We start from the raw sequence: 46,509 nt of genomic DNA on the forward strand, positions 1-46,509 counted from the left end.
TTGAGACAGCTTCTTTTTTGTTATATCCCCATACACTGGGTTTATTTATTTGCGGTAGTTTACCCGTTACCGAGCGCTAAAATCCGATCAAACTCCTCCGGCTTCAACGGCATCACAGACAGACGCCCCTGTCTGACCAAAGCGATATCCTGCAACTGCGCATCAGCCTTAATGGTTTCCAACGTAACGGATTTCTTCAGCGTCTCTACAGGTGCCAGATCCACAACGACCCAACGCTCGTCATCTGTTGTCGGATCCTGATAAAATTCCTTGACGACTTTGGCCACGCCGACAACTTCTTTTCCTTCATTGCTATGGTAGAACAGGACCAAATCACCTTCTTTCATGGCTTTGATATTATTCCTAGCTTGGTAATTACGAACACCATCCCAAAATGTACGGCCATCTTTATTAAATTGTTCCCAGCTATATTTAAATGGTTCAGATTTTACTAAGAAGTATTGCATGGTCAAATTTCTGTTAAGCGTTTAAAACTATTGTTGTGGCATTAAAACTTCCATTTTATCTGCAAAATGCGCACAGTAATCACGCAAGTCGCCAATAACCTTTTCTGCCATTGGATCACCGCCTGAAGAACGGATAAAGGAGTCGCCCAATGTTTGAAGTGTTTCGTAGAAAAAACGTTTCATCTCATCGTAAGGCATATCTTTAGTCCAAAGATCGATACGCATTGAATTTTTATAATGTGAATCCCATAGGGCTAAAAACATGGCTTTTGCAGGTAATTCCTCTGCATTATTTCCATCTGTAGACGACCACATGATATTTTCAGGCACGTTGTTTTCATCTAACGCTACCTGTAATTTTATTTCAGCTTTTTTCATTTTAATATTATTGAGCTATTTTTATTGAGCTATGTTTTTTGAAACAGAGACTATATTTGTCATCGATTTACAACCTAACTCGTCTTTATTTTTAAATTTTACCTTTTACCCAAAGGTAACTTTAACAATTAAACTGGTGACACAAACGACTATCAAAAATGCCAATTGTAATAACCACATTTTTTTATTTGGCTTTACAAAGACCCGAAATACAATATCAATGACGGTCAATATCAACAACAATAGGATAAATGCACCCCATGTAAATAAGGCCTTTTCATCATTGGGGTTTTCCATAACAAACCAGGCAACAAGGCATGCACTAGCGATATTTAGTGGTGTAAAGCGCACAATAAATTAACGTTTTTTAAAATTACGATTTGCTCCCCCCGATTTTCCACCTGCAGATTTACTTTTACTTTTTGCTCTTGGTTTAAATCCCGAAGCTCGTTGTGCCTCGCGCACTTCTTTCTGTTTGATAACGTATTTTTTCTCGTGAAAAGCACCTTGGAAATCAGGATCATCTTTTCGCTTTTGATTATCAATCTCGCGCGCAATATCCTGTTTTTCATGAAAAGGTGTTTTCTCGATAAAGACATCCTCTGGGAGTGCGTGCACAGGGATACTTTGCTTGATCAATTTTTCGATTTTGCGAACATAATATTTCTCGGCCTCATTACAGAACGTGATGGCGTCCCCCTCATTGAACGCTCGCCCGGTACGTCCAATACGATGTACGTAATCTTCAATAACAATAGGTACTTCAAAGTTGATCACATGGCTTACATTAGAAACATCAAGTCCTCGCGCCGCCACATCCGTTGCGACCAAAATCCGGATATTTCCTTCCTTAAATGCATTAATAGAATTGATGCGCGTGTTCTGGCCTTTATTGGCATGAATAACACGAACCTCATCTTTACCATATTTGCGTTCCAAAAAGTGGAAAACATTATCTGCTACCTGCTTTGTTTTACAGAAAACGATCAATCGGCTAAACGCTTCATCATCTTTTAGGAGATGTTGAAGTAAATTCAATTTTGTCTTTTGGTTGGGAACGATATAGAGCGCCTGGCTTACTGTCTTCGCTGGTGTAGCTTGTTCGGACACTTCAATAACCGTCGGAAATGCTAAGAAATCACCTGCAATTTTGCGGACAAGCTCACTCATTGTTGCTGAGAACAGTAAGTTCTGCCGTTTGCGTGGCACAATTTCAAGCACGCGATGGATCTTACTGATAAAACCCATATCCATCATCTTATCGGCCTCATCTAAGACCAAAAATTTAAGTGACTTAACGCCAATATGTCCTTCCAGGTACAGGTCCAAAAATCGACCCGGAGTTGCAACGATAATATCCACTCCTTTTTCGAGTGCTTCTATTTGAGTTTTTGGCCCTAATCCACCATAAAGTACCACTGAACGCAAATCAAGATAAGTAGAAAACAGTTTAATATTTTCTTCGATTTGCATGGCCAATTCCCTCGTTGGTGTCAAAATCAACGCACGCGCATCATTTCCCTGAGCATACTTTAGCTTCATCAGCATGGGCAAAACGAACGCCGCCGTTTTTCCAGTTCCAGTCTGAGCGATACCCATCACATCCTGCCCGGCCAATATTGGCGTAATTGCCTTTTCCTGGATCTCTGTCGGTTGTTGATACCCCGCCTCCGCTATCGCATTTAAGATCTGTTTATTGAATTTAAAATTTTCAAATGATTGCTGCATCTTGCAAAGATAAGGAAAAGAGTCCATTTGACTTTCCTTGACAATCAATACGGTACACATTTACTTTCAATTGACATAAAAATTGGCAAAAAGCATATTATAAAGTCTAATATTTTGGTTTTTAAGAGAATTAAAGCATTTTTGTACCGTATAAACAAACTTTTTATCAGGTTGATATGAAAAAATTATGGATGTGTTTGTTGTTCATCACAACAAGCTTTGCTGCATTTGCCGATGAGGGAATGTGGTTTTTAATGTATCTAAAGCGTCTGAATGAGTCAGATATGCAGAAAAAAGGACTTCGCTTAAGTGCCGAAGAAATCTACAGCATTAACCACTCGAGCTTAAAGGATGCAATCGTACAATTCAATGGTGGCTGTACCGCTGAGATCGTTTCTGATCAAGGATTGGTATTCACCAACCATCACTGTGGATATGGTGCTATTGCAGAACTTTCTACACCAGAAAATGATCATTTAACAAATGGTTTTTGGGCCAAATCCAAAAATGAAGAGTTAAAACCTAAGTCTCTATCAGTTCGCTTTTTTGTGCGTATGGATGATGTTTCAAAACGAATCTTAGGTTTGGTCAACAACAAAATGTCTGAAGATGAACGTAAAAAGATCATTGCTGCTGAGACTGCTAAAATCCAAAAGGAAAATAGCGAAAATGGCAAGTATGTGGTTGAAGTAAAATCGTTCTATCAAGGCAATGAGTACTATTACTTTGTATACCAAGATTACAATGACGTTCGGTTGGTGGGCACGCCTCCAAATAGCATCGGTAAATTTGGTGGTGATACCGATAACTGGGAATGGCCCCGTCATACCGGAGATTTCTCGATTTTCCGCGTATATGCTGATAAAAATGGGAATCCCGCAGAGTATGCACAAGATAATGTTCCTTTGAAACCAAAACATTTCCTACCTGTCAGCTTAAAAGGTGTTCAAGAAGGAGATTTTGCAATGATCTTAGGATATCCAGGTCGCACCAATCGTTGGATGCCTTCTGGTGGCATCAACCAAAATGTTAAATTCGCTTATCCAGCTTGGGTAGAAGCTTCTAAAACAGGTATGGATGCCATGAAAAAATTCATGGACCAAGACCAGGCAGTCAAATTGAACTACGCTTCGAAATACTCTCAAGTAGCGAATTACTGGAAAAACCGTCAAGGAATGATTGACGCTTTGACATTACATAAAACGGCGGAAGCGAAAGCAAAAGACGAAGCTAAATTTGACAAATGGGCAAATAAAGCTGCTAACAAAGCAGAGTACGGTGATGTCATCAAAACAATCAACGAATTTTATGCTTCGACAAACGAGAAAGCTAGACATGACAATTATTTAATGGGCATGCTGCGTTCTAGCGCAATGGCAGCGTTACCGTATACAATCGGATCCGGTTTAGAAGTTTATGCTGCTGGAGATGAAGCAAGAAGAAATGCTATTCTTCCTCGTTTAAAGTCGGCCATCGATGCAGGTTATGAAAAAATGTATATGCCGCTTGAAGAGCAGGTATTGATTGACGAATTGAATCTTTACGCTAAAAAAGCAGGAAATATTGCACCATATATTGCAGAATTGGCGGCTAAAAACAATGGCGATTTTACGGCGTATGTCAAAGAATCTGTGAAGAACAGCATCTTCGCTTCAGCGGAACGTTTGAACAATTATCTGGCTACCCCTAACGCTGAAATCTTAGCCAATGATCCATTGTATAAACTTTCTTCGGCCCTACTTAACAGATACCGTCAAGTAGATCCTAGCTGGAAAGCACAAGACGACAAATTTGAAGGTGCTTATCGCAAATATGTTGCTGGTGTATTGGCTTCTAATCCAAAAGGTAAATTCTATCCGGATGCGAACAGTACTTTACGTTTAACTTACGGCTCGATCAAAGGCTTACCACAAGACCCGCGTAACGATGCTGACAAGAACTTTTACACGACGTTAAAAGGTACTATTGCAAAATACAAAAAGGGCGACGAGGAGTTTGATTTGCCACAGCGTTTGATGGATCTGTACAATAATAAGGACTATGGTCGCTATGCGGACAAAAAAGGACATTTACCAGTAAACTTCCTAAGTGACAATGACATAACAGGCGGAAACTCAGGTTCACCAGTGATAAATGGCAACGGTGAATTAATTGGCCTAGCTTTTGATGGTAACATTGAAGCAATGGCTGGTGATGTGATCTTCGACCATAAGCTACAACGTACAATTTCAGTTGATATCCGTTATGTATTATTTATCATCGATAAATTTGCAGGTGCAAGTAACATTATTGACGAACTTAAGATTGTTGAATAGTTTTTTTTAAGCTTTTTCGATAAAAAAAAACGAAATTTATTTTCTATTTGATTCGTTTTTGTATATTTAAGGAGTGTTTAGGAAAAACCATAAAAACTAAAATTATAATTATAAAAAAATGGAAAACTACGTAAAATTAAAAGAGTTAGTAGCTTCTATCGAAGCTGATGCAGACAAGTTCTTCAACAATGGTAATTCTGCAGCTGGTACACGTGTACGTAAAGGATTACAAGAAATCAAAACCTTAGCACAAGAACTTCGTAACGAAGTTACTGCTAAGAAAAACGACGGAAAATAGTTTTTTTTCGAAGTTAGACATAAAAAAGGCCTTTCAAATGAAAGGCCTTTTTTGTTGGCTGCTACAGAAATGTACAGGCCATCACCAAATTATAAATCTTAATACCCAGGTAATCACCGAAAGAGGACTTCAGTTTATCATAAACCTGCTGCCTGGTCAAGGGTTTATCTTTCTTCTTTAACAATGTTGCCGATGAAGGATTTACAGCGCCCAATTCCACCTTCGTCGCAAACATATTGTAATGTAGTTCCGGAACGGCCAAACCAAGGATCATTCCCGGTAGTCCATTAAAGGCCGAAGGACCTCCCGAAACAGGGATTTGATCCGTATAAAAAGCAACGGCATAGATGGAATCCAATACAAGTCCATTGGCCCTGCGGCAGGGATAACCTGCAATTTCACGGTACTCATTCGTAATTTTCCACTTGATCTTCAATGTCGAATCCGCCACGACAACCCTTTCCCCGCCTAACTCAAAGACAGAATTAAAGGCTTTACTTTTCAGATTCTGATAGCCACTTATCCCCGACTCAAAAATTCCAGAGCGCATCAAGCCACTAACAACGTCCGAATACTCTTCAGCAATATGCTCATAGAGCACCTCATCATTGGAGAAGGTCAGTTTCTTTTTCAACACCTGATTTTCGGGAATCTGCCCCATCATTTCTTTGATGGAGTTTCGTGTATCCTCGTCTTTTGCATAAGTTGCATAGCGTTTGAGGAGGTTTTTAAGAAACACAGTCTTGTCATACGTAATTGTTCCTTGTGTAGGAAAATAAGCATATTGTCCAACAGCTGTAGCTCCCCAGAAAAAGAACAGCAATAGGACGAGTAAATTTTTGATATCTTTCATTTTATTTCGATTTTACGAGCATTTTATTTATTTCCCAAGTGAGCTTAACCATATAATATCTACTGATTGTATTGTATCGGCGTTCGGTCAGTAGTGTTCCATTTTGACTTCTGTCAAAACCCACATTCTGTTTGAAGAGGTCATTAACCATAAAGGTCAATTCGAGCTTTTCATCTTTTCGGAATTTTTTTGACAATGCAGGGCTCAGCACAAATCGTTCAAATTTTTTACTGTACACCGCCGTGGGTGCCTGATACGTATAGCTAAAATCTGCCCGCACAATAAATTTAGCCGGAAGAAAATACTTTAGGTTTCCTTCAGATGAAAACGTAAATCCCTTACTATCTTCCATTGCACCGATGGAATTGTCTTGTATAAGATATCCTGGAGACAATTCAATACCAAAGTCCAAGCCTTTGGTGGTCGATCGCTGTAGACTATAATTGATCGCATAACGCTGCACTTTGGCATTCGCCGAAACAGTATTGACATAGTTATAATTGTTGCTGAAAGATACCGATGGACCGCCACCATGTCTCAATTGAATTTTTTTCCATAATTTGCCGTAATACATTGGCCTGATGCTAATTTGATTATTGCTGTTATGATTCAAATTTCCCCAGACAAATGTCGTCTTGCCCAATGAATCAATCGTTGTATTTTGCACCAAAGCATTGTTGGTACGTGAGGCACTCAAAAATATACCTATAAACTTATCTTCCAATACGGAATACGTTCTAAAGCTTAGATTCAAATTATTGGTGTAGGAGGGTTTCAAATTTTCATTACCTAGATATTCATTCAAAGGGTCCAAATTCGACCGGAGTGGCTGGATCTGATTCAAAGAAGGCAAACCATTGGTACCCTGATATTCCAGATTGATCGATTTATTTTTTTGTATTTCATAATTAACATTAGCCACCGGATTATAGACAAAAAAAGATCGTGAGAGTCTCGAATTTTCCATCCGGTTTAACTGTGACAGATTACTGTTTTCGAACTTATTCGAGACATTGATCACTAGCTTTTCCAGGGGTTTATAATTAATTGCGAAATTATAGGTGTTTTTTATCGTTTTATATAAGAAATCATTGCTATACAAACTATCTAGCCTATCAAAAGTACCGGTATGCTGATTTTTATCGAAAGATCTAACTGCGTTGTTATTTCTGTTGAGATTCAATCCATATTCAAAAGAAAGGATCATCTTTTTTGAAATCGGTTCGGAATAAGCGAATTCACCGCCCGTGGAAAAAGAGCTGTTTTTCACAAATTTCTTCTGGTCGAGAGTCGAATCTCTTTCAGCATTCCCTTCTTTGTAAAATTTGAGTTTAGAAAACAAATCTTGCTCACCATCCTGTTTATTACCTGATGTAAAATAGTTGAATGATAACGAACGGCCTTTCTTTTTAAAACGTCTTACATAGAGTGCTGAGGCATTATACTGTTCTGACTTAGAATCGTTCGTAAACTTCCGCATGTTATCGTTGATCTTTTGATCAAATTGATTTACAGTAGTTGATTGTGTCTCTGAAGAACTATTATCATGTCTTTTGTTTGCACCTGCCCAGACCGTTAAATCCGACATGGAATCGACCTTAAATTCATATTTCAAACCAATATTATGCTTTCTGTTCTCATTTGACGCCAATGTGCTGCTATTGCTAGTCAATATCGTGTCGCGTGCCGCATTGCGCGTAAACACACTGCGATCCAGATCAACATCAGATCGGATATGCTTATAGTCGATCCGCCAAGCATGTTTTTTGTTAGCGGTTTTATCCGAATATAAAAATCCTGTATTCAAGGATTTGGGAATACCTTCGCCATTAAAATTATCACCGCCATCGTAATCTCCCCCCATACTATTCACTTCATCATAGCTGAGACCGGTCTTCCCGGTATTGCTTGCAATCAAATAAGCCGAAGCTTTAAACGATTGATTAAAATAGTTCAAAAAGCCCTGTCCAGCGTAGAATTTATCGCTACCTCCACCGACATCAACTTTTCCGAATATTCCGCGTCTAGCTTCCTCTTTTAGTTTCACGTTGATTGTCTGTGTACGTTCACCGTCATCAATTCCTGTTTTCTCAGCTTTATCAGACTTCTTTTCATAAACCTGAATTTTATCAACCATATCAGAACGAATATTCCGGCTTACTAAAATGGGATCGTCACCAAAGAACTCTTCCCCGTCAACAAGCATTTTCTTCACTGTTTTTCCTTGGGCAGTAATTTTTCCAGAGGCATCGACGGTAATCCCAGGTAAGACTTTCAACAAATCTTCAACTTTGGCGTTCTTTTCCACTTTAAAACTTCCAGCATCATATTCCGTTGTGTCCCCCTTGATACTAATGGGCACCCGTCCCATTACAATGACTTCCTCCAGCAAGGTTGCGCTGCTGGTCATTCCAATAGATAGGTTATTGTAATGGTGCCCTGGCAAGATCTCCGCGTAATATTCACCATACTTCGGATAGGTTACAATGATAAAATATTGTCCCGTATCTGGTCGCTCAAGAGAGAACTTACCTTGTTCATCTGAACGGGTAAAATTGGTCAAAATAGAATCTTTGGCAGTTAACAACATAATTGTTGCATTATGCAGCTTAAGCTGATCCTTTACATCACTGATTTTTCCTTCAATTCGCGATTGAGCATGAACTATTCCGCAGAAACAGAATAAAAGAAGTAAAAGTAGTTGCCCCACTCTTTTCATAATATGGTTTTGGATAGTATATAATTATATAAATAATAAAATTCGTGCACAAAACTAATATTTTGTTTCAGTTAATTTCAGTTTATCCCAAAAAAAATACAATCAATAAAAAGGTATTAAAAAATAAAACAAACAATTGACTAACAATGCAATACAAACTAAAAATCATAAAAAAAGCTCTTCTTTTGAAGAGCTTTTTTATCTAAACAGTTAGAAATATGCAACATATTGTATAAACAGCATGCTGTGATCTTTATAAATTGCCAAGTTCCATAATAAATTGAACAGTTTCTTTATTCATGTGTTGAGACAGCACACTTGTAATCTGATCTGTCATGGCCTTTCTTGTCATTCGTTTGACTTTGGTATTCTCGAATTTCTTTTTGTCCATCACTACGGTGTTGCTGAGTTCAACTTTTGTTGCAAAATAGGAAACGTGCTGACTAGGTACAACCAAGCCTAAAATCATTCCGGGGAGACCATTGATGGACTCTGGGCCACCACTGATCGGAATTTCATTGCAGTAATATCCAATGACATAAATGGAATCCGGTGTAATACCATTGGCTCTCCTGCAATTGTACCCAGCGATCTCACGGTATTCATCGGTGATTTTCCATTTGATACGCTTCATGGAATCCTGAACAATAATTTTTTCACCTACAATATCATTGTATCTCAAAAAAGATCGGTTGGACATATTTGAAAGTGTGGATGCATCAAAGTCTAGCGCAAGCATCATAATATACTGCTTAATCTCCGCATCCAGGCTCTCGTCTTTTACCGACTCAAACAAAGTCTCCGTGGTATTAAATTTCATAGACTTCTTTAACACGGCACTTTCTGGTAATCTCGGTATTATACGCTCAAAAAATTGTTTTGAGTTATCATCGGCTTTAGCGATGAATTTTTTACTTACGATATTCTTCATATACATCGTCTTATCGTAGGAAATAGTTCCCGATCGACCAAACAACGTATACTGTGCTTTAAGACCAAAGGCTGAACAACAGAAGAAGAGAAAAAAGATATATTTTAACATTGTATTTCGCTTAATATTTTATAAAAACATTTTTGTAAAATCCCATGATAGTTTAAGCATATAATATCTGCGTATCGTATCATATCGACGTTGCGTAAAGACAGAAGTCGATGCCGAACGACTAAAGCCCTTGTTTTGGTTAAGAACATCATTGATCATAAAATCCAACACCAACGATTCATTTTTCAAGAATTTCTTGCTTACGCCCGGATGCAACAAAAACTGCTCAAACTTCTCATCAAAAGCTTTGGTCGCTGCCTCGTAGGAGTAGGTATAATTCGTGTAAACCTTAAATGTTTTGTTAAAGAAGTACTCCACACTTCCGTTGGACGCGAATACGAAACCATTGCTATTGGTATTGCGTTCCAAACTTGATTTCATCAAACGATATTGTGGACTAAAGTTCAGGTCAAAATTTAAACCTGTCTTGGTATCTCTTTTAAAATTATACGTAAAATTAAAGTTCGTCGTATTTACTTTATTCAATTGGTGATTGAACATATTATAATTATCACTCATATTCACATAAAACTGTGGCGAGTTGGACAGGCCAAGTTTTTTGCTCAATTTGAAATAAACTCCAGACCATACGTTCAGGGAAGTATTGGTCTTACCCTCAACGTTATTCCAAGTATATGTATTGATCCCGTTCAATGTATCAATATTTTGTGTTATCGGGTTTCTTTCGGTAGAAATATTACCGCCGACATACACGTAATTCCCGGTCAACACACGGAACGAATTATAGTTCAGATTTAATGAGTTTCTAAACGATGGTCTTAAATTTTCATTTCCCAAATAGCGATTAATCTGGTCTGAGTTGTCTAATATCGGTTGGATCTGGCTCAAAGAAGGCAATTGATTTTTACCGGTATAATTCATCCATAACCCCTTAGTTTTTGTAAAGGAATAGCCTGCACTTACATTTGGATTGTAAGTAAAGTAACTTCTTGTAATCCCCTCGCTTGTATAGTTATTGAACTGTTTCAATTTGTCATTATTGAAATTATTAGCCACAGTGAACTTAAATTTTTCAGTTGTATGGACTATAGCCAATTTGTACCTATTGCTGCTTCTATCAAAATCATAGTTATTACTGAAACGACGATCCAATTGCGTGTAATTTCCCTCTCCATCCTTATTGAAAGACTCCACGATGGAACTACTATTACTTTGCTCAATTCCAGTTCCCACAACAAGGTTCCAAATTTTGGACAAAGGTTCGGTATAGGAAATTGAAGCGCTTAGCACATCACTTGTATTGTTACGTACCTTACTTTGATCTGTAGTTGAATCTGTTTTTAAGCTATAATTTCTCAGGTCAGAATTTAAATGCCCAGTACCTTTCATTTCATTTCTTTTCCATTGACCATCAAATGTAAAAGAACGTCCCTTTTTCTTGAATTTATGGGTAAAATAGGTACTCAAATTGAACTCGTTGATATTATTTTTCACCAATTCCCTTGTATTCTCGGCAATGGTTGTGTCTGCGTTTTGGCCAAACTGATAAGCTTCACGTTTGTTATCTGACCAAAGATTCTTTCTTGATGCTCCACCTCGTATGGTTAGGAGATTTAACGAATCTAATTTCAGGTCATATTTCAGATTCGCACGATGCTGGTCATTTTCGGAATCTATATTCTTCACCGATTTGTTATTGATCAAACCTGTTGTAATCGTCTCATCATTTCCATCACTGCTCAATCTTCCGTATTTATAGTTAATGTTGACTGTATGTTTATCTTTATCAAATTTATCCGAGAAGTTAACGCCCGAATTTATGGCTTTAGGTACACCAATAACTCCTTGTCCAGAAAAAGGATCCGTAAAATTAGACCAGCTCATCGATCCGTCATCACCATAGGATACACCTGAATCACCACCATACTTTTGGGCATCCTGCCAGTTCATGCTCGTGGTACCATTATTACCGAAAAGCCCATAAACTGATATTTTTTGCGAACCCTTAAACTTGTTCAACATCAATTGCCCCATATAGTAGTCGTCGGTTCCACCACCAAGAAGCGCTTTTCCGAACATGCCATTTTTAGAGCCTTCTTTTAGCTTTACATTGATAGTTTGCTCACGCTGACCATCATCCACTCCTGTTCGCTCTGCCTGCTCGGATTTTTTCTCGTAAACCTGAACTTTATCCACCATATCCGATCGGATGTTGCGCGTTACCAGCGTTGGATCATCGCCAAAAAATTCCTCGCCGTCTACCAATACTTTTTTGACTGTTTTACCTTGTGCAGTAATCTTTCCAGATGCATCAACCGTGATGCCGGGCAAAGCTTTCAACAGGTCTTCAACTTTGGCATTCTTCTCAACTTTAAAACTGCCGGCGTCATATTCAGTGGTATCACCTTTAATGGTGATTGGGATACGGCCCGTAACGATGACTTCTTGTAATAATGTAGCTGTGTTTGTTAGACCAATAGCCAATTTGGAATAATCCACACCGGATTGGATCTCCGTATAAAAATCACCATACTTAGGGTAACTCACAATAAGCACATAAGATCCTGTATCGGGCTTGGCTAAGGAAAATAGACCATTTTCATCAGACCGGGTAAAGCCTGTTAATATAGAATCTTTAGCAGTCAATAGCATAACTGTTGCGTCTGATAACTTTAGTTGGTCCTTTACATCACTTATTTTTCCAGCAATCTTGGATTGACCCAAAGCCAGACCAGGAATAGCAAAAATGAAAAATAAGAGCATTTGTAAAACTCTTTTCATAAAATTGTTGGATAGTAAATTAATATCAATATAACATTAGTAGATAAAACCAATGTTTTGTTACAGTAAATTTAATTTTATTTCTAAAAAAACTAATTTTGGCCCACGCCCCCACTATTTGAACGAAATAGGAAGTCCTTTGTACAAAAACTCAGGTCCTATACCTTTACTCAAAAAAAGATTTTTTGCTAGACTTGATAATGTTTTTTCTGTTGCATATTGATCAACCGCCACAACTGCAGACAAAAGAAGCATATCAATAGGGCAAAAGATATTTGACAAGCTATCGCACTATAATTTTTAAGATCCGTGGTTATATCTGCAACTTCAATTTTGGCCATCAGATAATTATTTAACAGGATTCCGCAAACAGTCCCAAGGAGAAAAAATGTAATCGCATACTTTTTATTTGACAAGGCTTTTTCTTTATCTTTCTCAAGCGCTAAGATGCTGCCCATGATCCGTTGTTCAAAATCGTCGAATGGCATTTCTATTTTGCTCATTTGCATAACCCTTCTGAATTTTTCCTGCTGCTTATCCATAATACTCTGCTTTTTTAATTAACTGACTCAAGATGATCTGCATATTTTTACGGGCCCGGTGTAAGATCACTTTTGTATTTGCCAATGTCCAGCCCATAATTTCCTGAATTTCATCCATAGACTGTTCTTCTAAATAAAATAAACGTAATGCAACAGACTCCCGGGCGGGCAGGATAGTGAGTGCATCGTTGATCATTTCTTTTCTTTCATGCGCGATTATTTCATCCAATACAGAATCCTCATGCGATGTGTCATGGTGGGAAAGATCAAAATTGACCAGGTCCAGTTTCTTATGTCGAACGGCATTAAAAGCCACATGCACCACAATCCGGTAAAACCAGGTACTAAATTTAGATTTCCCTTTAAAGGAAGACAGCGATTGATAGCATTTTATAAATGCATCCTGAACGGCATCTTCTGCCAAATGCTCTTCCTTCACAATAGAAAGAGCGACAGAAAATGCCATATCCTTATACGTTTTTATAAAATAACGATAAGACTCCACATCACCTGACAGAACTTTTCGAATATAGATTTCATCCATTGGCGGGTTAAATATCGCGTTTTTTATCCAATCGGTTAGCAATTATCATCGCAACTCCTGCAGAAATAATCAAAATTGCTACGGCAAGTGAATCTGGCAAGTCTGTATTGATATAGTTATCCAAAATCCCGACAATGAACAGGCCTACTCCGATACCAAGGACCAAAATTCCTGGTTTTTGCCAATCCAAAGACTCCTTTTTCCTACTTTCGCTAGGTAGGTGTACTGTGGCACTTCGATAACGCATAATAAAATAAACACACAAGGTAATACACGTAAATAATCCGACGCCCAAAACGGCTGCTACTGATTGCTTTTCCATAATTATTTGAATTAGTTTTTACATTAGTCACGGCTATTCCCGAAAAGGTTACAACAAATTGAGTTAAATGTGTCGATTTGTGTAAATTTGTTTCAAACACAAACAATATGCAAAACATTAAAGAATATGTAGAAGCAAACAAGCAACGTTTTTTAGATGAGTTGTTTGATTTATTGCGTTTACCATCAGTAAGTGCCGATCCTAAATTTAAAGGAGATGTGGAAAAAACTGCTGACTTTGTTGCTCAGAAATTGCGTGAAGCCGGAGCGGACAATGTAGAAGTCTGTCCTACCGCTGGTAATCCAATCGTTTATGGAGAAAAAATTATCGATCCGGCACTTCCTACAGTGTTGACATATGGTCATTACGATGTACAACCTGCTGATCCTTACGAGCTGTGGGATACCCCTCCTTTCGAACCGACGGTCCGTGATGGCAAAATTTATGCACGTGGTTCTGCCGATGATAAAGGTCAGTTTTATATGCATGTAAAAGCCTTCGAATACATGATTAAAAATGATGCTTTAGCATGTAACATCAAATTTATGATTGAGGGTGAAGAGGAAGTAGGCTCAGTCAATTTGGGCACGTTTGTTAAAGAAAATACAGAAAGGCTGAAAGCAGATGTTATCGTTATTTCTGATACCTCGATGATCAGCATGGAGCAACCTTCTTTAGAAACTGGCTTACGCGGCCTTTCTTATGTTGAAGTTGAAGTTACGGGGCCTAATAGAGATTTACACTCCGGTGTCTATGGTGGAGCAGTAGCCAATCCGGCGACGATATTAGCAAAACTGATTGCATCATTACATGACGAAAACAATCATATCGCTATCCCTGGATTTTATGATGATGTTGTCGAATTGACTGCCGAAGAACGCAAAGCATTAAATGAAGCACCTTTTGACATTGAAGAATACAAAACAGACCTGGGTATCCAAAATATCTGGGGAGAAAAAGGTTTCACAACATTAGAACGCACCGGTATTCGCCCAACCTTAGAAGTAAATGGTATTTGGGGTGGTTATATCGGTGAAGGCGCCAAAACAGTATTGCCTTCAAAAGCGAATGCAAAAATCTCCATGCGTCTTGTACCAAACCAAAACTCTCACCGTATTACGGAGCGTTTCAAAAAACATTTTGAATCTATTGCACCAGATTATGTGAAAGTAGAAGTTAAACCTCATCATGGTGGTGAACCTGTCGTCACACCGACCGACAGTGTTGCTTACAAAGCGGCAGAAAAAGCCCTACATGACACCTTTGGTGTTAAACCTATCCCAACGCGTGGTGGTGGTTCAATTCCAATCGTCGCTCTTTTTGAAGAAGTATTGGGTTTAAAGACTGTACTCTTAGGCTTCGGACTAGATAGTGACAACCTACACTCTCCCAATGAAAAGTATGGTATTGAGAATTACCTTATGGGAATATCAACAATTCCTTTATTTCATAAATATTACGCGGAACTAAGCAAATAATTTAGTTTTTCATTAGATAAAGGGTTATTTTTAAATTTTAGAAATAACCCTTTATCGTTTTATGGATTTTGATTTTCGTTTAATTGTATTTTACACTGCGGCTCAGCACCTTAATTTCACCAAAACGGCTTCGGCCCTTTTCATCTCACAACCAGCCGTAAGCAAAAACATCCAAGAACTAGAGAAGAAACTTAGCGTACCACTCTTCGAAAGAAAGGGCAACAATCTTAATTTAACCGATTCAGGTCAAATTCTCTATAAATATGCCCAACAGATTATCAATCTGTATAATCAGGCGGGCCAAGAAATACAGGAGTTGCAGGAAGTGCGAAAAGGAAATCTGGTCTTAGGAGCCAGCACAACCATCTCCCAATATGTTTTACCTGCTCTGCTTGCCGATTTTCTATCCCAATATCCCAACAACCGTATCCAGTCTTTTCAATCCAATAGCCGCAGTATTGAGGAGCAGCTTATCGACAAAACATTGGATTTAGGTATCACGGAGGGGTCTACCGACAACCGGGCGCTGAAATACATTCCTTTTATGAAGGATGAGCTAGTTCTGGTCACAAATAGCCAAAACCCACTATTAGCTCAATTAAAAAATCCAATATTATCCGATATCACGCGCTTACCTTTGGTACTACGCGAGCAGGGCTCAGGTACACGAACAATTATTGAGAATGCACTAAAAGATAAAAGCATTAATCTATCCGAAGTACAGATAGAAATGATCTTGCCTTCAACAGAGAGTATCAAAGGCTACCTTGCTCGTCGCAACAGCTTTGCTTTTTTATCTATTCATACAGTGCAAAAAGAAGTGTTAAATAATCTATTGACCATTGTTGATATTCCACAATTGACAATAGAACGTTATTTCTATTTTACCCATTTATATGGAGGCCTTGCCGGTACGCCCAACCAGTTTCTGCAATTCTGTTTGCGGCAAAACTTCAAGTTATAACCAAATGTTATATCTCATAAACAAACTTCGTTTTAATTCCAGATTTGAGGCGGCTAGATTTGTACAAATGAATTAGCGTAATGGAATATAAAAAACTAACAGATTATTTAAAGGCACTCAGCTGGATCATTGTAGCATTGGTTATTACATGTACGACCTTATGTGTATTTCCACTAAAACATGAGGAAAACAAAAAGCAAACAGATTCTCTTGAAATGCGCAACGACTCGCTTATTACGCACGTTTCCCAATTTAAGGAAATCTCATTCAAAGATAATCCCGAAGGTAAAATGGCCAGTTATGGTGAAAAGCTAATCAAAAATACATACGATTATTTCTATGATGGGGAGGTCAAAATCGGGAACAAGCTTGCCTGCAGCAGCTGCCATCTCAATGGAGGCACAAAGGCTTTTGCCGCCCCTTATGTCGGGCTCACCAATGTCTTTCCAACCTATATTGGACGAGAAAATAAGGTTGAATCACTTGAAGAGCGCATCAACGGTTGCTTTGAGAGAAGCATGAACGGCCGAGCCATTCCTGAAAATAGCAAGGAAATGAGAGCCATTATCACCTATATTAAAAACATCAGCATAAATACAGTTAATAAAGGTCGGTTGGCAGGCCAAGGATTTATAAAAATGGATATTCCCAACCGTGCTGCGGACCTGAAACATGGTCAATTGGTCTTTGAGAATAAATGTACAAGTTGTCATGGAAAGGATGGTCAGGGGCTACCACAAACAGCGGGAAAAGGATATCAATATCCACCCTTATGGGGAAAAGACAGCTACAATGATGGTGCTGGAATGGCACGATTGCTTACCGCGGCTCGTTTTATCAAAGCTAATATGCCTTTAGGCGCAACTTATGATGCACCTCAATTGAAAGACGACGAGGCCTATGATGTCGCAGCATATATCAATTCTTTCGATAGACCTCAAAAAACAAACAAGCAATTGGACTATCCTAATCTAAGCAAAAAACCCAAAGATAGCCCCTATCCACCTTATGCCGATAACGTTAGTATAGAACAACATAAACTCGGACCTTTTAATTTTTAAACATAAATTCCCCATTAAATCAATAATAAATATGAAAAAACAATTTACAATCGCTTGCATTTTAGTAGCGATAATGACTATTCAAGCGAAAGCACAGGACAATAAATTGTTGCTCAATAACCATCAGTATAGCGGTGCCGTTGCTAAGAAAAAAGCGTATAAAGCCATTTATCAGCTGGACAGCAATGATCCAAAAACAATTGAAAAAGCAATCCGTAATATTAACAATGTTTTGAAAGACCCACGGTTAAAAGGACACTTACAGATTGAGTTGGTTGCATTTTCCGGTGGTACCGAAGCTTACCTAAAAAAGAACAGCCAATATGAGAAACCTTTGAAAGACCTCGTCGAGAAAGGCGTTATCGTAGCACAGTGCCTGAATACGTTGGAAGAGAAACATATTGCCAAAGAAGGACTATTTGATTTTATAGGCTATGTTCCTAGCGGAAATGGTGAATTAATCTTAAGAGCAAATGAAGGTTGGGTTATCGTTAAACCATAAGTATAATGAAAAATTTTCTACTGCTTGGTCTAACTATAGCATTATTGGGAGCGCAGGAAATTAAGGCACAAGAACATCGTTTTGATCCCCCCTGGAATAATCCACCAGAATCGGCTCTAAATTTTACGGTACCCGGGATAGACAATATTCCAGATTTATATGGTGATATCGAGAATCCGCAGCTTACTGTCTTTTTCGCTGGCAATCAATTTATGGTTGTCGATGATCTACTTGCATCATTCAAAAAAGAATACCCACAATACGAACGTATTTTTGTTGAAACCCTGCCGCCGGGCATTTTAGCTAAACAGATTAAAGGCGGATCAATCACGATAGGCAATCTACGTATTACGCATAAGCCCGATATTTACACAGCGAGCAAACGAGCGATCAACGAGATGGCAGATTACTTCAGCCATACACAGGTTTATTGCTACAACAATATCTGTTTGATGATTCCAAAAGGAAATCCCGCTAATATCAGAACATTGAATGACCTGGGGAATGACAAAGTTCGTATCAGCATGCCCAATCCCCAATGGGAAGGAATTGGCGAGCAGATCAAAGCATCTTATAAAAAAGCCGGGGGCGAACAACTCGTCACGAAAATCATGGATGATAAGGTCAAAGATGGCAGCACTTATCTGACCAAGATCCACCATCGCGAAAGCCCCATGCGAATATTGTATGGACAGGCCGATGCGGCTCCCGTTTGGGCTTCTGAAGTCGTTTACCAAAAACTAATTGGCCATCCAGTTGAAGGGATCACCATTCCTGATGCGCAAAATACTACGGCAACTTACGTTGCTGCAAAGCTTAAAAACGCACCCCATACGCAGGCTGCAGATGACTTTTTAAAATTCATGGACTCGCCAACAGCCAAGAATATTTACAAGAAATATGGTTTCACAGTAGACTAAAAAAGAAAATGGATAATTAATTATCCATTTTCTTTCTTTACTTTAGGTCAAAATTAGTTGACTTGTATGATCCTATTGCTCAAAAAACTCCATCGGTATTGGTATTTTATCAGCGTTCTACTTGTTTTTCTTCTGTTTTTCCCTTACATCTATTTTCTAGCACGACGTCCCGAAAAAAACTATGCTCGAATCGCCCGTATGCGACGCTGGGTATCAGTTGGTGGTTCGGCCCTAGCTGGTGTATTTTTTAAGGTGAGCTATGAATCAAAAATAGATTGGAACCGTTCCATGGTATTGTGTCCCAATCATACTTCGGTCTTGGATATAACAGCCCTCACCTATTTGTGCCCAGCTCCTTTTTCATTTATCGGAAAAGCTTCATTGCTTAAAAATCCGGTTACACGTATTTTTTTTAAAACAATAGATATCCCGGTCACAAGAAGAAGTAAAGTATCTTCTTTCAAGGCCTTCCAACGTGCCAATGAACTCGTCAGAAATGGCAGAAGTGTGGTCATCTTTCCAGAAGGAAAAATCGACGATAGTTTTCCGCCGCAGATTCACGCATTTAAATCCGGAGCCTTTCGAATCGCTATTCAAAATGACGTTCCCGCAGTACCCATTATCATAGAAAATGCCTGGGATATCTTTTTCGATGACGGTTCGAAAAGAGGATCTCGGCCGGGAATAGTTAAAATACATGTATTCAATCCCATAGAGACAAAAGATTTTAACGATGATAATGCATCAGAACTAGAAAAAGTTGTATATGACAAAATGCATTCCTATTGGATTATGAAGAATAAATCGTATTTTCATAACCTAGAGAACCTCCAAAAAATATGTCAGGAAAGATCTTAATCGAAATCAAGGATATTGCCAGAGAATACCAAATTGGTGCGGAAACAATTCATGCCTTAAGCTCTGTTACTCTCAACATCCACAAAGGAGAATTTGTTGCCTTAATGGGACCTTCAGGATCGGGCAAATCCACGTTAATGAATATTCTCGGTTGTTTGGACACGCCTAGCCGAGGAGAATACATCCTCAACGGGATTAATGTCAGTGACATGACGGAAGATGAACTCGCCGAAGTAAGGAACAAAGAAATTGGTTTTGTCTTTCAAACTTTTAACCTACTACCAAAAAATACAGCACTTGAGAACGTTGCTCTGCCCTTAATTTATGCAGGTTATGGTAAGGTTAAACGGGAGGAAAAAGCCACAGCGGCATTGGAAAGTGTTGGCCTAGGACATCGTATGGATCATAGGCCTAACGAGCTCTCAGGAGGACAACGACAACGTGTTGCTGTTGCTAGGGCATTGATCAACGATCCTTCCATTATACTTGCCGATGAACCGACAGGAAACCTTGACACCAAAACCTCCATTGAAATTATGGGCCTACTGGAAGAAATTCACTCCAAAGGCAATACCATTATTCTAGTGACACATGAAGAGGATATCGCATTACATGCACATCGCATTGTACGCATGCGAGATGGCTTGATCGAAAATGATTATCCAAACCCCGACATCAAATCCGTGTCACCAAGACTGAATGCGTTAAACGAAAAGGGAAGTGACTTTGAGAATATCTAAAAATATTATAACGCTATCAATCAACGACTTACATTAATACGGCAAAAATAACACGTGATTTACTTGCTTAAGTTAAATTAAATGATAGTTTTGCGAAAATAGAGAACTTAAATTGTTTTTATATGTATTGGACATTAGAATTAGCTTCGCATCTAGAAGATGCACCATGGCCAGCAACAAAAGATGAATTAATCGATTACGCTATTCGTTCGGGTGCACCTGTTGAGGTGATTGAAAACTTACAATCTCTTGAGGACGATGGTGAGCCATATGAAAATATCGAAGAAATTTGGCCCGACTATCCAACAAAAGACGATTTCTTCTTCAATGAAGATGAATACTAAAAAATAAAAAACGCCTTTATTCAAAAGGCGTTTTTTATTAAAGGCATCCCCCTCTTTGCGGAAACAACTCAGTACGGTTTATATCCATAAGCTCACGAAGGTTTTTATTCCAGAGTTTTAATCCATTTTGATGAAGACAAGTCTTACAGGTATGAAAATTAAATTAAAGTTAGTGTTGCTCATGTTTATTGGCTGTTTACTCAGCCAAGGCCTATTTGCTCAGGAACAACAAACTCCCAATGACTATGTTGCTGTTTTAAAAAGATTTGTTCAACGTTTACATGATCCAGATCTAGCTACTGATATAATTCTAAGCCAAGACCTCATAACATCAAAAAAATTGGACGAAGATCTACAGGAATACCTATTGGCTAGCATCGATGAAATCAGGATAAATGTACAGAGCAAGGATATCAACCAACTGGAATATCTTAGCTTTGCTCAAGCTGGAAGAAAAGAAACCAGTGATATCGATCTCGAAGGTATCGATCCACAACAAGTCTACTTTGTCAAATACCTCAAGCGTTTTGTATTTGCGGCAGTCATTCGTGATAAGAAAATTGCATCTTTTACATTAGTCTCCAAAGGCAACAATAAAGCGCATTTTGTATTCTATTAGTTTTCATCTTGTTTTCATCGCCCCCATTTTATCAGATCCTTGCTCTTATAACCCTTAAATATCACGCTCAGGCTTACATAAATGCACGCTTATCAAGTTTTATTTTACGGTATATTTGTGAGCAATATTAAGCCAATGATGCTTTCTTAAAAATTTTTCAATAAAAACACTTGCATTTTATAATTCTATCAACCATATTTGTATTAATAAAAATAACAATGATAACAACTGTATCAAATAAAGCTTGGTGGTGGCACAACGAATAACGTTGTGGCAAACTCCTATTGCATTATTTGATTAATACGTCAAGATATGATGGGCTTGCCTAAATAAGGTAAGCCCTTTTTTTATTTAAATTACCATGAAAGAAATTTTAGCGCATTTATTTGAATACAAGACATTTTCTCGGCAAGAGGCCTACGAGATTCTAACCAACATTGCCATGGGCAAATATGACAGTCACCAAATTGCGGCATTTATGACAGCTTATGGTATGCGCAGTATTCGCGTTGAAGAGCTTGGCGGGTTTAGAGATGCGATGTATGATTTATGCCTCAAGCTGGATTTTAACGGTTATGATTTAATTGACCTTTGCGGTACAGGTGGGGATGGTAAAAATACCTTCAATATCTCGACAATAGCATCTTTTGTCACCGCTGGAGCTGGTTACCATGTCGCCAAACACGGTAATATCGGGGTATCTTCGAGCTGTGGTTCATCCAATGTCATGGAATATTTAGGCTATCAGTTCAGTAACGACAAGTCGGAACTACAACGCCAGCTTGATGAAGCCAATATCTGTTTCCTACATGCACCATTGTTTCACCCTGCCATGAAAACCGTTGCCCCGATACGTCGTGCATTGGGTGTTAAGACTTTCTTTAACATGCTGGGACCATTGACAAATCCTTCCAATCCCAGATTTCAGTCCGTTGGCGTATTTAGTTTAGAATTAGCGCGACTGTATGGTTATCTATATCAAAACACCAACAAACAATATTCCATTATTCATGCCTTAGACGGTTATGATGAAATATCCATGACCGGTGATTTTAAAGTAATCAACAACCAAGGAGAGAATTACTACAACATGGAAGAACTTGGTTTTACCCCAGTCTCAGCTCAGGAGTTGACGGGAGGTGAAACGATAGCAGATGCGGCCCAGACATTCTTATCTATATTGAACAATCAGGGTACAGATGTGCAGAACAATGTTGTTTTGACCAACGCCGCATTTGCAATTAAGACCTTTAACCCCGAAAAAACTTTTGGCGACTGTTTTTATGAAGCAGAAAGTTCATTGATGGGAGGTAAAGCTTTGCGCAGTTTCCAAAAACTAATCAAAAAATAAAATGGCGATCAAAGTAAAAGTTTGTGGCATGAAATATCCCGACAATATAACCGCTGTAGCCTCCCTGGGCATCGATTATATGGGATTTATATTTTATGATCAATCCAAACGTTATGTTGGTCAAAGCTCCTCCTCACACATTAAGGGCCTTGACAGCCTAAGTAAGGTCGGAGTTTTCGTTAATGCCAGCCTTTCAGAAATTCTAGATAAAATAACTGAATTCCAATTAAATGCAATTCAACTGCATGGAAATGAATCTGCAGAATTCTGTCTTGAATTGAAAGAAAAATCAGCAGTTAGCATCGTGAAAGCCTTCGGAGTCGATCAAAACTTTGACTGGATACAGCTGGATCTTTACGCTAAAATTGTAGACTACTTTTTATTTGATACAAAAAGTAGTTCCTATGGTGGTACAGGAGTGCAATTTGACTGGTCCCTATTGGACCAATACAAACTTACCACCCCCTATTTTCTCAGCGGCGGTTTAGATCCCGAAAATATTAAAACAGCGCTAGAAAGAAATGATCCACGGCTATATGCACTGGATTTAAATTCAAAATTTGAAGTAGAACCCGGCTTAAAAGATATTGAGCTATTAAGCCAAAGTATAAATACTATTAGAAAATGAGTATATATCAAGTCAATGAAAAAGGATATTATGGTCCCTTTGGAGGAGCCTATATCCCTGAGATGCTCTATCCAAATGTGAAAGAGCTACGTGAAGAATATCTCAAAATTATCGAAGAAGAGAGCTTTCAAGAGGAATTTAACCAACTGCTCAGCGATTATGTCGGACGTCCTTCTCCATTATATCATGCCAAGCGTCTTTCTGAAAAATATGGAACTACGATTTACTTAAAACGGGAGGACCTTAACCATACCGGAGCGCATAAAATCAACAATACCATTGGCCAAATTCTATTGGCGGAACGCTTGGGTAAAAAGCGCATCATTGCCGAGACAGGCGCAGGACAGCATGGCGTTGCCACAGCTACCGTTTGTGCGCTGAAAGGTATACAATGTGCAGTGTACATGGGAGAAGTTGATATTCAACGTCAAGCTCCAAATGTAGCACGGATGAAAATGATGGGTGCCGAAGTTATTCCCGCGACATCGGGCTCCAAAACGCTAAAGGATGCCACCAATGAAGCTTTGCGAGATTGGATCAACAACCCTGTCGACACCCATTATATCATTGGGTCTGTTGTGGGACCACACCCTTATCCCGATATGGTTGCTCGCTTTCAGTCGATTATTTCTGAAGAAACGAAAAAACAGCTCTTGACAAAAACAGGAAGAGAAAATCCAGATATCGTATTGGCCTGTGTCGGTGGAGGCTCCAATGCGGCAGGTATGTTCTATCATTACCTCGATGAAGAATCGGTTCAATTGTATGCCGTAGAGGCAGCTGGCCACGGTGTTGATTCAGGCGAATCCGCTGCGACAACAGCATTAGGAAAAGAGGGGGTTTTACATGGAAGCCGATCTATACTGATGCAAACAGCGGATGGCCAGGTCATTGAACCTTACTCCATATCAGCAGGGCTTGACTACCCCGGTATTGGCCCTCAACATGCTTGGTTATTCAAATCTGGAAGAGGTAACTATGTCAGTGTGACCGACGACGAAGCGATGCAGGCCGGTCTTGAGCTTACGCGACTAGAAGGTATCATACCAGCTATTGAAAGTTCTCACGCACTGGCTTATTTGGAAAAAATACCTTTTAAAGGTAATGAGACTGTCGTTGTCTGTCTTTCTGGACGTGGTGACAAGGATCTAGATAATTATATGAAATACTTTGATTTTTAAGGCATGAATACAATTGAAAAAAAAGAAGGTACTCCCCTTTTATCGATATATTTTACCGCTGGATATCCAACATTGGACAGCACAATAAGTATTGCAAAGAAATTGGAAGAAGCTGGCGCGGATTTTTTGGAAATCGGGTTTCCTTATTCCGACCCAGTGGCGGATGGACCTGTCATTCAGCACAGTTCAGAAGTTTCTTTGGCGAATGGCATGACCGTAGAAAAACTGTTTGATCAATTGATTGACCTCCGCAAACATGTCAGCATCCCCGTATTTTTGATGGGTTACTTTAATCCAGTGCTCCAATTTGGTGTTGAAAGATTCTGTGAAGCATGTAAGAATGTAGGCGTGAACGGTGTCATTATACCAGACCTACCCATGGATGAATACGAAGAACTTTACAAAGAGACGTTCGAGAAAAATGGGATTGCAAATATATTCATTGTAACACCACAGACTTCTGAAGAACGAATCAGAAAAATAGACAGCCTTTCAAGAAGCTTTATTTATTTACTTTCTTCCAATGCAACGACGGGTAAAACACTTGATGTTGGAGACAATACAGCAGCTTACTTCAAGCGGATACATGATCTTCAATTAAAAAACCCATTGATCGTTGGTTTCGGTATCTCCGATAAACCTACCTTTCAAAAAGCAAGTAAGCATACGGCCGGTGCCATTATCGGTACAGCATTTGTCAAACGGCTAAAAGAACCGGATTATCTTGCACAGATTCCAGCATTTATTGCGTCTATCAAAGCTTAATATGTAGGCTAGAAATTAGCAAAGCGTTAATTTTTTAATAAGAGTTCGGTCTAAAGTCTTTTTTCTTGGATCGAACTCTTATTTTTAAGACAGTTTTCGAAAATATGATTTTTCGAAGAGACTTTGTTGCCTTGATCAACCAAGCAATAGGCAGCCAATCAAATCAATACTGATATAACCATGGATACGCGAAGAGATTTTTTAAAGAAAGCAGCTATGCTTGCTGGGGGAGCTTCTATCTCCCATGTTATTCCATCCGCCATTGCGAAAGCGATGGCTATTAATCCAGCATTGGGCAGCACGTTTTATGATGCCGAACACGTTGTTTTATTAATGCAGGAAAACCGTTCATTTGATCATGCCTTTGGAACATTACGTGGTGTAAGAGGCTTCAATGATCCTAGAGCTATCCGTCAACCCAATCGGAATAAAGTCTGGTTTCAGACGCAAAAATCCGGCGAAACATTTGCTCCCTTCCGGTTGGATATCAAAGATTCGAAAGTCACCTGGATGGGTTGTCTTCCCCACAACTGGACCGATCAAACAGATGCACGCAATAAAGGCAAGATGAACAAATGGCTGGATGTAAAACACTCCGGATTTAAAGAATTTTCGAATCTACCGTTGACCATGGGACATTATAGCCGCGAAGATATTCCATTTTACTATTCTCTCGCGGACTCTTTCACAATCTGTGACCAACACTTTTGTTCGAGCATCACCGGCACGAATCCAAACCGGCTTTATTTCTGGACCGCCAATATACGGGAAAATCTTACAGGAAAGGCCTTAGTTTGGAATGGTGACTCCGAGTTTAGCGGGAAAGCAACATGGACAACTTTCCCCGAACGCCTTTCGGAATTAGGCGTAGACTGGAAAATCTATCAAAATGAAATCTCTTCAAGCAGCGCTGGCTATAGTGGTGAAGCAAACAGCTGGCTCGCCAATTTTGGTTGTAATCCGATGGAATACTTCCCCCAATATCAAGTCAAATATCATCCACGCTATCGTCAGCTCCTGACATTAAAAAAAGAAGATCTCGAACGTAAAATTAGCGAAACAACAACTGGCGAAGCACTTGAAAATTTAAAGAAAAATCTCAAGCATATTCAAGAAGAATTACAGCTATATACTGCCGAGAACTTTGAAAAGCTCGATGAGCGGACAAAAGATATTCATCGCCGTGCTTTTGTTAACAACAGTGCACAGCCTGATTATATGGAATTGGAAACAATGCATTATCAAGAAGGGGGGCAACAGCGCGAGTTACAGATCCCTAAAGGAGATGTCCTGTATCAATTCCGAAAAGATGTCGCGGAAGGTAAACTTCCAACCGTATCATGGCTGGCTCCACCGCAGCTTTTTTCTGACCATCCCGATTCTCCTTGGTTTGGCGCATGGTATGTTAGCGAAATCATGGACATTCTTACCCAAAATCCAGAAGTTTGGAAAAAAACAATTTTTATACTTACCTATGATGAGAATGATGGGTATTTTGATCACTTTGCACCCTTTACGGCGCCGAATCCTGATGATACAGAAAGCGGAAAAGTATCAGCGGGAATCAACCCTGGATTAGAATATGTACGCCGCGATGAGCAATATTATCCTGAAAGCGGAAGAGAAGGCAATATCGGTCTCGGCTACCGTGTACCAATGATCATTGCCTCTCCATGGACCAGAGGGGGTTGGGTCAATTCGCAAGTATTTGACCATACCTCCAGTTTACAATTCCTGGAAAAATTTATTAATCACAAAACCAATAAAAATATAAAAGAAACCAACATCAGCAGTTGGCGACGTACCGTATGTGGTGACTTAACTTCGGCATTTAGGCCCTATCATGGCGAAACCATAAACAAACCTATGGTACTAGAACGGGAACCTTTTATCCAAGAGATTCACCAAGCCAAGTTCAAAGGCCTTCCCATGGGCTTCAAAGCGCTCAGCGAAATGGAGATCAAACAAATAGAGAAAGACCCCAGCAGTTCACCCTACTTCCCAAAACAAGAAAAAGGGCTCCGGGATTCCTGTATCCTTCCCTATGAACTTTATGTGCATGGCGAATACCAATCCAAAGGGGATTACTTGGTCACATTTGAAGCTTCAAATAAAATTTTTGGCAAACACGCTGCGGGCTCACCTTTTACAGTCTACCATGCTGCTAGCTACAAAGGAGAAGTTGGAACCTCAAGAAATTATGCTATTTCTCCCGGAGATCGTGTAACGGACCAATGGTCGCTAGACGCCTTCGATAAAAAAATGTACCACCTCGAGATCTATGGCCCAAATGGATTTTATCGAGCATTTAAAGGTGACACAAACAACCCTGAGTTAAAGGTCCGCTGTACCTGTGAAAAAAGTAAAAATGAATCCGCGTTTACCGGGCGTTTGTCTTTTTCATGTACAAACAATGGGAAAACAACTCAGCAACTTGTTTTTGAGGACGCCAGCTATGGAAAAGAAAAAAAGAATCTGCAACTTAAGGGGGGACAATCCATTAAGATACATTTTGATTTGGCTAAGCAAAATTTTTGGTATGATTTCCGCCTCACCTGCGCTGGTTTCTCAAACTTCGAGGAACAATATGCGGGGCGTATAGAGATTGGAAATGCAGGAAAAAGTGATCCCTTATTAAGCCGATAAACAAAGTAAATGGGAGTGTCTAAATAAATACTCCCATTCTTATCATGTCTTACCTGAATAGTTAAAATTCAATGAATAATCCTTACATGCTGCTATCTTAGAAGAAACAGCACATATTCAAGCTACTAACAGTATCCGGGAATAAGGTCTAATATATTGTTTTATTCCTGTATACGACGAGCGAGATGGTAGAATCCTTTGTACAATAAAACTGCCCCGACAATCAAAAGGATAGCTAATAAATAGGAGCTGACGGGATTAATAAATAATAAATACATAACTCTGGTAATTTTTGGTTTTTCATTTGTTACTACAAGTTATAACATTTATCCAAAATATTACAAAAAAAAATTACATATTTTCTCTATTTTTGCTTCAATGAAGAAAATCGCACTATTTATCGGCTTATTTTTCTATTTGCTCGCTGCAAGTGGTGCCTCACTGCATCTTCATTTTTGCCAAGGAGAAACAAAAAGTGTATCGTTATCGGAAAGCCATAATATGGCCTGCCCTCTTTGTGCCAAGTCTGCAAAAAAACAGCAGAACCATTGTCATGAAACAGGAAGCTGTAAAGATGTTAAGATCGAAGCACAAAAAGTCGATCACTTCAGCCGAGTAACACAAAATCTTGATTTTAACACTTTTTCTCCCGCAATAATTACACGTCATTGGATACTTAATTATTATCATTTCTCTGAGGAGGAAGACGATTTTTCTAAACTAAAGTATACCGTTTTTGCGAGCGATAATAGACAGAACCCACCTGTTTTTATTCTCAATCAAAATTTTAGGATTTAATATCACCTCTTTTCACCGAACACAGTTCAACTTCTTGAATTGACCGAAGTCCAGTATAATTTTTATATTTCGTAAGAATGGCAGACTGTCATTCCCAACATTGATCTTTCCGTCGCTTGTCACGGAACCAAAAACAGTGGATTTTAAATCATTCAGCAAAAATAGTAGTAGAACTGAAAAAATAGATCCGTTACCCATAAATGCGGTCGCGCGATATCATGAAAGTAAAAATTAAATGCTAGTTGAAGCGAATACTCTTAATTAAAACGATGAATCAAATTTTCAAAAAAATATATACGACAACCATTCTATCCTTATTTTTTCTGGCATTTGTACAGGCACAGACCGACAGCACGAGGACGCTTACAGTGGCCGGAAATTGTGCCATGTGTAAAAAACGTATTGAAACTGCCGCGAAAATGAATGGTGTAGAAATGGCTGTTTGGAATGCCAGCGACAACCTGTTACAGATCAAATATAATCCTCAGAAAATACAACTGGAGTCTATTAAGAAAAACATTGCGCATGTTGGTCACGATGTAGACAACCTGGTTGCCGATGAAGAATCCTATGCTAAACTTCACGAATGTTGTATGTATCCACGCTTGGAAAATGGCAAAATCCCCGAAAAGAAAATTGTAACAACCGATAGCCATGACCATCCACATACTGTTACCGGTGTTGTCGTTGAAGAAAACGAAAAGGGGGATCTTAAGCCCATTATTGGCGCCAATCTACACTGGGCCAACCTTCCAACCAAAAACACAAGAACAAACGAAAATGGTGTTTTTAAATTGGACCATAAAGAAGGATTCAACAAATTGGTGGTAAGTTACGTTGGAATGAAACCTGACACCATCACCGTCAAAGATCTCCATGAAGTCATCATGATTACAGCAAAGGGAAATGTATTGATGGAAGTCGAGGTTAAAGGAACACGACGCTCAAATTACATCGACCGTATGACACCTGCACGACTGGAAGTTCTTACAGGAAAAGAGTTATTCAAAGCCGCTTGCTGTGATTTAAGCGAGAGCTTTGAAACCAATGCCTCCGTCGATGTCGTCAGTGCTGATGCGGTAACAGGCAGCAAACAGATTCAAATGCTGGGCCTTAGTGGTATTTATACCCAATTAACCGTTGAAAATTTACCCGGACCTCGTGGGCTCGCTTCTCCTTTAGGTTTAAATTCTATTGCAGGAACATGGATTGAATCAATTCAAATCGCGAAAGGTATCGGTTCCGTAGCCAACGGTTTCGAAAACATGGCCGGACAGATCAACGTCGAATTGAAAAAACCGCAAAATTCAGAAAGATTGTTTTTTAATGCCTATGCTAACAACATGGGACGCACAGATGTCAATTTAAATCTTTCACAAAAAATTGGTCAGCATTGGTCCACCGCAGTTCTGTTGCACGACAATTTCATGTACAATAAATCCATGAACTTTAGTCACAACGGATTTAGAGATGTACCTGTTGGCAATCTATTCTCTGGTGTCAACCGTTGGTTTTATGAAAACGGAAAAGGACTTATGGTACAATTTGGGGTAAAATATCTCAATGACGACCGTACAGGTGGGCAGATTGATTTTAACGAAAAAACAGATAAGGGTACTACGAATCGCTATGGTTTAGGATTTGATATTGAACGTGTAGAAGGTTTCGCTAAAATTGGTTACGTGTTCCCCGAAAATAAGCACCGCAGCATAGGTCTCCAGCTTGCAGGATCAAATTACAATCAAAAAAGCTATTTTGGGCTCAATAACTACAATTCGGAGCAACAAAATGGGTATGCTAACCTCTTATTTCAAGATATTATCGGGACAGTCGCTCACAAGTATCGCGTTGGTGCCTCCATTAATTATGACAATTACAATGAGTGGTATTTAAAAGATCAAAACTTCAAAAGGAAAGAAGTGGTTTCGGGAGCATTTGCAGAATATACCTATAGTCCATCAGAAAAATTTGATGCCATTATCGGTCTCCGCCAAGACTATAATTCCCTGTATGGTTGGTTTACAACACCACGCATCCATTTACGTTATGCACCGATTGCGGGAACAACGGTTCGAGCTAGCTCAGGAAGAGGTCAACGTACAGCAAATATATTTGCAGAGAATACGGCCGTTTTGGCAAGTAGTAGAAAATTGGTTATTCAATCGCCTAATATATACGATAAAGCTTATGGCCTACAACCTGAAGTCTCCTGGAATAGCGGAATAGCGATAGACCAAAGTATGCGAATCTTTGGACGTGAGGCTTCGGCATCCGTTGAATTTTTCCATAACAGCTTCTCTAATCAGGTCGTGGTCGATTACGAAAATCCCCGAGAGATCAATTTTTACAATTTGAATGGAAAATCTTTCTCCAATAGCTTACAAACAGAATTTCGCTTTATGCCAGCACCACATTTTGAAACGAGATTGGCCTATCGCTTACTTGATGTCCAAACTGATTTTGAAAGTGGCAGAAAGACCAAACCGCTATTGGCCAAACACCGTGGCTTTGTCAACCTAGCATATAATCACCATTCTGGCTGGAGTGTAGACTATACGCTGAATGTAGTTGGACAAAAACGCATTCCATCAACAGCAGAGAACCCCGTTGAATATCAAATGCCTACAGCATCAAAAGCTTATGCGACCATGAATGCGCAGATTAGCAAAACTTTTGGGAAAGACAAAAACTTCACTGTATATGTGGGCGGAGAAAATCTGTCTAATTATTTCCAAAATATGCCAATACTTGCAGCGGATCAACCCTTTGGAAACTATTTTGACACGTCGATGCTTTGGGGACCATTAACAGGACGCATGTTCTACACTGGGGTTCGTTATTTCATCAAATAACAGCTCAGCTAAAAAATCAATGAATAATAAAAAAGCGGCTTTTGCCGCTTTTTTACATTAACTTTTTCAATTCTTGATAAAGCTTTGCCGTTGGCAACCCGACCACATTATTATATTCTCCCTCAATTTTTTTTACGGCGATTAAGCCGATCCATTCCTGTATTCCATAAGAACCGGCTTTATCTAATGGTGAAAATTTAGTAACATAATGATCGATTTCATCCGCATCTAATTCGTAAAAATAAACAGTTGTCGTTTCGACGAAAGTACTAATCTTACCCTCCCATGAGATCGCTACAGCAGTCAACACCAAATGTTTCTTACCAGACAAGTTTGTTAAAGTTGTCCTGGCTTCCTGTTCATCTTTGGGCTTACCTAAAATTTCGCCTTTGTCCGAAACGACAATAGTATCGGCACAGATAACCAAACAATCGTCTTTATCTCTAAATGCCTCCACTTTACGAATAGCGATTTGGCGAACCACCTTTGCAGCCGATAAATTCGGATCCACGTATTCATCCGTCTCCCGAACGTCGACTTCAAATGTCAGCCCAAGCCCTGCTAACAGCTGTTTTCTCCGTGGAGATTGAGACCCTAATATAATTGTTCTATTTTTTAGATTTTTCAACATCCTTATATACTTTTCACTGTTTCATCCTCATACCAATTGCCTTGTACTTTCATGACCTTTTCAATCAATTCACGCACAACTCCCTTTCCACCACAAAAACCAGACACATAATGCGAAATTTTCTTGATCTCTTCTACTGCATCTGCCGGAGAAACCGCTACGCCAACAGACTTCATGCAGCTAAAATCAGGGATATCGTCACCGATGTACATCAACTGATTTAATTCAAGCTTATAATCATAAGCAAGTTCTTTCATTTTAGACAGCTTGTCAGTAACTTTTGAATATACTTCTTTGATTCCCAATCCTTTCATCCGCTGCTCGACCCCCTTCGAACCTCCACCTGTGATGATAAAAATAGGATAGCCTTTCTTGATCGCCAACTGCATCGCATAGCCATCTTTTATATTAAATGTACGTAATTGATGCCCTTCTTCATTAACTTGTACAGTACCATCAGTCAATACACCATCTACATCCAATACAAATGCTCTTATCGCTTTAAATTCGGTCAATACCATAAAAATTTATTTTTGTAAAAGTAAGGCATTTCAAGTAATAATTCGCGTAGCGATACCGATCTAATCGACGAGGCTGTCAGATAATTATTCAGATAAGCCAAAATATCATTTGTGTGTCACAACATAGTTGTATTAGCAACTTATTCGAAAAAATATTTGGATACTACTGTATATTTACCGTATCTTTGTTGAAGATAATTAAAGGTTATCTCACTATGAAACACTAACAATATGCAGTCAGAGAAGTTATTTGCTCGAAACGTGCATAAGATTTAAAAAACAATCATTTTTAGTTTTCATGGAATAACACGGCAACTAATTTAGTTTAGAAGCCCTTAAAGAGTCTTTTCATAATTTAGGTTTATAATTGGTTAGTAACGAACCCTGGTGCCCATCATCAGGGTTTTGTTTTTATATGTATTTTTTCATCTTCTATTAAATAGGGATCAAGGGATCAAGCAGAATTCTTGGGGGAATACAAAAAATTTCCTAGTTTAGTTTGTTTAATACAGATATCCCTTGCAAGACGCCGAACGTAAATTACTATCCCTATTGATGCCCGAAGGGCTTTTAGAATACTTTCAGATTTTAGAAGTCGATCAGGTTGACAATCAGCTCCACATTTATCTAGACGAGCTTAATATTGCTCCAACGGGCTATGAGAACAGCAAGTTGGAGTCAAAGGGCTTTATGCCTTCCACAGAGATTTCAGACTTTCCCATTAGAGGTCAGAAAGTTACTCTACATATCCGCCGCCGCCGCTGGACAGTGTTAGATACGGGAGATATTATCACAAGAGATTGGAACCTGGTGCGTGAGGGTACTCGAATGACGACTGAATTCGGGCTTTTTTTAAAGAAGATATTTGGATAACTATCCTGTAAGTGCCCAATTGGTAGGGTTATTCTTCCAGGTGGACGGCAAGCAACTTCAGGATCAATACAAGAACCATCTCAGTGACTTCCATGACTGGAGCCAAAAGCCACATGCAGAGCGATGGACTCTTTTCCCGGGGAACATCTCTGAACGCTTGAGCATCGATGAGACCAGTTTTAGCAACGGTGAATTATATACCATTGTTAGCAGTAAATCGGCAAAAGGAGGTAAAGGGACGATCCTAGCGACTATCAAAGGCACCAAGGCCGAAGATATCATCACTGTTCTTGAGTTAATACCTTTACGTTCAAGGAATAAGGTAAAGGAGGTGACCATGGATATGGCGCCGAACATGGCCAAGGCAATCCGTAGATGTTTCAGGAATGCCAGGCGTGTGGTCGACCGGTTCCATGTCCAAAAGTTAGCTTACGATGCAGTGCAGGAACTTCGTATTAAGTATCGTTGGGAAGTATTGGATGCGGAAAGCAAGAAGATAATGGAATCGCGAAAGGGAGGAATCCCATATGAACCCGAGTTGTTGCCTAATGGAGACACGCTCAAACAGCTACTGGCTAGATCCAGACACCTCTTGTTCAAGCACCCAAGCCGATGGTCCGAAAACCAGAAACACCGAGCTGAATTGTTGTTCATGCGGTTTCCCAAGCTAAAGCTCGCTTATGACCTTGGAATTGCTCTGGGTGACATATTCAATAAATGCCAGGACAAAAAGATAGCATTTACCAAACTTGGACTGTGGCATAATCAGGTTGAAAATGCGGGCATCGCTTCATTTGAGAGCGTAGCAAGATCCATTGCAGCGCATCATCAATACATTCTACACTACTTCGACAATAGAAGCACCAATGCTTCAGCAGAATCTTTCAATGCAAAGCTCAAAGCGTTCAGGAGTGTCTTTCGCGGTGTAAGGGACACCACATTCTTCCTATATAGAGTAATGAAATTGTATGCTTAAAAACTTCTCCTCCCCCAAACTTTCGGTATGATCCTTAAATAGACTTGACCGAACCATCTCCCTACCAACATATAGCTAAAAACAATTTTCAATCAATTTTTAGACAGTGATCAGTCACTGCTTATTCAGTTTATACTGAGTGATCACTGAACAAGCACTGAACAATCACTGAACGAGCACTGAACAAACACTGTTAAAATGCCTAATTTGATCACTACTTGATCCCTACTTGCTGCAACTCAGAATTAAAAGACAAAAAATGGTATGAGCTACGCTTACGTAACAAAAAATCGCTATTGCGCGGTAATCGATTATTTTGGGATACCTCTTGACTGTTTATAGGTTTGTTTCTATGCTGACTTTTGATTATTTTAGGAATAGCAAGTTTTTTTGTTATTTTACATATATCTTTTTCCCCAGGTACCATCGAAACACAATACCTACAGAAAAGTAAACGATAAACTCATTCTAACATGAATCGAAAAAATTATAGAAAGCAAATTACCATAGGAGTGATAATTTCTTTTTCGCTTATCTTCCTTTCAGCCCTATATTTTTTCATATCGCTGCATCATAATTTAAATAACGAGCGAAGTATTGTTCGTGTTGCCGAAAATAGATTCAATATTATTAATGAAATCAAATCAAGTGTAGACGAAGTAAATGACATCAAACTTGATTACCTGAATAAGAAAGACGCTTCACTATTTATTCCTTATAAAATGGAATTTAAAAAAATGGACGAACTGTTGCGATCTTTAAGTTTGAAAGATGATTTCTATCATGTTCAGCCAAACAGCACTGAAAACATCCGAAAAGATATCGTTGCATTTTACGACTTTGAGCAGGATATCGATCACACAGAGGAAACTCAATCCATATCCCATAATATTCACGAGCGAAAGGCCTCGATATTAAATCAGATCGATCTCATGTCGAGAGATCTATTAGACCAACGGGCAAGACTCTTAGAAAAATCTAGAAATGAACTGCAACTGGCCCAGTACATTACTTACCTTTTCATCGCCATTGGCTTAAGTGGCTTCTTCTATATTCTCGCTAAAATTTCCTCGATCTCTAGATTTCTGAGGTCTACAGTGAAAAGTCAACAAGAATCCAATAAAAGTCTCCAACTATTGCAAGAACAGACCAATGGTGATAACTGGATTTTGAATGCGATTAATGGCATTGACGAACAATTACGCGGTGACTATACAGACAAGAAAATTGCCGAAATAAGCCTACATGCTATTGCTTCCACGACAAAAGCATTAGGTGGGACGATTTACATTTTCGATGATAACTATCAGGAGTATCAGCTTTGCCACAAAATTGGTATTTCTTCCACACAGTATATCAAACGAACGTTTAAGGAAAACGATGGTATTTTGGGCGAAGTCGCAAACAATCATGAAGTCGTTAAAATAAAAGACGTCGACCACAAGCATCTTATCTTAGAAACCTCGTTATCCGATCGTTTAGAAGCCGAGATCTATATTGTACCCTTCTCTTATGAAAACCATTGTGTCGGTATCATGGAAATTTGTTGCCCCATTACCAATGAGAAAGACGAGCAACTACGATTTAACTTCCTGGATAAAGCAAAAGATAACATTGCCGTTATCATCAAAGTAGCCCAAACTCATGGGAAGCTTGCCGATCTTTATGAGGAACTTCAACAACAAACCGAGGAATTAGAGACGCAACAGGAAGAATTGAGAACAACAAATGAGGAGTTAATCCATAAGACACATTTGTTGGAGGCTTCTGAGGAAGAGCTTAGAGTACAGCAGGAAGAACTTATCCAAACCAATAATGAGCTTGACGAGAAGGCCAAATTACTCTTTGCCCAAAATGAAGATCTGGAAAAAGCCCGTCAGGCCATAGCGCAAAAAATAGAGGAAGTAGAGCTGTCCAGCAAATATAAATCTGAATTTATGGCCAATATGAGCCATGAACTGCGGACACCACTTAATAGTATTCTCATTCTTGCCAAATTACTTCATGATAATAAAAAGAAAAACCTCAGTGAGGACCAAATAAAGTATGCTTCTGTTATTCACAGTGCCGGTTCAGATCTCCTCCATTTAATTAACGAATTGTTGGATCTGGCAAAAATTGAATCGGGCAAAGTTGATGTCCAAAAAGAACGTATCAACACAAACTACCTTGTCAATTATATTAAAGATTTTTTCAATGATACCGCAGCGTCGAAAAATATTGATTTCCTACTCGATGTCAATGTAAATGCACCGCAGGAATTCATCGGTGATGAACATCGTATACAACAAGTCCTCAAGAATTTATTATCGAATGCCTTCAAGTTCACAGGTGAAAAGGGCGAAGTCTCTTTAGCGATAGAAGCTGAAGCTGAAAATCTTCTTTTTACGGTAAAAGATAACGGTATTGGCATTGCTCCAGAAAAACAAGAGCTAATTTTTGATGCTTTTAAACAGGAAGATGGCTCAACGAGTCGTAAATATGGTGGCACTGGTTTAGGCTTATCAATATGCCGCGAAATTGCTAGCTTATTAAAAGGGAAAATAAGCTTATCCAGTAAGGTTGGTGAAGGCAGTATCTTTACCTTCAGTATACCGCTGGAACAGGAAATTCCAGTCCCGAAAGTAACATCGATCGAAAAAGAAATTGATCCGCCGTCACAAATGCCGAAGGAAAATCCCATAGTCGAAAAAACGAAGTCGATCGACAACGATGGAAAACACAATAAACTTCTGATTATTGAGGATGATTTTATTTTTGCAGATATTCTAAAAGACTACGCCGAACAAAACGGCTACGATGTATACATTAGCTATGATGGGCAAGATGGGTTACAAAAAGCACAAAATTTACGACCTGCCGCAATTATCTTAGATATTATGTTGCCTAAAATGGATGGTTGGGAAGTTCTTCGAAACCTCAAAAAAATTGATAGTACCAAGGAGATTCCCGTACACATGATGTCCGCAGGAACATTTTTACATGATGAACCTATTTCTGCCGGAGCCATCGGATTTATGGCTAAACCTGTTTCAGAAGAATCTTTGGCTGAAACATTCTTAAAAATAAAAGCGTCGACTAGTCATCCATTGAAAAAAATTCTGCTGGTGGAAGATCAGGAAATCCAAAGCGATTTTATCAAACAATCTTTAGAAGAACAGCATATTCAGATATTTCAGGCCTTCAATGCGAAACAAGCCCTCGATCTATTAGATCAAGAGAAATTGTTTGACTGCATCATTATGGACCTGAATCTCCCCGATAAATCAGGCATTGAACTCCTAAATGAGATCAAATCGAACACTCAATTTAAGGATTTACCCATTATCATCAATACGGCAATGGAACTCACTACGGAGCAGACTTCCGAAATTCTGCATCATAGCCAGGCGATGGTCCTTAAATCAGCTAAATCAAATAATCGTCTGATTGATGAAGTTAATTTATTCTTAAATAAAATCCGCAGCAATAAGCACGAATACACGATGTTCAATCACTCCGGAGCCTCTGTAATTGCGGAAAACAATTTAGCTTCCAAAACCGTACTACTGGCAGATGACGATATGCGGAATATTTTTGCCCTGAGCACGGCGTTTGAAAGCTATGATATGAACATTGAAATCGCTAACAATGGTCAGGAAGCGTTGGATATTCTTGAACGAAATAAACAGATTGACCTTGTCTTAATGGATATCATGATGCCCGTTATGGATGGTTATGAGGCTATTGAAAAAATTAGGGCAAACAAGAAATTTGCAAACCTTCCTATTATTGCTGTGACAGCGAAAGCAATGAAAGGGGATAGAGAAAAAACAATTGCTGTTGGAGCAAACGATTACATTAGCAAACCGGTTGATGTCGACAAATTAATATCCCTAATGCGCGTATGGCTGAGTTAACCGATAAAAGAGTAGTAATGATAAGTTTTGAAGAGTTGGAAGAAGTTATTGATATAGTCAAAAATCTACACGGCTATGATGTATCCGGTTATACAAGAGCTTCTTTAAAAAGACGGGTGACTAGAATAATGGAACTTAACAAGCTCAATCTACAGGAGCTAAAATCCAATTTAATCAATCAACCCGGATTCAGCACCTATTTCCTGCAGGAAATTACAGTTAATGTGACTGAGATGTTTAGGGATCCCGATTTTTATAAAGCTGTAAAAACAGATGTATTTCCCTATCTCGCAACTTATCCGCATATAAAACTGTGGAGTGCCGGTTGTTCTACTGGCGAAGAAGTTTATTCGCTGGCCATCTTGTTAGAAGAAGCAAATCTTTACCCACGTGCGTTTATTTATGGCACCGACATTAACGGCAAAGTGTTAGAAAAGGCAAAACGCGGTATCTATTCTCTTGCAAAAGTGAAAGAATACTCGGAAAATTTTATCAAAACGGAGCCAAAAAACTCATTGTCGGATTATTATACAGCAATGTACAACGCCGCTACCATTAATAATAGTCTTAAAAAAAATGTCCTTTTCTCCATGCATAGCTTGGTATCCGATGGCGTTTTTAATGAATTTCAACTGATTACCTGCCGTAATGTATTGATCTATTTCGACACCGAATTGCAAAATAAAGTCCTGGATCTATTCTATCATTCACTTTGCCATTTGGGCTTTTTATGCTTGGGAGCGAAAGAATCTTTAATCAACTACAAAGACGCTGCTAAATTTAAGATCGTAAACAAGAAACAGAATATTTACCAAAAAATTGGGTAATACGTGATGGAAAGAAAAATTCTTTTGTTAGCGGGGTCTGCAGGTGGATTTAGTGTCATTCTAAATATCTTGAAGTCATTGGAACGGCCAATCCTTATACCCGTTATTGTCATTGTACATCGAAACCCCAAATATGCTTCTAGTATTGAGGACACGCTTTCCAAAGCACTTGTTCAAAAAGTAAAAACTGCAGATGATAAGGAAGCGATAGCAAATGGGACTATTTATTTTGCCCCTGCTGGCTATCACCTTTTAGTTGAACCAGATTATAGCTTTTCTTTGGATATCTCAGAACCTGTTCAATACTCAAGACCATCAATTGATGTGACTTTCGAATCCGTGGCCGAAATATATAAAGAAAATTGTACAGCTATCCTATTCTCTGGAGCGAATCAGGATGGTGCACAGGGATTATTAATGATAAAACAATACGGCGGGACGACTTTTGTACAAGACCCTGCCACGGCTGAAGTTCCCATCATGCCCGAAGCAGCTATTCAACTCGATGCACAGGAACGCATTTTGACCATTCAAGAAATAAAAGATTACATCAAGCAATTGACTTAAAATTGTATTTAGATTTGCTATAATGAAGAAGATAAATATATTGATTGTCGATGATAAAATTGAAAATATTATCAGTCTTACAGCACTGCTGGAGGATATCGAAAATATAAATATAGTGACGAGCACAGATCCCAACGAAGCTTTAAAAATCTGCTGGAAAGAGGATATTGATTTGGCGCTCGTTGACGTGCAGATGCCAGAGATCAATGGTTTTGAATTTGTTTCCTTCCTAAAGAAGAATCCGAAAACAAACCATATCATCCCCATTATGGTAACAGCGATTTCAAAAGAAGACAAATACCTCATTCAGGGACTTAATAGCGGCGCTGTGGATTATCTATATAAACCGCTTAACCCTGAAGCAACCATCGCGAAAGTAAAATCTTTTGTGCAGCAATTACTGATACAGCAGGAAATTAAAGAGAAAAACATTGCCTTAGAAGAATCAAAACAGGCTATTCTCAAAGCGAAAGAAGAGGCCGATCTTGCTCGAAAATCCAAGGAAACCTTTTTAGCCAATATGAGTCATGAGATCCGTACGCCTATTAACGGTATTATGGGCATTACACAGATGCTAAAAAATTCTCAACTGACGCTAGAACAAGAAAACTGGATTAACAAGCTGGATTCTGCCTCGCAAAATCTGCTCACTATTATCAACGATATATTGGACCTATCGAAAGTCGACTCAGGTATGATGAAACTTAACATGGAGTCAACATCAGTGCACGATATTACCGATGATCTAAACAACCTCTTTATTGATAAAGCCATCTACAAAGGGCTGAATTTTTCCATTGATGTGGACGATCGGATCACAAGTTATTTTCTGACAGATCCACTACGGTTGAAACAAATATTGACCAACTTTATCTCCAATAGTTTCAAATTCACCTCGGAAGGTTCTGTTGTATTAAAAATTCAGCTCCTAACTGAAGATAACCATAGCATCTGTTTACGATTTCAGGTGATAGACACAGGAATCGGCATCGTAGAAGATGCCCTGGAAAAAATATTTATTGCGTTTGAACAAGGAGAAGATAGTATAACCAAAAAATTTGGCGGTACTGGATTGGGCCTCGCAATTGTAAAACGTATTGCAGCGCTGCTCAACGGTCGGGTTTTTGCATCGAGTGAATATGGTAAAGGGAGTATTTTCTCTTTTGAATGTACTTTCGACAAAATCAAAGATAAACCCGTAGAAAAAGAAACGCAGATACTCTATACGGAATTGCCCAAGTTCAACTTCCCGATGGTGCTCATTGCTGAGGACAATGAATTAAACAGCTTTATGCTCGCGAATATCCTCAAAAGCTGGAATTGCGAAATTACTTTGGCGACGAATGGACTCATCGCACTAGAAGAAATCAATAAGAAAAAAATCGACCTGGTGTTTATGGATGCCCATATGCCGCTCATGAGTGGTTTTGAAGCGATCAAGGAAATACGTCGAAACGCGAATCCGATAATCGCAAACATGCCGATTATTTCCATTTCAGCATCTGTGCTCCAAGCCGAACAACAGGAAGCGCTCGATGCCGGAGCCAATGAAGTTGTCGGAAAACCATTCGATCCTATCAAATTGTATAAAACAATTGATACTTTATTGTCAAAATTGAAATGATAGTTTCAATTTAGCAATGAAATCATTAATTTTAGAACATAATCAAGATGTTTGATGTTATTTCTCATGAACGTGCTTCCAGAAAGGAATTACGTTCGTCATAACTTCATCACTAAACCGCTAAAGGCTGCGGAAATGCCTACAATAAATAAAAGATAAACAAACAATCATTCAAATGAAAAAACTTTTTATGATACCAGCAGTTGCAGTTGCTTTATCAATTGCGTCTTGTGGTGGAAACAGTGACAAGTCTGAAAAATCAACTAGTACAGAAGCGACAACTTCAACAGAAAGCCAAGCAACAGAAACAGTGCCTGGAATTGAAAACGTAGCTATTTCCAACAGCTTATCTTTAGAAGGTAACGATCAAATGAAATATAATAAGGATCTATTCCGTGTAAAAGCGGGTGAGCCAGTAGAATTATCTTTCAAAAATGCAGGTACTATGCCAAAAGAGTCCATGGGACATAACGTAGTTATCCTAAAACCAGGTGTTGACCTTCCAACTTTTGGTGCTGAGGCTGCTGCAGCTGCTGCAGACGAATATATTCCAAAATCAGCTTTATCTTCAATTGTTTCCCACACAAAATTATTGGGACCTGGAGAAACTGATAAAATCACTTTTACGCTTGAAAAAGGAGTTTATACGTTTATCTGTAGCTTCCCTGGTCACTATGGTGTCATGCAAGGAAAAATTGTTGCAGAATAATAATCAAATAAAAAAGGATATTCAAAACATGAATATCCTTTTTTGATTTATACCCAAGCAGGCATCAATACATTTCTCCCTACGGTGCATAATTTCCATTCTTTTATCAAAAAAATGTAAAGTAAGGCCCTTTGGCCACAAATCGTAAGTTTTGATTTCCTATCCCATTAATAATCATTAAATTTGTGGTACAAAAAAATAAAACGTAATCAATGCAATACGACGTAATTGTAATCGGAAGTGGTCCAGGCGGATATGTAGGAGCTATCCGTTGTGCCCAATTAGGATTAAAAACAGCTGTTATTGAAAAATATAGCACATTTGGTGGTACTTGTCTTAACGTTGGATGTATTCCTTCAAAAGCGCTTTTAGATTCTTCGGAGCATTACCACAATGCTGCGCATAATTTTGATGCATTTGGCATCAGCTTAAAAGACCTGAAAGTAGACATGGCAAAGATGATTGCTCGTAAAGACGATGTCATTGCTCAAAATACTGCCGGTATCACCTTCTTATTCAAGAAGAATAAAATTGACAGTTTTCAGGGTGTGGGTTCATTTGTGGACAAAAACACCATCAAAATAACGAAAGCAGATGGTTCGACAGAGCAGATCACTGGTAAAAATATAATTATCGCAACGGGATCGAAACCGACTTCATTGCCTTTCCTACCTGTAGATAAAAAAAGAATCATTACCTCAACCGAAGCACTTAACCTAAAAGAGATTCCAAAACACCTTATTGTCATTGGTGGTGGTGTGATAGGTTTGGAACTAGGTTCTGTTTATGCTCGTTTGGGTTCAAAAGTTTCTGTTGTTGAATTTGCAAAATCTATCATCGGTACAATGGATGGTGGCTTAGGAAAAGAACTACAACGTGTTTTGAAAAAATCATTGGGCATGGAGTTCTATTTAGGCCATAAAGTGACCGGAGCTTCCGCAAAAGGTAAAGTGGTAAAAGTAACTGCTGAAGATCCAAAAGGACAAGAAGTCACTTTAGAAGGCGACTATTGTATCGTAGCCGTTGGTCGTACCGCATATTCTGAAGGCTTAGGACTAGAAAATATCGGCATCACAGTAGAAGAAAGAGGCAAGAAAATCCCTGTTAATGCCCATCTGGAAACAGCTGTACAAGGAGTCTTCGCAATTGGTGATGTGATCACTGGAGCAATGTTGGCACACAAAGCTGAGGACGAAGGTGTCTATGTTGCAGAATATATTGCAGGTCAAAAACCACATATTGATTATAACTTGATTCCAGGTGTTGTTTATACTTGGCCTGAAGTTGCTTCTGTTGGAAAGACTGAAGAGCAACTTAAAGAGGCCGGTGTAAAATACAAAGCTGGATCATTCTCGTTCAAAGCTTCTGGTCGTGCAAAAGCATCAGGTGACACAGATGGTTTTGTGAAAGTCCTAGCTGACGCTACTACTGATGAGGTATTAGGCGTACATATGATTGGACCACGTGCGGCAGATATGATTGGTGAGGCTACTGTAGCTATGGAATACCGCGCATCTGCAGAGGATATCGCTCGTATTTGCCATGCACACCCAACCTATACTGAAGCAATCAAAGAAGCAGCACTTGCAGCAACCGCGAACAGAGCAATACACGCTTAGGCGATAAATATCGAATACTCAAGGGGAAAAGGAAACTTTTCCCCTTTGTCATAAATACCTATACACGATGAATTTTTATACAAGAAAATGGGTCAAACCCGAAGACCTAAATCCTAATGGAACATTATTTGGTGGAACTTTATTACGATGGATTGATGAAGAAGCGGTCATCTATGCTATCGTTCAATTAGGAAATCCCAAAGTGGTTACGAAATTTATTTCAGAAATAAACTTTGTAAGCTCAGCCAAACAAGGCGATATTCTCGAACTGGGTATTGAAGCGATCAATTTTGGAACAACATCGTTAACGATGCGCTGCGAGGTACGTAATAAAATATCCAGGAAAACAATTCTATCGATCGATAAATTGGTTTTTGTAAACCTGGATGAAGATGGTAACCCCGCTCCTCATGGAAAGGATAGTATTACCTATGCGTATATGGGTATTGAGAAGACAGGTAGAGATGATTAAACATCTCTCTCCTGTCTTTATTTAATTTGGTATCTCCCCCCTACCTAACCCTTTGCAAAAATTCAGGCATTTGTATTTTTACAGAAAATTAAGACCGCTATTTTTTCCTTTTCTCCCCCCTACCTAACCCTTTGCAAAAATTTATGCATTTGCATTTTTTTAACAAACTATGATTTCTGTCTCTTTCCTTCAATTTCTTTTTTAAGATCCAATTCTACCCAAAAGCCAAAAATAGGGATCAAAGAAGCCAAGAAATATTTCACGGCCTTTAATATAGGCCACTTGTATTCTATAGTTGACATGATCAGCATAACGACGAAGATAACGACAAAGAAGCCATGAATGGAACCGGCTATTTTGACTGCTTCGGGGATTCCCGCGAAATATTTCAACGGCATGGCAATAAAAAACAAGCAAATGGTGGAGATTGCTTCCCACAGGGCGATCTGTCTGAATATTCTTAACATAATGATAAACTGTGTATTGTGAACTTCAAAAATAAGACTCTAAAAACGCTTTAACTATTATTTTTCCCCCTTTGACCAGGATGTGACATTCAGCTAGAAACAGCGACAGTGTTTTATCAGAAACCGCCAATTTTACAATAAATAGTTCATATTCATCAGAAAAAATGCGTACTTTTGAATGAATATATGCTTCACAGATTTTGTCATTTGAAGCTATAACACTCAACTACAGAATATTTATTTATATGAATTACGACATCATTGTAATCGGTAGTGGTCCAGGCGGGTATGTTGCTGCCATTAGAGCCGCTCAGTTAGGGTTCAAAACAGCGATTATTGAACGCGAATCATTAGGCGGAATCTGTCTAAACTGGGGCTGTATCCCTACAAAAGCATTATTGAAAAGTGCTCAGGTATTTGAATATTTAAACCATGCCGCTGATTACGGCATCAATGTTCAAGGTGGTGAGGCTGATTTTGACGCTATTGTCAAAAGAAGTCGCGGGGTTGCTGAAGGAATGAGTAAAGGTATTCAGTTCTTGATGAAAAAGAATAAAATCGACGTCATCAATGGAACTGCAAAAATTAAAAAAGGTGGTAAAATCGATGTAAAAGGTGCAGACGGTTCTACTAAAGAATATTCGGCAACACATACCATCCTAGCGACTGGTGCACGTTCACGTGAATTGCCTAATTTACCTCAAGATGGTAAAAAAATCATCGGCTACCGTCAGGCAATGACGCTTCCTAAACAACCAAAATCTTTAGTTGTTGTTGGCTCAGGTGCTATCGGTGTTGAGTTCGCTTATTTCTATAATGCAATCGGAACAAAAGTAACTATCGTAGAGTTTATGGATAGAATCGTTCCTGTTGAAGATGAAGAAATTTCAAAACAATTAGAGAAAAGCTTAAAGAAACAAGGTATCACCATCTTAACGAAATCTGAAGTTCAATCCGTTGACACAACAGGTGAGTTGAGCAAAGTTTCTATCAAAACAGAAAAAGGTACTGAAGTTATCGAAGCAGAGATTGTATTATCGGCTGTTGGTATCGCTCCAAATATCGAAAATATCGGCTTGGAAGAGGTTGGTGTAAAAACTGATCGCGGCCGTGTTGTTGTAGATGATTTCTACAAAACAAACATCGAAGGTGTATATGCGATTGGTGACATTGTTAAAGGCCAAGCCTTGGCTCACGTTGCCTCAGCAGAAGGAATCACTTGTGTGGAAAAAATCAAAGATCTACATGTTGAACCTATTGACTACAATAATATCCCCGGCTGTACATATTGCTCCCCAGAAATTGCTTCTGTAGGTTATACCGAAAAAGCGGCGAAAGAAGCTGGCTATGAAATTAAAGTTGGTAAATTCCCATTCTCAGCTTCAGGAAAAGCGTCAGCTGCTGGTGCGAAAGATGGCTTTGTTAAAGTTATCTTTGATGCTAAATATGGTGAGTTCCTAGGCGCACACCTTATCGGAGCCAATGTTACAGAAATGATTGCGGAAGTTGTTGTGGCCCGCAAACTGGAAACAACAGGTCATGAAATGATTAAAACGATCCATCCTCACCCAACAATGAGTGAAGCGATTATGGAAGCTTGTGCTGATGCTTACGGTGAAGTGATCCACTTGTAGTATTAAAACAAATAAAACTAAAAAGGGGAAAAT

42 protein-coding genes are annotated in these 46,509 nt (G+C 38.9%); 28 read left to right on the top strand and 14 right to left on the bottom strand.

Annotated features, from left to right (window positions below; all coding sequences use genetic code 11):
* Window positions 1-59: 59 nt before the first annotated feature.
* From B3E92_RS11475 to B3E92_RS11490, 4 genes are all read right to left on the bottom strand, one after another.
* Complete coding sequence (locus tag B3E92_RS11475; protein ID WP_070562313.1) at window positions 60-467, bottom strand: EVE domain-containing protein; 408 nt, start codon at window positions 465-467, stop codon at window positions 60-62.
* Window positions 468-494: 27 nt separating this feature from the next.
* Window positions 495-845 carry a gliding motility protein GldC gene (gene gldC / locus B3E92_RS11480; protein ID WP_046674054.1) on the bottom strand — a complete coding sequence of 117 codons (351 nt, stop codon included), beginning with the start codon at window positions 843-845 and terminating at the stop codon, window positions 495-497.
* A 105-nt stretch (window positions 846-950) separates the two neighbouring features.
* Window positions 951-1,196, bottom strand: a complete 246-nt coding sequence (locus B3E92_RS11485; protein ID WP_286710152.1) for a hypothetical protein — start codon at window positions 1,194-1,196, stop codon at window positions 951-953.
* Between the two features lie 6 nt (window positions 1,197-1,202).
* Entirely contained in the window at window positions 1,203-2,573 is a 1,371-nt protein-coding gene (locus B3E92_RS11490) for a DEAD/DEAH box helicase (protein WP_070562365.1), read from the bottom strand.
* A gap of 176 nt (window positions 2,574-2,749) precedes the next feature.
* Between B3E92_RS11490 and B3E92_RS11495 the strand changes: the two genes are divergently transcribed.
* On the top strand, window positions 2,750-4,888 hold the full coding sequence (locus tag B3E92_RS11495; RefSeq protein ID WP_286896775.1) for a S46 family peptidase: 2,139 nt from the start codon (window positions 2,750-2,752) through the stop codon (window positions 4,886-4,888).
* A 118-nt stretch (window positions 4,889-5,006) separates the two neighbouring features.
* Complete coding sequence (locus tag B3E92_RS11500) at window positions 5,007-5,186, top strand: histone H1 (RefSeq protein WP_070562307.1); 180 nt, start codon at window positions 5,007-5,009, stop codon at window positions 5,184-5,186.
* Window positions 5,187-5,247: 61 nt separating this feature from the next.
* Here B3E92_RS11500 and B3E92_RS11505 read toward each other — a convergent pair whose 3' ends face one another.
* The 7 genes from B3E92_RS11505 to B3E92_RS11535 form a co-directional block, all read right to left on the bottom strand.
* Window positions 5,248-6,039: a GLPGLI family protein gene (locus B3E92_RS11505; RefSeq protein WP_070562305.1), complete on the bottom strand. Its 792-nt coding sequence runs from the start codon at window positions 6,037-6,039 to the stop codon at window positions 5,248-5,250.
* 1 nt (window position 6,040) lies between these two features.
* Window positions 6,041-8,758, bottom strand: a complete 2,718-nt coding sequence (locus tag B3E92_RS11510; RefSeq protein ID WP_286896777.1) for an outer membrane beta-barrel protein — start codon at window positions 8,756-8,758, stop codon at window positions 6,041-6,043.
* A 253-nt stretch (window positions 8,759-9,011) separates the two neighbouring features.
* Window positions 9,012-9,800, bottom strand: coding sequence for a GLPGLI family protein (locus B3E92_RS11515; RefSeq protein ID WP_070562299.1), 789 nt, complete (start codon window positions 9,798-9,800; stop codon window positions 9,012-9,014).
* An 18-nt stretch (window positions 9,801-9,818) separates the two neighbouring features.
* Window positions 9,819-12,542: an outer membrane beta-barrel protein gene (locus B3E92_RS11520; RefSeq protein ID WP_286896779.1), complete on the bottom strand. Its 2,724-nt coding sequence runs from the start codon at window positions 12,540-12,542 to the stop codon at window positions 9,819-9,821.
* A 188-nt stretch (window positions 12,543-12,730) separates the two neighbouring features.
* A complete protein-coding gene (locus tag B3E92_RS11525) occupies window positions 12,731-13,084 on the bottom strand; it encodes a hypothetical protein (protein ID WP_070562294.1) in 354 nt (117 codons plus the stop codon).
* The gene (locus B3E92_RS11530) at window positions 13,077-13,628 is read right to left on the bottom strand and encodes an RNA polymerase sigma factor (protein WP_070562291.1); all 552 of its coding nucleotides are present in this window, start codon (window positions 13,626-13,628) and stop codon (window positions 13,077-13,079) included. The genes B3E92_RS11525 and B3E92_RS11530 overlap by 8 nt, the downstream gene beginning before the upstream one ends.
* Window positions 13,629-13,635: 7 nt before the next feature.
* Window positions 13,636-13,950 carry a hypothetical protein gene (locus B3E92_RS11535; protein ID WP_139144912.1) on the bottom strand — a complete coding sequence of 105 codons (315 nt, stop codon included), beginning with the start codon at window positions 13,948-13,950 and terminating at the stop codon, window positions 13,636-13,638.
* Between the two features lie 107 nt (window positions 13,951-14,057).
* Between B3E92_RS11535 and B3E92_RS11540 the strand changes: the two genes are divergently transcribed.
* From B3E92_RS11540 to B3E92_RS11615, 16 genes are all read left to right on the top strand, one after another.
* A complete protein-coding gene (locus B3E92_RS11540) occupies window positions 14,058-15,428 on the top strand; it encodes a dipeptidase (RefSeq protein WP_286896782.1) in 1,371 nt (456 codons plus the stop codon).
* Window positions 15,429-15,489: 61 nt separating this feature from the next.
* Window positions 15,490-16,392 carry a LysR family transcriptional regulator gene (locus B3E92_RS11545; RefSeq protein WP_286896784.1) on the top strand — a complete coding sequence of 301 codons (903 nt, stop codon included), beginning with the start codon at window positions 15,490-15,492 and terminating at the stop codon, window positions 16,390-16,392.
* An 80-nt stretch (window positions 16,393-16,472) separates the two neighbouring features.
* Entirely contained in the window at window positions 16,473-17,453 is a 981-nt protein-coding gene (locus B3E92_RS11550) for a c-type cytochrome (RefSeq protein ID WP_286851570.1), read from the top strand.
* Between the two features lie 31 nt (window positions 17,454-17,484).
* Window positions 17,485-17,955, top strand: a complete 471-nt coding sequence (locus B3E92_RS11555; RefSeq protein WP_286851569.1) for a DsrE family protein — start codon at window positions 17,485-17,487, stop codon at window positions 17,953-17,955.
* A 5-nt stretch (window positions 17,956-17,960) separates the two neighbouring features.
* Window positions 17,961-18,875: a substrate-binding domain-containing protein gene (locus B3E92_RS11560; RefSeq protein ID WP_286896785.1), complete on the top strand. Its 915-nt coding sequence runs from the start codon at window positions 17,961-17,963 to the stop codon at window positions 18,873-18,875.
* 66 nt (window positions 18,876-18,941) lie between these two features.
* Window positions 18,942-19,733 carry a lysophospholipid acyltransferase family protein gene (locus B3E92_RS11565; RefSeq protein WP_286896787.1) on the top strand — a complete coding sequence of 264 codons (792 nt, stop codon included), beginning with the start codon at window positions 18,942-18,944 and terminating at the stop codon, window positions 19,731-19,733.
* Entirely contained in the window at window positions 19,715-20,473 is a 759-nt protein-coding gene (locus tag B3E92_RS11570) for an ABC transporter ATP-binding protein (RefSeq protein ID WP_286896789.1), read from the top strand. Before B3E92_RS11565 ends, B3E92_RS11570 begins: the two co-directional genes overlap by 19 nt.
* A gap of 122 nt (window positions 20,474-20,595) precedes the next feature.
* Window positions 20,596-20,817 (top strand): DUF2795 domain-containing protein, encoded by a 222-nt coding sequence (locus tag B3E92_RS11575; RefSeq protein ID WP_028072584.1) that lies wholly within the window; start codon window positions 20,596-20,598, stop codon window positions 20,815-20,817.
* Between the two features lie 151 nt (window positions 20,818-20,968).
* The gene (locus tag B3E92_RS11580; RefSeq protein WP_286896790.1) at window positions 20,969-21,436 is read left to right on the top strand and encodes a hypothetical protein; all 468 of its coding nucleotides are present in this window, start codon (window positions 20,969-20,971) and stop codon (window positions 21,434-21,436) included.
* Between the two features lie 361 nt (window positions 21,437-21,797).
* On the top strand, window positions 21,798-22,787 hold the full coding sequence (trpD, locus tag B3E92_RS11585; protein ID WP_286896792.1) for an anthranilate phosphoribosyltransferase: 990 nt from the start codon (window positions 21,798-21,800) through the stop codon (window positions 22,785-22,787).
* 1 nt (window position 22,788) lies between these two features.
* Window positions 22,789-23,415 (top strand): phosphoribosylanthranilate isomerase, encoded by a 627-nt coding sequence (locus B3E92_RS11590; RefSeq protein ID WP_286896793.1) that lies wholly within the window; start codon window positions 22,789-22,791, stop codon window positions 23,413-23,415.
* Entirely contained in the window at window positions 23,412-24,596 is a 1,185-nt protein-coding gene (gene trpB / locus B3E92_RS11595; RefSeq protein ID WP_286896794.1) for a tryptophan synthase subunit beta, read from the top strand. Before B3E92_RS11590 ends, trpB begins: the two co-directional genes overlap by 4 nt.
* Window positions 24,597-24,599: 3 nt before the next feature.
* Window positions 24,600-25,361 carry a tryptophan synthase subunit alpha gene (trpA, locus tag B3E92_RS11600; protein WP_286896795.1) on the top strand — a complete coding sequence of 254 codons (762 nt, stop codon included), beginning with the start codon at window positions 24,600-24,602 and terminating at the stop codon, window positions 25,359-25,361.
* Window positions 25,362-25,541: 180 nt separating this feature from the next.
* Window positions 25,542-28,007: a phosphocholine-specific phospholipase C gene (locus B3E92_RS11605; protein WP_286896796.1), complete on the top strand. Its 2,466-nt coding sequence runs from the start codon at window positions 25,542-25,544 to the stop codon at window positions 28,005-28,007.
* Window positions 28,008-28,385: 378 nt separating this feature from the next.
* A complete protein-coding gene (locus tag B3E92_RS11610; RefSeq protein WP_286896798.1) occupies window positions 28,386-28,805 on the top strand; it encodes an HYC_CC_PP family protein in 420 nt (139 codons plus the stop codon).
* Between the two features lie 269 nt (window positions 28,806-29,074).
* A complete protein-coding gene (locus B3E92_RS11615; RefSeq protein WP_286896800.1) occupies window positions 29,075-31,657 on the top strand; it encodes a TonB-dependent receptor domain-containing protein in 2,583 nt (860 codons plus the stop codon).
* Between the two features lie 52 nt (window positions 31,658-31,709).
* On the opposite strand, the gene B3E92_RS11620 is transcribed toward B3E92_RS11615, so the two are convergent.
* Window positions 31,710-32,288 (bottom strand): Maf family protein, encoded by a 579-nt coding sequence (locus tag B3E92_RS11620; RefSeq protein WP_286896802.1) that lies wholly within the window; start codon window positions 32,286-32,288, stop codon window positions 31,710-31,712.
* Between the two features lie 2 nt (window positions 32,289-32,290).
* A complete protein-coding gene (locus tag B3E92_RS11625; protein WP_286896804.1) occupies window positions 32,291-32,809 on the bottom strand; it encodes a KdsC family phosphatase in 519 nt (172 codons plus the stop codon).
* A gap of 519 nt (window positions 32,810-33,328) precedes the next feature.
* Here B3E92_RS11625 and B3E92_RS11630 point away from each other — a divergent pair.
* From B3E92_RS11630 to B3E92_RS11670, 9 genes are all read left to right on the top strand, one after another.
* Window positions 33,329-33,682, top strand: coding sequence for an ISAon1 family transposase N-terminal region protein (locus tag B3E92_RS11630; protein WP_286851555.1), 354 nt, complete (start codon window positions 33,329-33,331; stop codon window positions 33,680-33,682).
* Window positions 33,675-34,658: an ISAon1 family transposase gene (locus B3E92_RS11635; RefSeq protein ID WP_286896806.1), complete on the top strand. Its 984-nt coding sequence runs from the start codon at window positions 33,675-33,677 to the stop codon at window positions 34,656-34,658. The genes B3E92_RS11630 and B3E92_RS11635 overlap by 8 nt, the downstream gene beginning before the upstream one ends.
* A gap of 473 nt (window positions 34,659-35,131) precedes the next feature.
* Window positions 35,132-38,557, top strand: a complete 3,426-nt coding sequence (locus B3E92_RS11640; protein WP_286896809.1) for a hybrid sensor histidine kinase/response regulator — start codon at window positions 35,132-35,134, stop codon at window positions 38,555-38,557.
* A gap of 17 nt (window positions 38,558-38,574) precedes the next feature.
* On the top strand, window positions 38,575-39,384 hold the full coding sequence (locus B3E92_RS11645; protein ID WP_286896810.1) for a CheR family methyltransferase: 810 nt from the start codon (window positions 38,575-38,577) through the stop codon (window positions 39,382-39,384).
* 6 nt (window positions 39,385-39,390) lie between these two features.
* Window positions 39,391-39,951, top strand: a complete 561-nt coding sequence (locus tag B3E92_RS11650; protein ID WP_286896812.1) for a chemotaxis protein CheB — start codon at window positions 39,391-39,393, stop codon at window positions 39,949-39,951.
* Between the two features lie 22 nt (window positions 39,952-39,973).
* A complete protein-coding gene (locus B3E92_RS11655) occupies window positions 39,974-41,575 on the top strand; it encodes a response regulator (RefSeq protein WP_286896815.1) in 1,602 nt (533 codons plus the stop codon).
* A 175-nt stretch (window positions 41,576-41,750) separates the two neighbouring features.
* Entirely contained in the window at window positions 41,751-42,284 is a 534-nt protein-coding gene (locus B3E92_RS11660) for a plastocyanin/azurin family copper-binding protein (protein WP_075991088.1), read from the top strand.
* A gap of 212 nt (window positions 42,285-42,496) precedes the next feature.
* Window positions 42,497-43,903, top strand: coding sequence for a dihydrolipoyl dehydrogenase (gene lpdA / locus B3E92_RS11665; protein WP_286896817.1), 1,407 nt, complete (start codon window positions 42,497-42,499; stop codon window positions 43,901-43,903).
* Window positions 43,904-43,970: 67 nt separating this feature from the next.
* Entirely contained in the window at window positions 43,971-44,375 is a 405-nt protein-coding gene (locus B3E92_RS11670) for an acyl-CoA thioesterase (RefSeq protein WP_075991086.1), read from the top strand.
* A 167-nt stretch (window positions 44,376-44,542) separates the two neighbouring features.
* On the opposite strand, the gene B3E92_RS11675 is transcribed toward B3E92_RS11670, so the two are convergent.
* Window positions 44,543-44,842 carry a DUF3817 domain-containing protein gene (locus B3E92_RS11675; protein WP_286896820.1) on the bottom strand — a complete coding sequence of 100 codons (300 nt, stop codon included), beginning with the start codon at window positions 44,840-44,842 and terminating at the stop codon, window positions 44,543-44,545.
* A 245-nt stretch (window positions 44,843-45,087) separates the two neighbouring features.
* On the opposite strand from B3E92_RS11675, the gene lpdA (B3E92_RS11680) reads away from it, so the two are divergent.
* The gene (gene lpdA / locus B3E92_RS11680) at window positions 45,088-46,476 is read left to right on the top strand and encodes a dihydrolipoyl dehydrogenase (RefSeq protein WP_286896822.1); all 1,389 of its coding nucleotides are present in this window, start codon (window positions 45,088-45,090) and stop codon (window positions 46,474-46,476) included.
* Window positions 46,477-46,509 lie beyond the last annotated feature (33 nt).

It is taken from the genome of Sphingobacterium sp. UBA6317, assembly GCF_002440385.1.
Lineage (GTDB): Bacteria > Bacteroidota > Bacteroidia > Sphingobacteriales > Sphingobacteriaceae > Sphingobacterium > Sphingobacterium multivorum.

Bases quoted from the DNA above. Each gene is read 5' to 3' on its own strand.
- B3E92_RS11650 (WP_286896812.1), top strand. From the start codon at position 39,391: ATGGAAAGAAAAATTCTTTTGTTAGCGGGGTCTGCAGGTGGATTTAGT.
- trpD (WP_286896792.1), top strand. From the start codon at position 21,798: ATGAAAGAAATTTTAGCGCATTTATTTGAATACAAGACATTTTCTCGG.
- B3E92_RS11590 (WP_286896793.1), top strand. From the start codon at position 22,789: ATGGCGATCAAAGTAAAAGTTTGTGGCATGAAATATCCCGACAATATA.
- B3E92_RS11615 (WP_286896800.1), top strand. From the start codon at position 29,075: ATGAATCAAATTTTCAAAAAAATATATACGACAACCATTCTATCCTTA.
- B3E92_RS11660 (WP_075991088.1), top strand. From the start codon at position 41,751: ATGAAAAAACTTTTTATGATACCAGCAGTTGCAGTTGCTTTATCAATT.
- B3E92_RS11505 (WP_070562305.1), bottom strand. From the start codon at position 6,039: ATGAAAGATATCAAAAATTTACTCGTCCTATTGCTGTTCTTTTTCTGG.
- B3E92_RS11565 (WP_286896787.1), top strand. From the start codon at position 18,942: ATGATCCTATTGCTCAAAAAACTCCATCGGTATTGGTATTTTATCAGC.
- B3E92_RS11555 (WP_286851569.1), top strand. From the start codon at position 17,485: ATGAAAAAACAATTTACAATCGCTTGCATTTTAGTAGCGATAATGACT.
- B3E92_RS11640 (WP_286896809.1), top strand. From the start codon at position 35,132: ATGAATCGAAAAAATTATAGAAAGCAAATTACCATAGGAGTGATAATT.
- B3E92_RS11490 (WP_070562365.1), bottom strand. From the start codon at position 2,573: ATGCAGCAATCATTTGAAAATTTTAAATTCAATAAACAGATCTTAAAT.
- B3E92_RS11525 (WP_070562294.1), bottom strand. From the start codon at position 13,084: ATGGATAAGCAGCAGGAAAAATTCAGAAGGGTTATGCAAATGAGCAAA.
- B3E92_RS11575 (WP_028072584.1), top strand. From the start codon at position 20,596: ATGTATTGGACATTAGAATTAGCTTCGCATCTAGAAGATGCACCATGG.
- B3E92_RS11625 (WP_286896804.1), bottom strand. From the start codon at position 32,809: ATGGTATTGACCGAATTTAAAGCGATAAGAGCATTTGTATTGGATGTA.
- B3E92_RS11535 (WP_139144912.1), bottom strand. From the start codon at position 13,950: ATGGAAAAGCAATCAGTAGCAGCCGTTTTGGGCGTCGGATTATTTACG.
- B3E92_RS11655 (WP_286896815.1), top strand. From the start codon at position 39,974: ATGAAGAAGATAAATATATTGATTGTCGATGATAAAATTGAAAATATT.
- B3E92_RS11560 (WP_286896785.1), top strand. From the start codon at position 17,961: ATGAAAAATTTTCTACTGCTTGGTCTAACTATAGCATTATTGGGAGCG.
- trpB (WP_286896794.1), top strand. From the start codon at position 23,412: ATGAGTATATATCAAGTCAATGAAAAAGGATATTATGGTCCCTTTGGA.
- gldC (WP_046674054.1), bottom strand. From the start codon at position 845: ATGAAAAAAGCTGAAATAAAATTACAGGTAGCGTTAGATGAAAACAAC.
- B3E92_RS11570 (WP_286896789.1), top strand. From the start codon at position 19,715: ATGTCAGGAAAGATCTTAATCGAAATCAAGGATATTGCCAGAGAATAC.
- B3E92_RS11645 (WP_286896810.1), top strand. From the start codon at position 38,575: ATGATAAGTTTTGAAGAGTTGGAAGAAGTTATTGATATAGTCAAAAAT.
- B3E92_RS11495 (WP_286896775.1), top strand. From the start codon at position 2,750: ATGAAAAAATTATGGATGTGTTTGTTGTTCATCACAACAAGCTTTGCT.
- B3E92_RS11620 (WP_286896802.1), bottom strand. From the start codon at position 32,288: ATGTTGAAAAATCTAAAAAATAGAACAATTATATTAGGGTCTCAATCT.
- B3E92_RS11520 (WP_286896779.1), bottom strand. From the start codon at position 12,542: ATGAAAAGAGTTTTACAAATGCTCTTATTTTTCATTTTTGCTATTCCT.
- B3E92_RS11515 (WP_070562299.1), bottom strand. From the start codon at position 9,800: ATGTTAAAATATATCTTTTTTCTCTTCTTCTGTTGTTCAGCCTTTGGT.
- trpA (WP_286896795.1), top strand. From the start codon at position 24,600: ATGAATACAATTGAAAAAAAAGAAGGTACTCCCCTTTTATCGATATAT.
- B3E92_RS11540 (WP_286896782.1), top strand. From the start codon at position 14,058: ATGCAAAACATTAAAGAATATGTAGAAGCAAACAAGCAACGTTTTTTA.
- lpdA (WP_286896822.1), top strand. From the start codon at position 45,088: ATGAATTACGACATCATTGTAATCGGTAGTGGTCCAGGCGGGTATGTT.
- B3E92_RS11605 (WP_286896796.1), top strand. From the start codon at position 25,542: ATGGATACGCGAAGAGATTTTTTAAAGAAAGCAGCTATGCTTGCTGGG.
- B3E92_RS11610 (WP_286896798.1), top strand. From the start codon at position 28,386: ATGAAGAAAATCGCACTATTTATCGGCTTATTTTTCTATTTGCTCGCT.
- B3E92_RS11545 (WP_286896784.1), top strand. From the start codon at position 15,490: ATGGATTTTGATTTTCGTTTAATTGTATTTTACACTGCGGCTCAGCAC.
- B3E92_RS11475 (WP_070562313.1), bottom strand. From the start codon at position 467: ATGCAATACTTCTTAGTAAAATCTGAACCATTTAAATATAGCTGGGAA.
- B3E92_RS11530 (WP_070562291.1), bottom strand. From the start codon at position 13,628: ATGGATGAAATCTATATTCGAAAAGTTCTGTCAGGTGATGTGGAGTCT.
- B3E92_RS11580 (WP_286896790.1), top strand. From the start codon at position 20,969: ATGAAAATTAAATTAAAGTTAGTGTTGCTCATGTTTATTGGCTGTTTA.
- B3E92_RS11500 (WP_070562307.1), top strand. From the start codon at position 5,007: ATGGAAAACTACGTAAAATTAAAAGAGTTAGTAGCTTCTATCGAAGCT.
- B3E92_RS11510 (WP_286896777.1), bottom strand. From the start codon at position 8,758: ATGAAAAGAGTGGGGCAACTACTTTTACTTCTTTTATTCTGTTTCTGC.
- B3E92_RS11550 (WP_286851570.1), top strand. From the start codon at position 16,473: ATGGAATATAAAAAACTAACAGATTATTTAAAGGCACTCAGCTGGATC.
- B3E92_RS11675 (WP_286896820.1), bottom strand. From the start codon at position 44,842: ATGTTAAGAATATTCAGACAGATCGCCCTGTGGGAAGCAATCTCCACC.
- B3E92_RS11670 (WP_075991086.1), top strand. From the start codon at position 43,971: ATGAATTTTTATACAAGAAAATGGGTCAAACCCGAAGACCTAAATCCT.
- lpdA (WP_286896817.1), top strand. From the start codon at position 42,497: ATGCAATACGACGTAATTGTAATCGGAAGTGGTCCAGGCGGATATGTA.